General features: G+C 63.0%; 73 protein-coding genes, 1 other RNA gene and 2 pseudogenes (2 of these 76 running past the window's edge). 17 read left to right on the plus strand and 59 right to left on the minus strand.

Annotation, left to right across the window (positions count from 1 at the left end):
- The 10 genes from argH to FYJ43_RS04185 all read left to right on the plus strand — a co-directional run.
- On the plus strand, window positions 1-1,030 hold the 3' portion of the coding sequence (gene argH, locus FYJ43_RS04140; RefSeq protein WP_326833335.1) for an argininosuccinate lyase. 431 nt of this gene lie to the left of the window's left edge; 1,030 of the gene's 1,461 nt are visible here — the last part of the coding sequence; the start codon falls outside the window, past its left edge; its stop codon occupies window positions 1,028-1,030.
- Window positions 1,027-1,548 (plus strand): DUF1707 SHOCT-like domain-containing protein, encoded by a 522-nt coding sequence (locus FYJ43_RS04145; protein WP_154562362.1) that lies wholly within the window; start codon window positions 1,027-1,029, stop codon window positions 1,546-1,548. Before argH ends, FYJ43_RS04145 begins: the two co-directional genes overlap by 4 nt.
- Window positions 1,549-1,646: 98 nt before the next feature.
- The gene (locus FYJ43_RS04150; protein ID WP_154562364.1) at window positions 1,647-2,279 is read left to right on the plus strand and encodes a DUF1707 SHOCT-like domain-containing protein; all 633 of its coding nucleotides are present in this window, start codon (window positions 1,647-1,649) and stop codon (window positions 2,277-2,279) included.
- 28 nt (window positions 2,280-2,307) lie between these two features.
- Window positions 2,308-2,678: a transfer-messenger RNA gene (gene ssrA, locus FYJ43_RS04155) on the plus strand.
- A gap of 160 nt (window positions 2,679-2,838) precedes the next feature.
- A complete protein-coding gene (locus tag FYJ43_RS04160; protein ID WP_195839898.1) occupies window positions 2,839-4,014 on the plus strand; it encodes a tyrosine-type recombinase/integrase in 1,176 nt (391 codons plus the stop codon).
- 121 nt (window positions 4,015-4,135) lie between these two features.
- A complete protein-coding gene (locus tag FYJ43_RS04165; protein WP_154562368.1) occupies window positions 4,136-4,570 on the plus strand; it encodes a hypothetical protein in 435 nt (144 codons plus the stop codon).
- Between the two features lie 86 nt (window positions 4,571-4,656).
- The gene (locus FYJ43_RS04170) at window positions 4,657-5,025 is read left to right on the plus strand and encodes a hypothetical protein (RefSeq protein WP_154562370.1); all 369 of its coding nucleotides are present in this window, start codon (window positions 4,657-4,659) and stop codon (window positions 5,023-5,025) included.
- Window positions 5,026-5,033: 8 nt separating this feature from the next.
- Entirely contained in the window at window positions 5,034-5,870 is an 837-nt protein-coding gene (locus tag FYJ43_RS04175) for a hypothetical protein (RefSeq protein ID WP_154562372.1), read from the plus strand.
- Between the two features lie 93 nt (window positions 5,871-5,963).
- Entirely contained in the window at window positions 5,964-6,452 is a 489-nt protein-coding gene (locus FYJ43_RS04180; protein WP_154562374.1) for a hypothetical protein, read from the plus strand.
- Window positions 6,449-6,841, plus strand: a complete 393-nt coding sequence (locus FYJ43_RS04185; RefSeq protein ID WP_154562376.1) for a helix-turn-helix domain-containing protein — start codon at window positions 6,449-6,451, stop codon at window positions 6,839-6,841. The genes FYJ43_RS04180 and FYJ43_RS04185 overlap by 4 nt, the downstream gene beginning before the upstream one ends.
- Window positions 6,842-6,905: 64 nt before the next feature.
- On the opposite strand, the gene FYJ43_RS04190 is transcribed toward FYJ43_RS04185, so the two are convergent.
- From FYJ43_RS04190 to FYJ43_RS04415, 46 genes and pseudogenes are all read right to left on the minus strand, one after another.
- On the minus strand, window positions 6,906-7,394 hold the full coding sequence (locus FYJ43_RS04190; RefSeq protein WP_154562378.1) for a hypothetical protein: 489 nt from the start codon (window positions 7,392-7,394) through the stop codon (window positions 6,906-6,908).
- 15 nt (window positions 7,395-7,409) lie between these two features.
- On the minus strand, window positions 7,410-8,516 hold the full coding sequence (locus FYJ43_RS04195) for a hypothetical protein (protein ID WP_154562380.1): 1,107 nt from the start codon (window positions 8,514-8,516) through the stop codon (window positions 7,410-7,412).
- A 2-nt stretch (window positions 8,517-8,518) separates the two neighbouring features.
- Complete coding sequence (locus tag FYJ43_RS04200; RefSeq protein WP_326833336.1) at window positions 8,519-8,911, minus strand: holin; 393 nt, start codon at window positions 8,909-8,911, stop codon at window positions 8,519-8,521.
- A 2-nt stretch (window positions 8,912-8,913) separates the two neighbouring features.
- Window positions 8,914-9,762, minus strand: a pseudogene (locus FYJ43_RS04205) (N-acetylmuramoyl-L-alanine amidase); the annotation flags it as partial.
- The gene (locus FYJ43_RS04210) at window positions 9,763-10,545 is read right to left on the minus strand and encodes a collagen-like domain-containing protein (protein ID WP_154562384.1); all 783 of its coding nucleotides are present in this window, start codon (window positions 10,543-10,545) and stop codon (window positions 9,763-9,765) included.
- Window positions 10,526-10,783 (minus strand): hypothetical protein, encoded by a 258-nt coding sequence (locus FYJ43_RS04215; RefSeq protein WP_154562386.1) that lies wholly within the window; start codon window positions 10,781-10,783, stop codon window positions 10,526-10,528. The genes FYJ43_RS04210 and FYJ43_RS04215 overlap by 20 nt, the downstream gene beginning before the upstream one ends.
- Before the next feature lie 11 nt (window positions 10,784-10,794).
- A complete protein-coding gene (locus tag FYJ43_RS04220; protein WP_154562388.1) occupies window positions 10,795-11,220 on the minus strand; it encodes a hypothetical protein in 426 nt (141 codons plus the stop codon).
- Window position 11,221: 1 nt separating this feature from the next.
- Window positions 11,222-11,653, minus strand: a complete 432-nt coding sequence (locus FYJ43_RS04225; RefSeq protein ID WP_154562390.1) for an H-type lectin domain-containing protein — start codon at window positions 11,651-11,653, stop codon at window positions 11,222-11,224.
- Window positions 11,653-12,648, minus strand: a complete 996-nt coding sequence (locus FYJ43_RS04230) for a hypothetical protein (RefSeq protein ID WP_154562392.1) — start codon at window positions 12,646-12,648, stop codon at window positions 11,653-11,655. Before FYJ43_RS04230 ends, FYJ43_RS04225 begins: the two co-directional genes overlap by 1 nt.
- Entirely contained in the window at window positions 12,641-13,771 is a 1,131-nt protein-coding gene (locus FYJ43_RS04235; protein WP_154562394.1) for a hypothetical protein, read from the minus strand. Before FYJ43_RS04235 ends, FYJ43_RS04230 begins: the two co-directional genes overlap by 8 nt.
- Window positions 13,771-14,595: a hypothetical protein gene (locus tag FYJ43_RS04240; RefSeq protein WP_154562396.1), complete on the minus strand. Its 825-nt coding sequence runs from the start codon at window positions 14,593-14,595 to the stop codon at window positions 13,771-13,773. The genes FYJ43_RS04235 and FYJ43_RS04240 overlap by 1 nt, the downstream gene beginning before the upstream one ends.
- Window positions 14,592-18,935 carry a phage tail tape measure protein gene (locus tag FYJ43_RS04245; protein WP_154562398.1) on the minus strand — a complete coding sequence of 1,448 codons (4,344 nt, stop codon included), beginning with the start codon at window positions 18,933-18,935 and terminating at the stop codon, window positions 14,592-14,594. The genes FYJ43_RS04240 and FYJ43_RS04245 overlap by 4 nt, the downstream gene beginning before the upstream one ends.
- Complete coding sequence (locus FYJ43_RS04250; RefSeq protein WP_154562400.1) at window positions 18,928-19,311, minus strand: hypothetical protein; 384 nt, start codon at window positions 19,309-19,311, stop codon at window positions 18,928-18,930. The genes FYJ43_RS04245 and FYJ43_RS04250 overlap by 8 nt, the downstream gene beginning before the upstream one ends.
- A gap of 23 nt (window positions 19,312-19,334) precedes the next feature.
- Complete coding sequence (locus FYJ43_RS04255; protein ID WP_154562402.1) at window positions 19,335-19,904, minus strand: hypothetical protein; 570 nt, start codon at window positions 19,902-19,904, stop codon at window positions 19,335-19,337.
- A gap of 96 nt (window positions 19,905-20,000) precedes the next feature.
- Complete coding sequence (locus FYJ43_RS04260) at window positions 20,001-20,507, minus strand: phage tail tube protein (protein ID WP_154562404.1); 507 nt, start codon at window positions 20,505-20,507, stop codon at window positions 20,001-20,003.
- Between the two features lie 2 nt (window positions 20,508-20,509).
- Entirely contained in the window at window positions 20,510-20,698 is a 189-nt protein-coding gene (locus FYJ43_RS04265; RefSeq protein WP_154562406.1) for a hypothetical protein, read from the minus strand.
- Complete coding sequence (locus tag FYJ43_RS04270) at window positions 20,695-21,066, minus strand: hypothetical protein (RefSeq protein ID WP_154562408.1); 372 nt, start codon at window positions 21,064-21,066, stop codon at window positions 20,695-20,697. Before FYJ43_RS04270 ends, FYJ43_RS04265 begins: the two co-directional genes overlap by 4 nt.
- Window positions 21,059-21,418 carry an HK97-gp10 family putative phage morphogenesis protein gene (locus tag FYJ43_RS12010; RefSeq protein ID WP_195839899.1) on the minus strand — a complete coding sequence of 120 codons (360 nt, stop codon included), beginning with the start codon at window positions 21,416-21,418 and terminating at the stop codon, window positions 21,059-21,061. Before FYJ43_RS12010 ends, FYJ43_RS04270 begins: the two co-directional genes overlap by 8 nt.
- Entirely contained in the window at window positions 21,388-21,798 is a 411-nt protein-coding gene (locus FYJ43_RS12015; protein ID WP_195839900.1) for a DUF6093 family protein, read from the minus strand. The genes FYJ43_RS12010 and FYJ43_RS12015 overlap by 31 nt, the downstream gene beginning before the upstream one ends.
- On the minus strand, window positions 21,789-22,199 hold the full coding sequence (locus tag FYJ43_RS04280; protein ID WP_154562412.1) for a hypothetical protein: 411 nt from the start codon (window positions 22,197-22,199) through the stop codon (window positions 21,789-21,791). The genes FYJ43_RS12015 and FYJ43_RS04280 overlap by 10 nt, the downstream gene beginning before the upstream one ends.
- A 99-nt stretch (window positions 22,200-22,298) precedes the next feature.
- Window positions 22,299-23,198 carry a phage major capsid protein gene (locus FYJ43_RS04285; RefSeq protein WP_154562414.1) on the minus strand — a complete coding sequence of 300 codons (900 nt, stop codon included), beginning with the start codon at window positions 23,196-23,198 and terminating at the stop codon, window positions 22,299-22,301.
- Between the two features lie 12 nt (window positions 23,199-23,210).
- Entirely contained in the window at window positions 23,211-23,783 is a 573-nt protein-coding gene (locus tag FYJ43_RS04290) for a hypothetical protein (RefSeq protein ID WP_154562416.1), read from the minus strand.
- 17 nt (window positions 23,784-23,800) lie between these two features.
- Window positions 23,801-24,862 carry a phage minor head protein gene (locus tag FYJ43_RS04295; RefSeq protein ID WP_154562418.1) on the minus strand — a complete coding sequence of 354 codons (1,062 nt, stop codon included), beginning with the start codon at window positions 24,860-24,862 and terminating at the stop codon, window positions 23,801-23,803.
- On the minus strand, window positions 24,852-26,189 hold the full coding sequence (locus FYJ43_RS04300) for a phage portal protein (protein WP_154562420.1): 1,338 nt from the start codon (window positions 26,187-26,189) through the stop codon (window positions 24,852-24,854). The genes FYJ43_RS04295 and FYJ43_RS04300 overlap by 11 nt, the downstream gene beginning before the upstream one ends.
- 13 nt (window positions 26,190-26,202) lie before the next feature.
- Window positions 26,203-27,642 carry a phage terminase large subunit gene (gene terL, locus FYJ43_RS04305; protein WP_154562422.1) on the minus strand — a complete coding sequence of 480 codons (1,440 nt, stop codon included), beginning with the start codon at window positions 27,640-27,642 and terminating at the stop codon, window positions 26,203-26,205.
- A gap of 58 nt (window positions 27,643-27,700) precedes the next feature.
- The gene (locus FYJ43_RS04310; RefSeq protein ID WP_154562424.1) at window positions 27,701-28,480 is read right to left on the minus strand and encodes a hypothetical protein; all 780 of its coding nucleotides are present in this window, start codon (window positions 28,478-28,480) and stop codon (window positions 27,701-27,703) included.
- On the minus strand, window positions 28,477-29,058 hold the full coding sequence (locus FYJ43_RS04315) for an HGGxSTG domain-containing protein (RefSeq protein ID WP_154562426.1): 582 nt from the start codon (window positions 29,056-29,058) through the stop codon (window positions 28,477-28,479). The genes FYJ43_RS04310 and FYJ43_RS04315 overlap by 4 nt, the downstream gene beginning before the upstream one ends.
- 11 nt (window positions 29,059-29,069) lie before the next feature.
- Entirely contained in the window at window positions 29,070-29,495 is a 426-nt protein-coding gene (locus FYJ43_RS04320; protein ID WP_154562428.1) for a hypothetical protein, read from the minus strand.
- Between the two features lie 76 nt (window positions 29,496-29,571).
- Entirely contained in the window at window positions 29,572-30,522 is a 951-nt protein-coding gene (locus tag FYJ43_RS04325) for a hypothetical protein (RefSeq protein WP_154562430.1), read from the minus strand.
- The gene (locus FYJ43_RS04330) at window positions 30,519-31,469 is read right to left on the minus strand and encodes a DNA adenine methylase (RefSeq protein ID WP_154562432.1); all 951 of its coding nucleotides are present in this window, start codon (window positions 31,467-31,469) and stop codon (window positions 30,519-30,521) included. The genes FYJ43_RS04325 and FYJ43_RS04330 overlap by 4 nt, the downstream gene beginning before the upstream one ends.
- Window positions 31,466-32,200: a phosphoadenosine phosphosulfate reductase domain-containing protein gene (locus tag FYJ43_RS04335; RefSeq protein WP_154562434.1), complete on the minus strand. Its 735-nt coding sequence runs from the start codon at window positions 32,198-32,200 to the stop codon at window positions 31,466-31,468. The genes FYJ43_RS04330 and FYJ43_RS04335 overlap by 4 nt, the downstream gene beginning before the upstream one ends.
- Entirely contained in the window at window positions 32,176-32,406 is a 231-nt protein-coding gene (locus tag FYJ43_RS04340) for a hypothetical protein (RefSeq protein ID WP_154562436.1), read from the minus strand. The genes FYJ43_RS04335 and FYJ43_RS04340 overlap by 25 nt, the downstream gene beginning before the upstream one ends.
- On the minus strand, window positions 32,403-32,987 hold the full coding sequence (locus tag FYJ43_RS04345; protein ID WP_154562438.1) for a hypothetical protein: 585 nt from the start codon (window positions 32,985-32,987) through the stop codon (window positions 32,403-32,405). The genes FYJ43_RS04340 and FYJ43_RS04345 overlap by 4 nt, the downstream gene beginning before the upstream one ends.
- Window positions 32,984-33,733, minus strand: a complete 750-nt coding sequence (locus FYJ43_RS04350; RefSeq protein ID WP_154562440.1) for a LemA family protein — start codon at window positions 33,731-33,733, stop codon at window positions 32,984-32,986. The genes FYJ43_RS04345 and FYJ43_RS04350 overlap by 4 nt, the downstream gene beginning before the upstream one ends.
- 141 nt (window positions 33,734-33,874) lie before the next feature.
- Window positions 33,875-34,267: a hypothetical protein gene (locus tag FYJ43_RS04355; RefSeq protein WP_154562442.1), complete on the minus strand. Its 393-nt coding sequence runs from the start codon at window positions 34,265-34,267 to the stop codon at window positions 33,875-33,877.
- A complete protein-coding gene (locus FYJ43_RS04360; protein ID WP_154562444.1) occupies window positions 34,264-34,983 on the minus strand; it encodes a hypothetical protein in 720 nt (239 codons plus the stop codon). The genes FYJ43_RS04355 and FYJ43_RS04360 overlap by 4 nt, the downstream gene beginning before the upstream one ends.
- Window positions 34,976-35,536 (minus strand): type I-E CRISPR-associated protein Cas6/Cse3/CasE, encoded by a 561-nt coding sequence (locus FYJ43_RS04365; RefSeq protein WP_154562446.1) that lies wholly within the window; start codon window positions 35,534-35,536, stop codon window positions 34,976-34,978. Before FYJ43_RS04365 ends, FYJ43_RS04360 begins: the two co-directional genes overlap by 8 nt.
- A complete protein-coding gene (locus tag FYJ43_RS04370) occupies window positions 35,536-35,901 on the minus strand; it encodes a RusA family crossover junction endodeoxyribonuclease (RefSeq protein ID WP_154562448.1) in 366 nt (121 codons plus the stop codon). Before FYJ43_RS04370 ends, FYJ43_RS04365 begins: the two co-directional genes overlap by 1 nt.
- Window positions 35,898-36,281 (minus strand): hypothetical protein, encoded by a 384-nt coding sequence (locus FYJ43_RS04375; protein ID WP_154562450.1) that lies wholly within the window; start codon window positions 36,279-36,281, stop codon window positions 35,898-35,900. Before FYJ43_RS04375 ends, FYJ43_RS04370 begins: the two co-directional genes overlap by 4 nt.
- The gene (locus FYJ43_RS04380) at window positions 36,278-36,505 is read right to left on the minus strand and encodes a hypothetical protein (RefSeq protein WP_154562452.1); all 228 of its coding nucleotides are present in this window, start codon (window positions 36,503-36,505) and stop codon (window positions 36,278-36,280) included. The genes FYJ43_RS04375 and FYJ43_RS04380 overlap by 4 nt, the downstream gene beginning before the upstream one ends.
- Before the next feature lie 8 nt (window positions 36,506-36,513).
- Window positions 36,514-36,978, minus strand: a complete 465-nt coding sequence (gene ssb, locus FYJ43_RS04385; RefSeq protein WP_154562454.1) for a single-stranded DNA-binding protein — start codon at window positions 36,976-36,978, stop codon at window positions 36,514-36,516.
- Between the two features lies 1 nt (window position 36,979).
- A complete protein-coding gene (locus FYJ43_RS04390) occupies window positions 36,980-37,438 on the minus strand; it encodes a hypothetical protein (protein ID WP_154562456.1) in 459 nt (152 codons plus the stop codon).
- Window positions 37,435-38,244 carry a hypothetical protein gene (locus FYJ43_RS04395; RefSeq protein ID WP_154562458.1) on the minus strand — a complete coding sequence of 270 codons (810 nt, stop codon included), beginning with the start codon at window positions 38,242-38,244 and terminating at the stop codon, window positions 37,435-37,437. Before FYJ43_RS04395 ends, FYJ43_RS04390 begins: the two co-directional genes overlap by 4 nt.
- Window positions 38,245-38,255: 11 nt before the next feature.
- Entirely contained in the window at window positions 38,256-39,194 is a 939-nt protein-coding gene (locus FYJ43_RS04400; RefSeq protein WP_195839901.1) for a YqaJ viral recombinase family nuclease, read from the minus strand.
- A 184-nt stretch (window positions 39,195-39,378) separates the two neighbouring features.
- Window positions 39,379-39,993: a pentapeptide repeat-containing protein gene (locus FYJ43_RS04405; RefSeq protein ID WP_195839902.1), complete on the minus strand. Its 615-nt coding sequence runs from the start codon at window positions 39,991-39,993 to the stop codon at window positions 39,379-39,381.
- 308 nt (window positions 39,994-40,301) lie between these two features.
- On the minus strand, window positions 40,302-40,541 hold the full coding sequence (locus FYJ43_RS04415; RefSeq protein WP_195839904.1) for a helix-turn-helix domain-containing protein: 240 nt from the start codon (window positions 40,539-40,541) through the stop codon (window positions 40,302-40,304).
- A gap of 82 nt (window positions 40,542-40,623) precedes the next feature.
- On the opposite strand from FYJ43_RS04415, the gene FYJ43_RS04420 reads away from it, so the two are divergent.
- From FYJ43_RS04420 to FYJ43_RS04430, 3 genes are read left to right on the plus strand one after another with little or no spacing between them, the layout of a single operon-like run.
- A complete protein-coding gene (locus FYJ43_RS04420; RefSeq protein ID WP_195839905.1) occupies window positions 40,624-40,956 on the plus strand; it encodes a helix-turn-helix domain-containing protein in 333 nt (110 codons plus the stop codon).
- A complete protein-coding gene (locus FYJ43_RS04425; RefSeq protein ID WP_154562468.1) occupies window positions 40,943-41,344 on the plus strand; it encodes an ImmA/IrrE family metallo-endopeptidase in 402 nt (133 codons plus the stop codon). The genes FYJ43_RS04420 and FYJ43_RS04425 overlap by 14 nt, the downstream gene beginning before the upstream one ends.
- A gap of 14 nt (window positions 41,345-41,358) precedes the next feature.
- Window positions 41,359-41,769, plus strand: a complete 411-nt coding sequence (locus tag FYJ43_RS04430) for a hypothetical protein (protein WP_154562470.1) — start codon at window positions 41,359-41,361, stop codon at window positions 41,767-41,769.
- Window positions 41,770-42,123: 354 nt separating this feature from the next.
- Here the strand turns inward: FYJ43_RS04430 and FYJ43_RS04435 are convergent, their stop codons facing one another.
- The 4 genes from FYJ43_RS04435 to FYJ43_RS12620 form a co-directional block, all read right to left on the minus strand.
- Window positions 42,124-42,717, minus strand: coding sequence for a hypothetical protein (locus tag FYJ43_RS04435; RefSeq protein WP_154562472.1), 594 nt, complete (start codon window positions 42,715-42,717; stop codon window positions 42,124-42,126).
- A gap of 378 nt (window positions 42,718-43,095) precedes the next feature.
- On the minus strand, window positions 43,096-43,242 hold the full coding sequence (locus FYJ43_RS04440) for a hypothetical protein (protein WP_154562474.1): 147 nt from the start codon (window positions 43,240-43,242) through the stop codon (window positions 43,096-43,098).
- A 29-nt stretch (window positions 43,243-43,271) separates the two neighbouring features.
- Window positions 43,272-44,390, minus strand: a complete 1,119-nt coding sequence (locus FYJ43_RS04445) for a hypothetical protein (protein WP_154562476.1) — start codon at window positions 44,388-44,390, stop codon at window positions 43,272-43,274.
- A 134-nt stretch (window positions 44,391-44,524) separates the two neighbouring features.
- Window positions 44,525-45,373: a major tail protein gene (locus tag FYJ43_RS12620; RefSeq protein ID WP_456064343.1), complete on the minus strand. Its 849-nt coding sequence runs from the start codon at window positions 45,371-45,373 to the stop codon at window positions 44,525-44,527.
- Window positions 45,374-45,412: 39 nt separating this feature from the next.
- Here FYJ43_RS12620 and FYJ43_RS04455 point away from each other — a divergent pair, with 39 nt between their 5' ends.
- Together FYJ43_RS04455 and FYJ43_RS04460 are read left to right on the plus strand one after the other, a co-directional pair.
- A complete protein-coding gene (locus FYJ43_RS04455; RefSeq protein WP_154562478.1) occupies window positions 45,413-45,658 on the plus strand; it encodes a type II toxin-antitoxin system Phd/YefM family antitoxin in 246 nt (81 codons plus the stop codon).
- Window positions 45,655-45,912: a Txe/YoeB family addiction module toxin gene (locus FYJ43_RS04460; protein WP_154562480.1), complete on the plus strand. Its 258-nt coding sequence runs from the start codon at window positions 45,655-45,657 to the stop codon at window positions 45,910-45,912. Before FYJ43_RS04455 ends, FYJ43_RS04460 begins: the two co-directional genes overlap by 4 nt.
- A gap of 27 nt (window positions 45,913-45,939) precedes the next feature.
- On the opposite strand, the gene FYJ43_RS04465 is transcribed toward FYJ43_RS04460, so the two are convergent.
- From FYJ43_RS04465 to FYJ43_RS04495, 8 genes and pseudogenes are all read right to left on the minus strand, one after another.
- Entirely contained in the window at window positions 45,940-46,308 is a 369-nt protein-coding gene (locus FYJ43_RS04465) for a hypothetical protein (RefSeq protein ID WP_154562482.1), read from the minus strand.
- Entirely contained in the window at window positions 46,305-46,721 is a 417-nt protein-coding gene (locus FYJ43_RS04470; protein WP_154562484.1) for an HK97-gp10 family putative phage morphogenesis protein, read from the minus strand. Before FYJ43_RS04470 ends, FYJ43_RS04465 begins: the two co-directional genes overlap by 4 nt.
- Window positions 46,721-47,053 carry a head-tail adaptor protein gene (locus FYJ43_RS04475; protein WP_229771624.1) on the minus strand — a complete coding sequence of 111 codons (333 nt, stop codon included), beginning with the start codon at window positions 47,051-47,053 and terminating at the stop codon, window positions 46,721-46,723. The genes FYJ43_RS04470 and FYJ43_RS04475 overlap by 1 nt, the downstream gene beginning before the upstream one ends.
- Before the next feature lie 14 nt (window positions 47,054-47,067).
- Complete coding sequence (locus tag FYJ43_RS04480) at window positions 47,068-48,195, minus strand: phage major capsid protein (protein WP_154562486.1); 1,128 nt, start codon at window positions 48,193-48,195, stop codon at window positions 47,068-47,070.
- A gap of 48 nt (window positions 48,196-48,243) precedes the next feature.
- On the minus strand, window positions 48,244-48,525 hold the full coding sequence (locus FYJ43_RS04485) for a hypothetical protein (RefSeq protein WP_229771625.1): 282 nt from the start codon (window positions 48,523-48,525) through the stop codon (window positions 48,244-48,246).
- 17 nt (window positions 48,526-48,542) lie between these two features.
- Window positions 48,543-48,794, minus strand: coding sequence for a DUF7768 domain-containing protein (locus tag FYJ43_RS12625; RefSeq protein ID WP_456064344.1), 252 nt, complete (start codon window positions 48,792-48,794; stop codon window positions 48,543-48,545).
- Window positions 48,791-49,063, minus strand: a complete 273-nt coding sequence (locus FYJ43_RS12630; RefSeq protein ID WP_456064345.1) for a DUF7768 domain-containing protein — start codon at window positions 49,061-49,063, stop codon at window positions 48,791-48,793. Before FYJ43_RS12630 ends, FYJ43_RS12625 begins: the two co-directional genes overlap by 4 nt.
- Window positions 49,060-49,814 (minus strand): annotated as a pseudogene (locus FYJ43_RS04495) (phage antirepressor). The gene FYJ43_RS12630 and the pseudogene FYJ43_RS04495 overlap by 4 nt, the downstream one beginning before the upstream one ends.
- Window positions 49,815-50,068: 254 nt before the next feature.
- Between FYJ43_RS04495 and FYJ43_RS04500 the strand changes: the two are divergent.
- Window positions 50,069-50,491 carry an SRPBCC family protein gene (locus FYJ43_RS04500; protein ID WP_154562488.1) on the plus strand — a complete coding sequence of 141 codons (423 nt, stop codon included), beginning with the start codon at window positions 50,069-50,071 and terminating at the stop codon, window positions 50,489-50,491.
- On the plus strand, window positions 50,484-50,966 hold the full coding sequence (locus FYJ43_RS04505; RefSeq protein WP_154562489.1) for a MarR family winged helix-turn-helix transcriptional regulator: 483 nt from the start codon (window positions 50,484-50,486) through the stop codon (window positions 50,964-50,966). The genes FYJ43_RS04500 and FYJ43_RS04505 overlap by 8 nt, the downstream gene beginning before the upstream one ends.
- Window positions 50,967-51,209: 243 nt before the next feature.
- Here the strand turns inward: FYJ43_RS04505 and FYJ43_RS04510 are convergent, their stop codons facing one another.
- Window positions 51,210-51,837, minus strand: the 3' portion of a protein-coding gene (locus FYJ43_RS04510) for a DNA-directed DNA polymerase (protein WP_229771626.1). Its footprint extends 146 nt past the window's final position; 628 of the gene's 774 nt are visible here — the last part of the coding sequence; its start codon lies off the right edge, out of view; the stop codon is at window positions 51,210-51,212.

A 51,837-nucleotide genomic window follows, 5' to 3' on the forward strand; every position in this document is an offset into this window, starting at 1 on the left:
CAGTCTTGCGGGGGAGATTTTAGGGCTTGCCGAGGTGCTAGCCCGACGAGCTGAGGAAGCCGGCGACGCGGTTATTGCCGGTCGCACTCACATGCAACATGCCCAGCCGGTACTACTGGCCCATCATCTGCTGGCTCATGCGTGGCCGTTGGTCCGCGACGTGCAACGGTTCCGTGATCTTGATGCGCGACTCGACAGCTCGCCGTATGGATCCGGGGCGCTAGCCGGATCGTCATTGGGTCTGGACCCAGACGCAGTAGCGCGAGATCTTGGTTTCTCGTCGTCAGTGCCGAACTCTATCGACGGCACCGCAGCTCGAGACGTCGTCGCCGAATTCGCGTTTGTCGCCGCCCAGGTCGGAGTTGATTTGTCGCGGCTTAGCGAGGAGATCATTATTTGGAATACTCGCGAGTTTGGCTACGTTACCCTTGACGATTCGTTCTCGACGGGATCGTCGATCATGCCGCAGAAAAAGAATCCGGATATTGCTGAGCTTGCGCGGGGCAAGGCCGGACGACTTATTGGAGACCTTGCTGGTTTGATGGCGTCGTTGAAAGGTATGCCGCTCGCCTACGCTCGTGATCTTCAAGAAGACAAGGAGCCAGTCTTTGACCAGATTGATCAGCTGCACCTGCTGCTACCGGCTGTCACCGGCATGATAGACACCGCCGTATTCAACACTGAACGGATGGCTGAGATGGCTGGTCAGGGATTCTCGTTGGCCACCGATGTTGCCGAGTGGTTGGTGCGTCAGGGGGTGCCCTTCCGTGTTGCGCACGAGTTATCTGGCGCGTGTGTGCGCGAGGCTGAGTCCCAGGGCAAGGAACTGGCTGATCTGACCGACGAGGAGCTTGCCATGATCGATCCCCGTCTTACTCCGCAGGTGCGCGACGTCATGACGGTAGAGGGATCGGTACGCTCTCGGGTTGGACGCGGCGGGACCGCTCCGGAACGCGTGGCAGAGCAGATCAACGAATTACACATGGTGATTGACGACTTGCGTGGTTTCGAGAACGCTGAAACCCGATGAATACAGTGCCCGACAACTCGTCACTGCGGGTGACAGATGAGCAGCGGAACAGAGTTCTCGACCATATTAACGACGCATATGCTCATGGCGTAATCGACGATATTGAGCGAGAACGTCGCACGGAGACCGCCTTATTAGCACGGACTCGCTCCGAGCTCGACGAGAGCTATCGCAATCTGCCGTCCTTTAAGCCGTCCGTTCCCGAAGGGATCAGAACACCATTACCGGATGTGCCCGAGAAGCGGCCAACGACTGGTGTGGGATGGTGCGGGTTGTCGGCGTTGGTGAGCGGTCCGATTGGACCTGCTATTGGGTTCGCGATGACTTCCAAGGGGTCATGGGCACGCCGTAAGACCACGCGCCAGTTGGTGACTCAGACTGCTTTCTTTGCCGTGCAGATGGGACTGGAGCCAGGCCCGATTGGCTTGCACAATAGCTGGGGCTCCAGTGTTGTGGCGCTGATATGGATGGTGGTCACAATTGTGCAAGCGGTTCGGGGATTCCAAGGACGAGACTGAGACGCTGGTAGCGCGTCTATTGATTGCGCATATGACCACAGTCTCTCTCGAGGCGTGCGGGGTTGGTTCGGCCACCTTGTTTGTTCATGCTGGAGGATATGAGCAGCTGGCAGACGTGGCGAAACGACTGGCGTGTGAGCGACGTCGAACGCGATCGAGCCGTCGCCATTCTGCGCGATGGCTATATTGATGGTCGACTCTCGCCCAATGAGTTTGACAATAGGGTGACTCGCGCTCTGGCTGCGGTGACGCGCGCCGACCTAAGCGCCGCTCTGGCTGGGCTGGTGGTTGCTGGCGGACGGTCTTCCCGTCACGCCACAGGCGAAACATTAGCGGCTGGGCTCATTGGGCTGTCACCGTTCATCCTGGGCCCGCTAGGGCCAATGTTGGGAGTAGCAATATCGCCGCGGGGGTCATGGACGCGCCGCCAGGTGGCTCACCAGGCCAATTTTCAGCTCGTCGCGTTACTCGTGGGCATGGTGGTGCTGGGGATCGCCGCGAAGGCGAACCTTATGATCGTAACGCTCCCACTGATCGGTATGGCCTGGTTCGCTGGCACGATCATGCACGCTGCCAAAGCGTTTGAGGGACATGAATGGACGAACCCGGTTCTTCGGCTGATTCCGTTGAAATTTTTCGATGATGGGAACGTCAACGGTGGGAGTGCTGATGGTGGGAGCTTTAAGGGTGGGAGGCCGCGCCCGCCCGGTTCGGCAAGTCTGGGTCGATGAGGTATTATTGAGTGATACAACTCAACAGGGGGATGACTGGTTTCGACTTGGAATGGTTGTTCCAGGAGAAGCGGGCCGAGGAGCCAGGGTCAACTCGTTAACGATCCTTGGGAACCTATAAGTGCCGAGAACACTCGCACTGACTTCGCTCTCGCTGCCTGATCAGTGATCGAAGGGTCAGCCCGGATGTAGCCTTCCGTCCGGATTCTGGCCTCGTTTAGAAGGCTTGCTGTGCGGCCGTGGTCACGGAGGCTGCACGGGACGTTTCCGTGACTGGGCTTGTCTGCACCATGTCGGTGTGAGTGCAGGAGCCGAGCAACAACGACAGCATCGACTGCGCCCGGAGAATGTCTGGACGGTCTTTCAAGGACGCGGGTTCAATTCCCGCCATCTCCACATATAAAGAATCCCACCCCTAGTCAGGGTGGGATTCTTGCGTCTGGCTAGGGGTTATGGCCACCTCGGCATATGCGCACAGTGTCGCAGAGACGCATACTATGCATCACGCTACAGATGCATGGGGGTTGCGAGGAGATGCATATACATCTATCATGCCGGCATGGCGCGTAGGTCGTGGGGATCAATCAAAGTCCAGCGGTCCGGAATGTTTCAGGCCTCATATAAGGGGCCTGACGGGAAGCGGCACCTGGCCCCGATGACATTCCGCACCAAGGGGCAGGCGGGCCGGTGGCTCGACCGCGAGGCAGGGCTTATCGCCACCGGCGGGTGGTCGCCGCCGGATCAGCGGATGCGTGAGGAGAAGGCCGCCGAGGAGGCCCCCACGGTGGCGGAGGCGTTCGAGGACTGGATGACGGCGCTGAGCGTAGCGGGGCGTCGTGACGGGACCCTGCGTGCATACCGCTCGCGGTTCAGCCTCACGATCCTGCCCGTTCTGGGCGAGAGTCGTGTCCGCGACGTGAGCCGGTCAGACATTCGACGATGGTGGTCCCAGCTGTGTGACGGGACGTGCCCTCCCAATCTTGTGGGGGGTGTTGTGCGCCCGCGCACTAATGGCCAGACGAGAACCGCCTACATTGCTCTGCGATCATTTTGGTCTTGGTGTGTCAGGAACGACTTGTGCGAGGTCTCGCCGGTGGCGATCCCTGAGGCGTCGGTTCATCGCCCCGTGCGTGTCGTAGTGCAGGATCATGTCGCAACGCCAGAGCAGGTGCGCGACCTGGCTGCTGCGATGCCGGACAGCCTCGCGGTGACCGTCTGGCTGGCCGCCTGGTGTCAGCTGCGCCAGGGGGAGGTCCTGGCGCTGAGGCGCGGTGACGTCGACCTAGAGGCTGAGACCATCCATGTTCACGCATCGCTGTTTCGGCCTGTTGGTGGCGGGATTGCTAGCGGCCCCACCAAGAGTGACGCCGGAGACAGGGTCATTTCTGTGCCGCCGAGAGTGATGTCTATCCTGCGGGATCATCTGGAGCGGTTTACAGGGGAGGACGATGATGCTCTCGTGGTGTCAAATCCAGAGGGCGGGTTTGTCCACCCCTCGACATTTGGGCGTATATGGAAGCGAGCCTGGGCTTCGTGCGGCCTGGAGGGGTTGACGTTCCACGACTTGCGCCATACGGGGCTGACGATTTTTGCTCAGCATGGGGCGACAGTGGCAGAGCTCATGCACCGGGGCGGGCACTCTTCGATTGAGGTTGCCTTGCGTTACCAGCATGCGACGGCTGAGCGTGATCGTGCGCTGGCGCGGTTGATGGATGGTTCTGTGGCGTCACCGTGATGTGGTGGCAATGGCACACTGGGAATCGCTCATCTTTTGTGAGCGATTCCCAGTGTGAGGTTGACTCTCCTGTCCCCATAGGGGACTATTGATGGTGTCAGGACGACATGAGGAGGACGACATGACCACCTACCGCAACACCATCACCTACAGCACCTACGGCTACCCCGACATGAGGGAGCTCACCGACGCCGAGCGCTTCGAGGCTGAGACCGACATCTACGGCGCGATCGCTCAGCTCGGCGACCGGGACGACCCGGACGGCATCATCCGCTCCACCGCCATGGCAATCCTCGACGGAGACGCCAGCCTCGACGACATCGCCGCACGGTGGCTGCGCGACGGGGACCCGGACGATGTCCTGCACCGCTGGCACGAGGGTCTCACCGACCTCGACCACGCCATGACCGGAGCCCTCATCGGAGCACAGGCGCGCTGGCCCCTCTCGGACGACGATCTGGAGGACGTATCCGGCATCGGCGAGGCGACCGCCATCCTCCTGTGCTACCGGAGGCCCGGCGGCGAGTCGCTGGCCAGCGGGATCATCAGGGCCTGAGCGCAGACACACAACAGCCGCCCCGGAGTCGCTCTCTGGGGCGGCGCATGAGGACTGACAGCCGCAGCATGAGACAGGAGACAGACATGATGCAGGACTACGAGCTCGACGCATGGCTTGGGTCAGCGCTGGAGGACACTACCGACGAGCAGCGCGAGCAGCTGCACCGCCTCGACGAGGCCATCACAGACATGGGGCTCGACCCCGACGAGGACCCAGATCAGGAGCGATTCACAGGGGGAGCTACGGTCATCCTTGGCGATGACACTCTCGAGCACGCTGTCGACCAGTGGCGCGACGCACGCTTGGCCGCTAGCCACGCCCGCATCGCCATGTCGGGGGCCATCCTTGCAGCCTACATCCGCGACGACGCCACCGAGGCCGAGCTCATGGAGCGCACCGGCCTGTCACGCCGAGTCATCCGCGAGGCACTAGGTAGGAGCGATTCCAGGTGACACGCCAGGTGACGGGCCCCCGCGACCTGCCATGGCTGCGGCACGAGCTGCTGGGGCTCATCGGTCAGAGGGTCGCCCTATATGCGGACGGACCTCGCAGCGCTGACGCGGCCACGATGAGACGGTCCGCCAAGTCCATCGCGGCTGGCAGTCTATGGTGGGTGTCGGCGGACATGACGAGAGTCGCCCTTGACGCCTCCCAGGACATGCCGGCATGGTCCATCGCGGCGGCCATGCCGGACACCTCAGGCCTGCTGTGGTGGGCTGGCAGGCTCCCAGCAGTGCGCTACTGGGACGAGGATGAGCTCGCCATGCACGCCGGCCAGATGACGGCGATTATGTGGTGCCTGCATGATGGCGCGATGAGCATGGTGCCGATTATCAGGCTGGGCGAGGCTGGATGGATCATGCCCACCTCGGCTTCCATTAGCACTGCTGCGACGAGCGAGGATATGCCACGGCTGGGCACGGCTCGCTGGCCGGATGCCGCCGGTGTGCTGTCCCTGCTTGGTGCAACCTGGACGCTCATGGTGGAGCCCCAGGTGGCCGAGCGGCGTCACCGGGATCAGCCGCGCCGGGATGTGGCCCGGGCTGCCAGGGCGCGCGAGTCGACCTCGCCTATCACTATCGTCGACCTGCGCCCAATGCGCACTGTGCCAGAACCGGGCGCGGGTGGCGAGTCGGGGCGGCGCCTGCACGTGCGCCACGTTGTGCGCGGCCACTGGCGTCAGCAGTGGTACCCGTCCTCGGGAGAGCACCGTCCCAGGTGGATTCACTCGTATCTCAAAGGCCCCGATGGGGCTCCGGTCAAGGCGTCGACGCCAGTCATGGTATGGCGGCGCTAGAGACAATGCACCCGCTCTTGACAATGCCATAATTTATGGCATGATAGAGCTATCAAGACGGCACCGGCCGCACCAACGATAGGAGATCGACCCATGACCTACACTCGCGACATTATCCGCAAGACGCACACCGATAACGGCGACGACGAATGGGAAACCCGGACTGTCCCAGTAGCAACATTCACCCAGATCGACAATGCCCTCGCTCGCACCCTCCTCGCGTTCGTTGACAGGCGCAACATCGGAAAAGCTATCACTATTGATGAAACAAACTACGTCCTCGACTACATCTCGCAGTCAACCAACGCGTCGCGACACTCACGCGGCCTCTCCGTTTACTTCACGGTCCGCCGATCAGTCATTCGTATCTCCGATCATTGGTCAGAAAGCCACGGATACCCGGCATCCCGAAAGCTCAATTGCGGGGCCATCGACACTGCATACTGGGTGATCAACAATGATCCAGCCCACGGAACTATCTCAAGCACCTATCACGCGGGAAAACATCCGCACCGGCTTCTAGCGGGCATTTGCGGCAAAACTGTACTCAACACGACCGTCAATCATTGGAGGGCGTCATGAATTCAGCCACCGCGCGGACGATCAGGGAAACGTGCGGTCTAACGTACCGCGATATCGCCGACGCCTTAGACGTGAATATCCGCACTGTGCAGAGATGGGAGGGCGTCGCTTACGGTGCTGACATTCCCGACGATGCCGCAGCCTACTATGTCGGCTGCCTGACCTGGCTCACCAGGACTGTCTCCGACGCGGTTGGGTACGCGCTTGCGATGGCTGACACGTATGGCGAGCCGGAGACCGTCGACCTGTCACGCTACGTCACCCAGGATAGTGCCGAACGCGACGGATTCCCTTACCCGATAGGGCTTCACGCTGCTGCTCAAGGCCACATTCTCGAGCACCTGGCAGAACAGGGCATGACCTGCAATGTGACATACACCCAACCATAGCGGTGATACAGCAAAATATGCCCCCGACCATGATGATCGGGGGCATACGATTTGCGATGAGAGTCTACTTTACTTGCGTCCAGCCTGGCGGATAGATGGCCGGGTCCCACACGTTGCCGTCGACCAGGGATTCCCAAATATGGCCGTCAAATGTGACACGATCGCCCTTATGGTAGGCGTCGGTAGCCCCGGTCGGCTGCCGATACTCTGGCACCGTATCCCCTTGGCGCTCGCGCCAGTTGGCTACACCCGGCTCCCACACGTTCGAGTCGACGGTGGATTCCCACGTTTTTCCGCCGTGGGTGACGAGATCACCCAGCCTGTAGGCGTCGAGGGCCCCGGTCGGCTGGGCCCACTGTGCGTATCCGCCGTCGACTGGCCGACGCTTGGCTGTGATGCCGGTGGCGTCTTGGTAGTGGTCGATAGCGTCGGCGACCTGCTGAGGGATTTCGGCGACGACTCGGCGACGATTCGACTCACTATAGAGCGCGTTGATAGTGTCGTTCAGATCAGCGTCGGAAATGTTTTTCACATCATCGATGAGTGACGTCATTTCGTGTTTTCCCATCTAGAGTGTTGCTGGCCATCTTTCATCAGTAATCCATTCAGCGTGCAATCTGACACCAGATGCGACTGGGCCAGAAAAATTGCTATTAGAAGACGACGCGTTGAAAAACATGTTGCATATATTAATTGACGTGTTTGTGCATAGTTGATTAAATGCGAAACGTACCCTAAACCCTGACGGAAGCGGTTTATCTAGTATGGAGACGCCAGTTTTTGTGTGATCGACAGAGGCATCGAAGCAAACGATGTTTCCGTATCTCCGTATCGTGACGGGAATATTGTTTGTCGGGGTGAGGCTACCGTCTGCCGCTGTAATAAAATTAGTGTACTCTTGTCTCTTTGTGACATCCATGATCCCGGTGTCGCCGTAAACGACAGTCCAGCCGGTGGCGAGTTTCTGCCACAGGAATGTTTTCTGTGGGGCGTCCGTTGGAATCCACAACGCCCCGATCGGGGCACTAGCAGTCCACGTCCTACCCGCCTGATCCAATGTGGCTGGCATGTCGGGGCGTCCCACACCGGTGCCGGTGAGCGTCGACGGCTGACCTGCCGGGCCCGGCGGACCCTGCACTCCGCGAGGCCCCGCAGGACCAGTAAACGCTGACTGTGGGACACCAGACACCTCATTTCCGGCGCGGATGAGCACGTCTCCGTCGTGCACCGTGGCTGGCACGAGCAGGGTCACGGTCGGGGCGGAGGCGTCGGGAGGCTGCCAGCCTGCAGCCGTCCACAGGTCGAGCGGGTGTGCTGTCGTGTGATCTGTGGTGACCGTGATCTGGTATGGCGTCCAGCCCAATGCGGCGGCGAATGATACCTGCCATGTGCCGGTGTACAGCCACAATCCGCGCTGGCCGTTGAGACTTAGGTAGCCGTTGGCGTCGAAATCGGCGACAATATCCTCATGCTGGGCCCTGATGGACGGCTCGGGGGAGGCTCCGGGAATGATCCTCCCAGTCTCAAGCGGCCTGAATGTGACCGCCTTGTCCATGGCGACGGGCGGACCATCAGGGTAGGGGTCGTCGGCGCTCGTAGAGTCGGCGACAGCGCGGATAGCGCGGGCGGTCACAAAGCCGTACGCGTAGGCGGAGGGCAGTACAGGCTCAGCCATGCTCACTCCTCGGCGTGGCGTGCCACGAAAACCGAGCCAGGCTCACCGGCAGTCGCGCTCGGAGTCTCGTCGAGAGGCTCTATCATCCCGGCGTCATCAGCCGACAGTGTCACGGTGTGATCCTCTGGAGGCTCCAGCAGGCCGCCGCCAGCCGACAGCACAGCGTGGGCGTCCGGGGACTGATTTCCGGCCACGAATTCGGGCGAGCCTAGCGACGTGGCCACCGACAGTATCGCAGCTACTAGCGCTGTGAGGAGGGCTGACAGCCACGGCAGTCCCCGGAGACTGTCAGTCGTGTAGGTGACGCCAGCGGAAACGCCGAGAGTGGCGATGAACGTTTGGATAAAAGTTTTCAGGGAGCGCTCGAAGCAGCCGAGCCAAAATTGTTTACCCACAGTCACTTCACTTTCCGTTCCAGATCGCTCAGACGATTCTCGATTTTTTGTAGCCGTGTACGTACCTCAAGTATGTAATACCAGATACTCCACAGGGCATCCTTGGTGCGCCAGAGTTTACCGGTGACCGGGTTTTTCACCCAGGACAGGTTTTCAATCTGCTTTTTGAGCATCCCGTTTTGGTTTTGGACGACACCAACGTCGTGGTGCAGTTGCTGCTGGGCGGAGACAATGCTCGCTTTCAATTCCTTGACATCGGCCATAGTGAGCTCCTCTGGGTGCGTGTTGGTGATGGCGGCCATAAAACGGTCCCAAGGAAAGTAGGGGCCTGGGTCGTCATGGTCGGATTGGTGGAAAGCGTCAGAAACGTTATCGTGCCCGCAAATACCAGACATTCCCGATTTTACTTGGGCGGTGGAAAGCTTGCGGACCGGAATGTGGTGTCGGTGGCAAATGTCGCGGGCAAGAATGGCTGCCCGCTCTACGGCAGGCCACACTTGCGGGGATAGCCACTGCTCACGCGTATAGGAATGCGATGGATTATCGAATGAAGATTTCGACCCGCCGTCGGCGCAAATCTCGATACCGATCGAGTGCGCATTGGGCGGGGCGTGATACCCGATGGTCTCCTCCGACAGGCATTGCACTGTGGCAGTGACGTCGCAAACGTAGTGGGCTGAGGTAGGACGGGATGTCGACTGGAAGTATCGTGCGGTCGAGGCGGCCCTGCCCGCCCGGGATGCCGACGGATACCCAGTATCTGGGCACGTGGCGTGAATGACCAGCCTTGTCACTGGCGTATTCTCATTTCCACCGTGATGCTTGGCCTGAATGAATTGCATGGTGTCCTCTCAGGGGGTGAGCGAGCCAGTCGGGGAAGGTGATGGTTTTTCGGCCGGAGCACATGCGGTTGCCCCGGCGACAGTCGATGTGGTGCCGTCAGTGAACGCGACGACCAGCTCGCCGCTGTCGCAGGTTAGGGAGGCTATGCCGCGCCCGTCTTTGCCTGGCGCGCCGTCTCTACCGTCCTTGCCGTCGGCCCCCGCCGGTCCGGCAGGCCCGGCTTGCCCTGCAGCGCCCGGCTGGCCGTCGACGCCAGGAAGGCCGTCATGGCCAGGATTTCCCTGCGCGCCAGGAGCCCCCGTAGCGTCCTTGCCGGGTGCCCCTGTCGCGTCGCGGCCTGGGGTTCCGGTGGCGTCACGGCCAGGCCGACCGTCGCGGCCCGGAGACCCGGTAGCATCCCTGCCCGGCGCCCCAGGCCTGCCCGCCGGACCCATAGGGCCAGCTGGCCCCGGCGCGCCAGCGGCGGGGGCGGGGGCAGGGGCATCCTTGACACGCGACTCGACGCGGCTCGCCTCGTCGCACAGGCCAGCCTGCCGTAGTGAACGGCCCTCATCTGTTCCGGTGGCACATGCGGCCTTCACCCGCTGAGCTAGTGATTTCGCCTCGGCGGCGTTGGCTGCGGCCTGCGACCCGGCGGCGTCGCGCTCGCCCTGGATGTGTCCGGCCCAGCCGGTCAGGCCAGCAACGGCGGCCACCAGGATTGCGAGCATCAGAGCTTGCCACACATTCAGCCGCTCCGACGATCGGCGTTGTCGGCGTTCTGTTTCGAGCTCATTCGTCGTGTGCGGCATCAATCATCCAATCGGGTAAATCGGGCAAGGAAATTACCGGGACGCTATCGGGGAGAGATAAATTGTGGCGACGTATTTCGGCGCGGGTCGCGTACACCCATTCCTCTAGCTGGTCGATTTGGGCGGCCTGGCGGCGTTGAATTTTGCGGGAGCGGTGCGTCAGGGCCGGTAGCGCGGTGAGTAGGGCTGCCACCACTGTGGCTATACCGGTGACGAGTGTCGAGGCCATCTGGCCCATAGGGCGGCCTCCTAGTCTGTGTCGTGCTCGCTCCACGCGGCGGCAGTCAGCACAGCCAGCGGGGTGCACACGAGCAGGCCGAGCATCGGGGCGACCAGCGATGCGGGTGGTCTGGTGTCCATCGACCACGCCAAATCAAGCGCCGACCACACACCCCAGGCGGCGGTGCTCATGCTCGCTCCGACGATCCCCCACAGGTGCGACGGTCGGATAGCGGCACCGACGAGCACGACCATTGCGGCGCCGTGCACGCCAATCCACCACCAGTCGTCGACGATGGCTACCGGCTGCACCAGCCCGTGCACGGGCAGGATCGCGGGGGTCGTCCGCCCTGCCAAGTGCAGGGCCAGCATGAGCACATGCGTCCAGGCGAGCAGCACTGTGATGCGCACGACCAGGCGGGGGCGGTGCAAAATCCGGTGCAGGTCGGCGAGCATGTCAGCTTCCCATCACCTGCCATGCGGCAGTAATCGGTGCCGACGGTGGCAGCTTTGATCCGTCGACGGTGTATACGACGAGCTGGAAGCCAGTCGTCGTGATTTTTGCTGCCGCGAACGCCCACGCCGCCGAGCCCCCAGGCAGAGGGTCGGCACGAGAAACTATCACACTCGGCGGCGACGAGTAGGTGTGACGGAAGGATATCTGGTACGTATACGCGCTTGATCCACTCGGGGAAATATTCATCGACCCCGACTCGAAGTAGGCAAACCCCAAGGCTCCGGTTGCGGCCTTGGCGGAGTCAGCGGTCTGCTTGATAGAGGCCACATCGGCGTCTATAGCGGTAGCCAGCTTTTTGACATCGCCGGGGATATCAACCGGGTCTCCAGTCATAGGGAACGGGTAGCTGCGACTGGGTGTCGATCCTGCCATTATGATCTCCTTGTCATGGTGATTTGCCCCGATGTCACGTCGGTGCCGACGCCGACGAGGGAGGTGATATCGGCGGCCCCTGTGGCGGTGACTCCGACGCCCTGCGCGGCCCCGCTGAGGAGCTGCTGTGTGATGGCGTCGGGTAGGGTGATAGTGCGCTTTTCGCCTGGCATCCAGGATCCGACATCGACCGGACCGCCGACGGGCGTGGGCGTGTCGGCTCGCGTGGACGCCGTGTGGGCGACGAGGTGTATGGCGGCGGGGGACTCCCCCTCACCGGCGCGAATGATAGTGATCTTGGCGGAGGCGGACCCCCAGCCCGCAACAGCATCAATGTGTGCGCTGTACAGCCAGCACGCTAGTGTCGCCTCCGTGCCGGTCATGGATCCATTGATGAGCGAGTCCGAGGCGGACCATCCGCCATCCCATGTGCCCGACTCGGCGGCCAGAAGCGTGACAGTGGCGGGATCATCTGGCGGGGTCAGCACGTCTGGTAGAGCCGTGATGGCCTGCATGGGATCGCTCGGCGGAGTCTGCCAGGATATGTCGGGCGGAAGTTTTCTAGTCCACCCCCTCGTGCCGTTGGCTACGGCACCGTCGATGGTCCACTCGACAGACACGGCGCTGCCCATCGACAGGTACCCCGATCCTGGCAGGGCGGTGAAAGTGCAGGACCCTAGAGTGGGGTGGTTGGCTGTGACAGTGACATCCTGGATGGTGTTTGCGTCGGCCATGTTGAGGCTCGCGACTGTGCCGAATGTGGGCCGGTAGGCCAGTGACCTGACGACACGGATAGGGCCGACAGGCGACGACTCGACAATGACAACGTCACCGTCTTGGTGCCACCAGCCCACCATTTCGTTGACGGCATCGAGCGTCGACCCGTTGGCGACGACCGACATGATGCCGGGGCCAGCGTGATTTCCTGACACGATGCCGGTGCGCGGCATCTCGTCGGTGCGCACGGCCACAATGTCGGCGAAAATGTCAGCCATGCCACACCTTCTGCCACGGGATTTGCACAGTGAGCTTCATTTGGTCGCTATCCATTTCTGCCTTGGTGATGAGGCCGGACATGGAGTCACCGCCGGGCAGTGTGATTGCCGCCGTGTCGAGAACGTCTACGGCTGGATTGGCTGGTGCTTTGATGGCAATGTTTGCCATCCTGGATCCGCGCAGTGCGTCAAGTTTTTTCACAGCGGCCTGGGTGGCGAATGGGGTGGAGTGCACCATTTTGGAGGTTGAAATGTCTGGGATGCGCCCGAATGGGCCTCCCCACGCCAGCGGCCCGGAGCTGTCGTAGGCGGCCCCCCATATTTCGTACCGGTTTCCGGTATCGGTTTCAGCCTTGACGGCGGCCCCATTGACAAGCCCAGTGCGGGAGGCCTCGGGTGCCCAAGAGACAGCAACATCAGCGCCGACCTGATAGGTCCAGGTGATGCCCGTTCCAGCCGTGGATGAGACGAGCTGGAGAAGCCCGGCACGGTCGCACCAGATCGTGCGACCGTCGATGGCCACCAGCTGCAGGGCGGCATCGAGTTTTGTTGAGCCCCACTCCATATCCGAGGGTACCGGGGCGGTAGCCGACCAGCGGCCCAAGCGGATGTCGACCCCTTTGACGATGCGCGCCCACGCGTCCCGCACGGTCTGGGCGTGAGGTTGAACCCAGTTGGTCCACTTCTCGTCGGCGAGCTGCTGCAGCATGTCGCGGGCTGTAGGCTGGAGTGTTTGCCCGCCGGTCCACCACTGGCCGTTAGATTGCAGGATCATGACTGCCGACTCGTCGGGTCCGGCATCCTCGATACGGAAGATTCCTATAGGGATTATTTGCTGCCATGCGTCGCCGACGGACAGCATCGCCTTGATGATGAGCTGCTGTCCCCACGGTGCTAGCGGGGACAGCGGGTCTGGGCCGAAAAGCGTCGAGTCCGGGTCGGAGACGGTGGCCTTGACTTCGCGAGTGACCTGCTGGCCGTCCCATGACGCCGAGAGCGTCAGCGAGTCGACCTGGATGTGTGAGGCGAGGACGCTGCCGCCGCGCACGGAGGTGGCCAGCCAGATGAGCTGGTGGGGGGATGATAGGGCGTCATTCCATAGTGGTGATACCGGGTATCCCATCAGAAGATCCCCCGCTGCGCATCTAGATAGGTTGTCCACAGTGACGGCAGTCCGTCATATGTGGTGACGGACTGGGCTCTCGCATAGTCGGCGAGGTTTTGGTAGGTCCAGGGTGAGACGATGACCGGAAGCGTGCCCGGGTCAACCTCGTCTCCGGTGATCGTCCATGTCGTCTCCGTGTGGGCAGGATTATCGGCGTAGTCGCGCTCACGGTGCTCGCTCACACTCTGGGCTGTCATGTACAGCAGGCCGGTGCGGTGGCGGATGGCTGGGGCCCGGACGAGAATAGTGATGGATCGGCGCAGCAGGTCTTCGAATTGTTGCGCCGTGTCAAGGCCGGTGAGGCGAATGATAAGGGTGCGCTTCCCGCCAAGCTGGCGAACGCCGACGATCGCCGAGGGAAGGTTGGTGGACCAGCCAGGAGAGGACAGGGTGACAGTTTGATCGTGGCTCGTGTCGTCGTCTGTGCCTGCCATGAGGTCGACGTGAAGGGCCGAGGCGGGGTCGAGAGGATTTGACACCCAGCAGGTGTCGCAGTCGATGGTGCCGGTGTGGAAGGATGCCACCATGTTTTCAAGGTGTCCGCCGTTGGCGTTGAGGGAGAGGACCCGGTAGGTGACGTTGGTGTCAAGGGGGGCGTCCCAGTCGGTCACAAGGCCCTGGTTTCCTGCGATGATGACGTTTTCTGCGCCTCGCACAGGGGCCTCGCTGGAGCCGATAATCCGGCTGACGCGAATGTACGCGGTGCCGGAGGGGAGGTTTTTGGCCGTGATGGCCATATGTGGGGGAGTGTCGCCCCAGACGGCAGTGATGATCGTGCTCATCGGGCACTCCTTGCGAGATTGCGCGCTGTGGAGCGCTGCACAGATATGACTTTGGCTTCGACGGCTGGGCCTAGCCCGGGGACTTCGAGGACGACGCGACCGAGATTAATGTCCGGGGTGCGGGATGCGTGCGGCGAGATAGACCCTCCCGCGTATCCGGCGACGCCGAGGCGACGGCCAGTCTCCCACCAAATGTCCACTGACCGCTCACGCTTCGACGCCGCCAAAGGGATGTAGGCCTCCCCGCCGGTTTCTGGCTCAGCCCACAGTCTCGGCCCGTAGGCGATTTGGGCGGTGTGACCGCCATCGGCGTAGGCCGTGATCGTTGTCAGGCCCAGCTTTTTAGCGATGGCGTCGAGGGCCGCCGAGTTCCGGTTGAGCGCGTTGATAGCGTTACGGCCCCCAGCGAGCACGTTGCGGGCCATCTCGGTTCCGCCAGCCACCCCCATCGCAGTGAGGGTGTCGATGTTTTGCTGAGACAGTCCCATGGAGCGCAGCCGCATAATGTCAGAGCGGAATGCTGACAGTTCCTTGACGCCCTGCCCCATGGAGGCCGACCAGTCCTGCCATGATCCTCCGGCGCGATATGCGGAGGCCATCGATCGTCCCGCGCTGGCAGCGTTCTGGCCTAGGGTTTTTATGACGTCAGAGACGGCCTTGGTGGCGTCGGCCTCCTTCTGTTTCGCGTCGTTAAGACGGTCCCCTAAATCCTTGGTGTTCTTAGCGTGGCGACGCCGCGCCTCCCACCATGCCCGTGAGGCGCGTTGCCGGTCACGGGTGGCTTTGGTGGCGGCCCTCACCGCAGCATTCAATTCTGCGATGTCTCCGGTGGGGGCGTTGAGGGTGAGGTTTACGCTGGCAAGCTGGGCTCCAGTTATTCCACCGTTGGCAAACCACTGCACGGCCCCGCCGAGGCGCTGCACCGCCTGGGCGGCGATGGCGCGGGATCGGCCACGCTTTGACCTAGCGAAAGGAATGTAAGCCTCACCTTCCGTCTCAGGCTCGGCCCAGACACGGTATGTCCCCGCCTTGGCTATTTGGGCATCATGGCGCTCATAGATCCCGCCGTTAGCGTGGGCGAGAAGGCCCGCGACCGCGCCGGAGACGCCACCTACTGCGGCCCGGATCACTACCGAGCGCGTCCTAGTGAGGCGGGAAAGGGCTGATTCAGCAGCGCTTGTGTCGGCGCTAGCAGACACGGTGACATGCTTGCCATTAGTGGCGTCGGCCTGCGATTTCAGTGAGCTGATTTGCCCGGTGGCATTCGTCGCGCCAGGGGCCGACGACGGCACAAAGACCCGTTTGCCGTTGATGTTTTTCCACGCCCCATAAACGCCGTCGATCTGGGCTTTAGCCCCCACCGCTCCAGGAGCCGATGTGGGAACAAAGATTCGTTTCCCGTTGATGTTTTGCCACGCCCCGCGAACACTGGTGATTTGCGACTTCGCCGCTGCCGCACCAGGGGCTGATGTTGCAATCATGATGTGCTTACCGTCGATAGACTTTCGACGATTCTCAATCTGGTTCATTTGCCCCATGACACTGCCAGCATTGAGTAGCGCAATCGGGTGTTTGATGGGCTTCCCGTTGTCTTTCATAGCGGCGGTTTTGAATTTGTTGACCTGGTCTATGGCGGGAAGGAAGCCTTTGGTCTCGGCGATCGTGCGAACCTTGATTTGCTGATCCTTGGGGAGCCCTTTTATTTGCTGGTTGAGCTTGTCGACTTCTTTTTGGCCTCCCCCTTTCACTGTCACGATGATTCCGACTGTCTTGCCGTTGTTGGCTTTCAGGTCGTTGACGTACGTGAGCGCCTCGCTGATCCCCTTCTGCTTAGCGATAGCGAGTATTTGCACCTGCTGCGATCGTGGGAGGGTCGCTATCTTCGATCGTAGCTCGTCTATTTGCTGCGGTGTTGCCCCTTTAATGTTGAAGTCGAGGACAGCGTTTTTGACGTCAGGGATGAGGCCCAGGGAGGCGGCGAGCTGCTGCGCAGCCGGTGCCGACATTCCCATGGATTGGGCGAGCTCGATGAATTTTTGGCTCGCCGCCGCAGTTTTTGCTGCCGCCTGATCTGCTCCCATGCCCTGGTCTTCCAGATTTTTTCGGTAGGCGAGGATGCTTGAGGCGAGATCGTTGAGAGCCTTCTGGTTGTTTCGGCCTTTCTCGGTATTAAGGTCGAGGTTTCGCCCATTCTCTTTCAAGGCTTTGGTGGCGTCTGCCATGCCCTGATACATGCCGATTTGGGATCCGGAGAGTTTCAGCTGGGCGGACGCGTAATCGCTGAGAGACTTGGTAACATTCTCGTACGCTTGGGCGAGCTGCCCGGCAACATCGACTTGGGCTTTCATCGAGTTGGCGGCCTGTTGGCCAGCCTTCCCAGATTTTCCTTGCGCAGCTTCGGCCCTAGTGATGGCTGCAGGAACTTTCCCGCCAACCCAGTCCGCATAGTCTTTCGCGGATAGTGAGGTGACGCCGAGACTGCGGGCCTGCTCTTCGAGCATGGCGTGAAGCCGTGGCATGTGCTCGATCATTTCCGAGGTTCCGGTGCCGTTGCGGCGCAGTTCGGCGTCGAGCTGGTGCCACGCGGCCGCCCGCTGGTCGGGCCTCATTTTCGCCAGCTGCTCATCGAGGGCACCGAAACGCTCATTCAACGTTTCGGCATTGCTCTTAGTGCCCATTATTCCGTTGGATATCTGGTTAAATCCATCGCTGATACGGTGCCAAGTGGAGCCGTCGTTGAGATATTTCAGGCCAGAGGAAAGATCATTGACGCCATCGGCGGACCACTTAAACGAGTGATTAATTTGGTCCATGGACGATGCGACTTTTTGGGCCGACCCAGATGCTAGGCCATTGAGGGCTGCGCTAGCCTGAGACGCCGACAAGGCGAATGAATCAACGATCTGCTGTGCGCCCTGCATTGCCGCACCGAGCGCGACGACGCCGCCCGTGGCCAATGCGGCTGCACCCTTGATGCCGCCCACCTTAGACAGCGCTCTTCCGGTGCGGGTTCCGGACTGCTCGGCTGCGGATGCGAGCGCCGAGAAGCTCTGCGACGCGGTAACGACAGCAGACTTGACTGCCGAGAATGCCGTTTTTGCGGCCCGGATAGCTGAAACAACTTTCGCTATCCCGACGGCTGCCGCCCCTAGCCCGATCAGGGCTGCCGCGACACCGGCGATACCCTGCGCCGCGCCAGCGTTGCGCTGGACGACACCGGCCAGCGCGGCCAGCTTGTCGACGATACTTTTGAGCGGCCCCTGCGAGCTCTCGCCGAGCGTAATGAACGCGTTTGTCCATGATGCCTTCAGCTTGGCGAGGGATCCGGCGAGATTGTCTTGCATAGCGGTGGCGGTTTGCATCGCGGCACCAGACTTGCCGACGTTTTTCGCCCAGTCGGCGGCCGTGTTGGCACCATCCTTGTAGAGGATGGAGGCGGCGCGCACCGCGTCGGAGCCGAAGATCGTCGCCAGTGCGGCGTTGCGCTGGGACTCGGACAGGTGCGACATGGATTGGCGCAGCTGTCCTGCGATGCCGTCGAGGCCCACGAAATGACCCTGCGCGTCGTAGACGTGAATGCCCAGCTGCGACATCACCTGGGAGGCCTGAGTGGACGGGGCCGCAAGCTTTTGCAGCATCGTTTTCAGGGAGGTGCCAGCGTCGGAGCCCATGAGCCCAGCGTTGGCGAACTCGGCCAGCGCGCCCACTGTCTGATCTAGGCTCATTCCCATTTGCGAGGCGACCATGCCGCCCTGCGACAGGGCCATGGCTAAATCCTTGACGTCGCCTTGGGCCATGTTTGCACCGTTGGATAGCACGTCGGCGACGTGGCCCACATCCTTGCCGGATAGCCCGAACTGTGTCATCGCCGACGATGCTGTTTCCGCAGCCTGCCCCACATCCATTTCGCCTGCGGCGGCCAGGGATAGGGCCCCCTGCAGACCTCCTCCGAGAATGTCTGAGGCTGATACGCCAGCCTTGGCGAGCGCCTCGACTGCCCCCATGGCCTGCGTGCCTGACACGCCGAATGTTCCGGCCATGGACATGGCTTGCGTTTTGAGCTGCTCTAGCTGGGCCCCGGTGACAGCGCCGGTCGATTTGACGCGTGAGACCGCCTGATCAAAATCTGCTGCCGCTTTGACGGGTGCAGAGAACGCGGCGGCCAGCCCGACAGCGCCGACCGCCCCCGTCGCCATTTGCCCGACGAGGCCGCTCACATGGGGGGTGGCACCCTGGAGCTTAGCGCCGAAGGCTTCTGTTGCTGTCGCGGCGCGCGTCAGGCCCGTCATGAACCCCTGCACGTCGGCTTTGAGTCTGACGGCTACCGTGCGGTCACCCATGCGTACCTCCTTGTGCGGCGTCGTTGAGCATTTGTGCGAGTTCTGTCATCTCTGATCGTGTGCCGTGAACCCATCGTCTCGACCGTTCCGGGTTGGCGGTGGCGTCACGGTTGCCGTCACGGCGCGCCTGCTCTGCCTGGTCGCGGTCGAGGGCCTCCAGGGACGGGCACGTGATGGCCACGCCTGTGTAGTCGGCTGCCGTTGTCCCCTCATGCTCGGAGAGGGGTCGCCCGCATCCTGGGCAGCACGTGGCCTCGTAGGCGTCGAGGGCGTCGATGATGGCGCGATCCTCGGGGGTCCATCCTGGCGTCTCGCCCCCCCAGTACTGGCTCGGCGTGACCCCCCACTCGCGGGCGTGAGTGATGTCGCGACGCACCTGAGGGTCGGCGACAGCCCTCCTCAGAAAGGGATGTTTTGGCCTGCCGTGCAGGCTTCGATGGCGGCACCGTAGATGGGCGACAGGAGGCCTATGGGTAGCGCTTTGAGGAGGCTCTCGGCGGCGTTCTTGTCGATGTCGGTGGGGTCGCCGTCGACGGTTGTCACCGCTGACAGGCAGCGCAGCGGAAGATTAATGTTTTGCCACTGCTGGCGTTGGTCTTTGGGGCGGGCATCGGATTCTGCGATGATCTTGGAGAATTCGCTGGATGATAGCCCCGACAGCACGAATCGGATGGTTTTGTCTCGGGCCTGGCTGGTGAGCGTGTCGAGACGCTTCTGTGCGGCCTTGAGGTCGCGTCGTGCCGAGGCTAGCGGCGTTGCTTTCCCGATGCGGCCAGAGTCGTTGTCGCCGTCAGTGTTTTCGGCGTCGTCGACGGCTGATTGTGCGAGTGCTACGGCGGTTTGCGCCTCGTCGATGGCTGCCGCGAGTTCGGGGTCTAGACATAGGTCTGCGTGCCTGGTGACGCGGTGCTCTCCGGCCACGTATTCGGCGATTTGGCGGCGCCAGTCGATTTTCTGGGTGTCTGTCACTGCGTGCTCCTCAATGTGTATGCCAGTCCTGCAATGGGTGGGGTGGGCGACGGAGAGGACCGGCACACACGGAGCCGCCGCCCACCGGATCAGGGGTTAGGAGCCCGCTACGACGCCCTTGAGGGTGCGATCTTGGACAGACCATCCGACGTTCATGACGAACAGTTCGCCGTCTGAGGTCGTAATGTCGCCGGGCTCCTTCTTTTTGACCGTCACCTGCCAGGCGTAGTAGCGCTGGCCGGAGGCGATATCGGTGTCAGGGGACAGGTGCGGGAATTCGACAATGTACCCGTGCACGCCAGGCTCTAGACTGTCGATGAAAGCGTCAGGCTTCTGCGGGTCATCAATGATGATGTCAAGATCGTCGATCGCGTATGTGATCGGCCCGGGGCGTTTCTTTGCGTTGCGGGAGCAGATGCGCTTATCCTCTGATTCGGATGCGTCGGATTTGTTTGAGAACTTGGTGAGGGCGCACGTGAACGCTGTTCCCGCGTTGAGTTCAGCCACGGTGGCGGCTTCGATCTTGGCGAGCGAGGGGACCCACACGAATTTCGAGTCCTGAATGGTCTCAATTCCGGCGGGATTATAAACGGTGATGGACATGATTATTTCTCCTCTGTGTTGGCAGGTTTGGCGGGCTGTGTGCCACCGAGCGGCTTCCTCGGCACGGTTGGGAGTGGCCGCCCTTGTCGGTCTACGGCCTCCGCGTCGATGATTTTCGCCCCCTTGGGGATGGTGTCGGCGGGTACGGTGCGCACACAGAGCGGCTCGGATATGCGAACCCAGTCGGTCATGGTGTTCTCCTTGCGGTGAGGGTGAATGTTTGCGTGCAAGACCAGCGGTAGTTGGATGGGTCGTTGCGGTCCTCGAGGACTGGTCCGGTGTCGCGGTGCGTCAGGCGGTATCCGTCGATGCGTAGCCCGTCGAGGATGTCGCGGGCCTTGGTGGCGAGGAGTCTGCACCCGGCTGGATTGTTGTTGACGGTCATGATGCGCACTGGGATGGTGGCGAGTGGGCGGGACCCCAGCGTGGTGGACAGCGTGCCAGGGTCGGCGTCGACGAGCAGCCATGGTTCTTGAGGGGCGTCGGAGACGCGTGAGTCGAGGACGGTTGGGCACACTGTCTCGAGGGCGTCCATGATGGGGGCGGTCGGGTCACTCATCGAGCACACCTGCCGCTATCTGCTCCATGGCGGCGACGAATCCCGGCTCTGCGGCGTCGACTGCCGGTCCCATGAATGGGTGAGCCTCCATGCGTGATGTGCCCCACTCCTGGTAGGGGGCGTAGGCGACGGTGGGGCCGATGACGGCTGACATGCCCCCACCGGTGATTGTTGAGCCGATGCTGGCGCGCAGTGCGCCGGTGTCGACGGGGGCGAACTGCTTAGCCTTGGACTCGATGTCGAAGGCCGTTTTCCTGATGGCCTGCTGGGCTTTGCGGGTGCCTCTGATCCCGGCCTTGCCGAGGTTGGCGGCGAGGCGATTCAGCTGTGAGGTGTCGACGGTGAATGCCATGTGCGTGTCACGTGGGCCCTTCTGGTGATAGCCCAGCCTTGACGTTCCACGTCGCCGACGTACCAGGTGCCCGTGTTGCGCGGGTCGAGGCTGGAGGTGACGGTGACGCGGTCGCCTTCGCGGATGTCGGCGTCGAGGCTGGTCTTGAGGATGTGGTCGACGACGCGGATGGGCTCGTCTGCTGATGCGGTGTCGCGGGCCTGCAGGGTTGATTGCTGTTGTAGCAGGGCGGGGATGGCGGCGGCGACTGTGTCCCATTCTTGGTGCTCGTCGCCAAGGTCGCCTACGGTGACTGGCCCTGGGCGCTCTACGGTGATGGTGTCGGTGAGGGTTTGCGCGTGGAGGGCGCGGGCGGTGTCGATGGCTTGTGTCAGGTCCATGATGCGTCACCCCAGTCGCGGTACAGGTCGGTTGTGGGCCGGTAGGTGCGTGGCTGACCAACCTCGATGAGAGTAAAACCTCCCTGGTGGGTGTCGGCCCAGATGCGGGAGCGTCGACGCCAGGTGTTGGCGGTGGAGGCCCAGTCTTTGGGGGCGATGACCATGGTGGTGCCCTCGGAGGTGACGTGGGTGAGTTGGTCGCCTGCCAGGGACGCCGCCAGCATTGCCGCCTCGGCGGCAGCCCACCACTGGTCGTAGGTGGGCTGCCAGTCGGGGTCGCCGGGCAGGCGTCCGTGATCGTCGGGGATGGCTGACCCGTCGACGCACTCGGAGATCTGGTCTTGGCTAATGGCGTTGCCGAGGAGCCCGGTCACGTGCAGTATTGCGAGGTTTTTGTCCACTGTCGGGCTCCTTTCGCGTCCATCCGAGTTTGGCTGCCAGATCTGGGGGGCAGGTGACCTTCGTTCCGCCTGGCGTTACGAAGGTCACCTTTGCTTCACTCATGCGGCGTTGGTGAGCTTGACGAACTGCTCGGGGTCGGTGATGAGGCAGCCGTATTCGGCTTCGGCGAGGATGCCGACGAGGTTGTTTTGCCACAGGGGGATGATTTCCCCGTTGAGCTTGACGGTGGCCTCGGTTGATACCGAGTAGGTGATTCCGCCGACCTGGCCCCAGACAATCTTGGACCAGTCCCCGCCGTAGCCGACTACGCTCTTACGATCGGAGGTGGCGACACCATCGCCGACGAACGCTGGACGGCCCAGCAGGCGGGCGGAGGCGAGGGCGTTATCGCTGTAGACAGGCTCAGCGAGGAGCGGGCGTCCGGTGGTGTCGTAGGAACCGTTAAGCAGCGGTTCTGCAGTGGAGTCGAATGCCCAACCGGTGAGCTTCTTGCCCTCGGCGACCATGAGCTGAATGGCAGTATTTGCGTCACCGTAGATGCCACCGTGGGCGGCGTCGGCGGTGCCAAGCTCGACGGCCTTCTTGGTCTCGTCGAGGTTGTGGGCGAACGGCGAGCTGGTGCCGTGCAGGACGGCGGCATCGAAGGCTACAGCGAAAGCCTCGGCGATGTCAGTCTTAAACATGTTGACATAGTTGGCAGGGTTGGCGCGCACAACCTCAGCAGAGACGACGGCGATAGCGGCAATCTTCTTGGGCTCCATCTTCAGCAGCCCGACCTCGCCCTTAGTGACGGGTTTCTCGCCCGCCTCGGCGACCCACCCGGCGGTGGGCTTGGAGGTGACAATCGGGACGGTCTCTCCGGAGATACCCAGCGGAACCTTACGGGCGAGCTGCTGGACAACGGAACGCTTGGCGGCCTCGTCGAAGAACGCTTGGGCCATGTGCGGCTGGAGATAGCCGGAAAAATCGGTTGTTTTGGTGGGTGCGGTGACAGTCACGGGGGCTCCTTATTAGGCGTGGCGTCGCCCGACGGCCGCCGTGAGGGCGGCTGCAATCGGGTCGAGGGGGGCTGACGGTGTTGCTGGGGTGTTGAGGTCGCGTACGCCTGCACCTGCTGGCTTCGTCTTGAAGCGGGGGTGGTCTTCGACGAACTGGTTAATGGTGGCGGCGATGTTATCCGGCGTCGCGTCGGAGACGGCCTTACGGAAAGAGGTGGAGTCGAGGAGGGCTTCCCGGTCGACTCCGTCAGGCATGGACTGCCAGACGGCAAGCTGTAGCTGTGCCGCCTTGGTTTCCGCCTGGGCTTGGGCGAGCTGCTCGGTGAGCTGCTCAGGGGTGGGCGTCTCGCCCTGGTCGATTCCGAGGGCGGCGGCGAGGCCGTCGCGCAACTGGAAGAATTGAGCTTCGAGCTCCTGGCGCTTGTCGCGTTCGCGGGCCAGGTCTTCTAGGACTGCTTTCTTGGAGCCACGGCCTTCTGTCTGCGGCGTCTCGCCTGCGTCGACAGTGGTGCCCTGGCTGTCACCAATCTTAGCAGAATCGTTGGCATCCTCGTCGGTGCCGGAGTTTTCGGCGGTGTCATCCATCTCGGATGTCCTTTCTTCTAGTCGTTTTGGATTGGGCCGACATGCCAGGAGTCGCGCCAGTCTTGGCGTAGGCGTCCGTGCTCGTCGCGTGACCAGTGTGTTTTGCGCACCGTCCAGTCCTGGGGCGGGTAGTTGCCCGCCTTCCATGCGGCTAGCCGTTTCGGCCCCATCACGCGCTCTTGCACATCTTCGGGCTGCTTTTTGAGCCATTTGACGCCGTCGCCTGGCCTGATAGCGGTTCCCGGTTCTGGGATGTCGTTGACCCCTAGCTGGGCCCATGGTTTGGTGACCGGGATGCCGGTGCAGCGGCCTTGGTGGTGGTCGAGGGGGCCGGGCTCGTCGAGGGGGTGGATGCTGCCGTGTTGGGCGAGACATGACGGGCAGGTTCGTCCAGTGAGTGTGGCGCACCACATCCAGCCCGAGAGCACGTCACGGTTGGCGGTGTAGGTCTGGTGTGCGGCGGCCCGGTAGGCGTCGAGCTGCTCGGTGCGGGCGATGACGAGAGCGCGGGCGAGTCCCCCCTCGAAGTTGCCTTGAACTGCGCGCACCATATGTGCGGCGACTTGGCGTGGGTTGCGGCCTAGGGTGACGCCGACGGCGATGGCGTGCTTCATAGCGTCGGTGGCGGAGGCGTTGAGGTACCAGTGACGCACAGTGATCTGCTGGAGTGTGCGCCGGATGATTGCGTCGATTTGGCTGGCGTCAACGGAGACGAGGTTGACGGTGTAGCCGGGGGGTAGCTGCGTGGCGATGAGCGCCGTCTGGTCGGATGCGGCCTGCCCTATGAGGCGGCGGGAGATTTCTGCTGCCGTGCGATTTGATTCTGCGAGGCAGTCGGTGAGCCCGTCGGATGCGATGGCGAGGGCGTCTCTGGCCTTGATGCTGCGGATCGCGGCGGTGACTTTCTCGTCGTCGTCGAGTTGGGCCAGAGCGAGGGTGGCGGTCCGCAGCTCGGATTCGATGGCATCCCAAGTGGCAGCCCAGCGGGATGCGAGACGACGGGTTTGCTCATCCTGGATGCGGTCGATCAGGCGACGCTGGCGCAGCAGCTCGGCGAGGGTGCGCTGGTTAGCTGTCATAGCCGATGGCACCGGTCATGAGGGCGCGCCCGGCGGCCTGCGCCGACTGTGCTGCAGTGTCGCTGGCCCGCTGGACGACACCGTCAGGGTCTGGCTCGTCGAGGTCGTGGACAATGTCGACGAGAGCGTATCCGAGCTGCTGCTTAGCCTGGGCGACCTGGAGTTGCTCGATGGGGTCGAGGGGCATGGGTTCGGCCCACTGGATGCCAGGTTCGACGCCGAGGAGCTGCAGGAGCCCGTTCCATACGGGTTCGGCGTCGCGCTGCCAGGCTTTGATGGTTGCGGTTCGCCTGGCGGAGAGGATGCGCAGGGCCTCCCCAGATGGTACGTCGCCGGTGGATTGGGACAGGTAGTGGTAGGGGATGCCGACAACGCGGGCGATTTTCGCGGCGAAGGCGTCTTGCACTTTGAGGAGCGGGGTGAGGTCTGGCGGGTCGAATCGTAGCAGCGGGCCGGGGCCGTTGGTGGCCCAGAACTGCTGCTTGTCTGGGTCAATGCGCCGTTCCTGCTGGGGTTGGGCGGGGGCGTAGGGGTTGCGAATGTCGCTCACATCATGGTTGAGAAGAGCATAGAAGGGGCGTGCGTAGGTTTCGGTGGTGATGATCAGATCGGCCAGAGTTTTGTTGAGAGCATCCTGGAGGGGGATGACGTCAGTGAGGACGGAGTTCCCGTGGCTCATGTGATCGTCTGGGTCGCGTTTCCACCAGCAGACGGGGACGGTGCCAAACTGGTGGGCGATAATGGGTCCGTCGTTGTCGGTGCAGCCGGTCCATGCATCGCCGTTGGCTGGCATTTCTCCGGCGAGACGCTGCTTGGTGATCCAGCGTTCCAGCCGGTCGGGGTAGTACAGGTTGACCCGGCCGTATTCGTTGTCGGCCCAGATGCGGGCCGCCCATGCCAGCTGTGATGTGTCGTCGGGGTCGGGTTGAGCGGCCATGGTGGTTGGGTCGCAGAAAGTTGGTGTGAGCCCGTTGGGGCCGGGCCAGACGATGGCGTAGGCGTCGCCGTAGATAAATCCTGCCCTGTCGATGAATCCTTCGAGGCGGGATAGTCCGTGGGTTTTCGCGGTGCCGTCGTTGTCGTGGCCGTCGCCGGTGGTGGTCCACTGCTGGATGGCGATGCCGTCGGTGAATGCTGTGACGGCGGCGGGGCACAGGTTTTCGCGCAGCGACATGACCGTGTCGGTGAGGAGTTTTTGTGCCTGCTTGTCCTGGAAGTCGCGCGAGGCGAACTGCAGCTGGTGCCTGCCGCGATAGTAGTCGTGGAGGAGGCGGTATGCGTCACGGCTGTCGGCCCATTGGGTGATGGCGTCTGTGAGGATGCTCATGGGCCATGTGCTCCTATCCGATGGCGGTGAGGGTTGTCCCTTGTCGGCGGCGGGTGATGACGGCCCACGTGAGCGCCTGGGTGAGGGCGTCGACCTGGTCGTCGTGGGTGGCGTTAGGGAACGCTGCGAGTTCCTCGATGAGGTCCCAGGTCCACGGTTCGAAGCCCGGCAGGTGGACGTTTCCGGCCTCTACGAGGGGCTGGACTGCGGCGGCGCGGGCTTCTTTGCCGCCCTGTGGCTGGACTGGGACGAGTCCTGGCAGGGTGTGAGAGAGGGCGTCGATGACGGCGGGGCCGTTGGCTTTGTCCTCGACGAGATGGGCGGTGGCCTGGGGCCATCGTGCGGCCATGCGCTGCATGTGCTGGCATGTCTCGGTGAAACTCCAGTGGCCTCGCGCCTGGTCGAGGAGGCGCAGGGTGGCCCCGTCGTGCTGCCATGTTTGGCCGACGGCCCAGTCGGTGTGTTCGCCGCCCTTGAAGGTGAGGTCCCAGGAGGTGAAGACGGCCCCGTTTGGCACCCAGCGTTGTCCGGTGTTGTCTGCCTGCCAGGCTGGGCGGTCGTCGATGACCCAGTGGTCGCGGTTGAAGATTGTGCCGCCGGGCGGTGATGGGTGCCCTTGGTAGAGGGAGGCGAATGTGCGGCTGCCAGCCTGCCTTTTGATGGCTTCCCATTGGGTGTCGGTGCGCCCTCTGGCGGATTGGAGCCACTGGCCTGGCGTGCGCCCTAGCGGGTCGTCGCTACTGTCGGCCTGGGCTGGAATGTTGATGACACTCCATCGGTTGGCGTCGTCGGAGGCTAGGAGTCGTCCGGCGAGGTCGTCTTCGTGCCAGCGGGTGAGGATGAGCACGACGGGCGCTCCGGGGGCGAGTCGGGTTGATGCTACGTCTGTCCACCAGTCCCAGACGCGCTCGCGATATACTTTAGAGTCGGCCTGTTCGCGATCTTTGATGGGGTCGTCGATGATGAGCAGGTCGACGGCGCGTCCGGTGAGGGATCCGCCGACGCCGGTGGCGTAGACGCCGCCGTCATGTCCGGCGAGCTGCCATTCGTGTTGGGCTGACAGGTCGGGGCGGACGGTGAGTCCGAGGCTGGGGTGGGATGCGATGTCGTCGCGTATGATTCTTCCCCATCGTCTGGCTACCGAGTGGGCGTAGGAGGCGATGGCGATGCGGGTGTCTGGGTTGTGGGTGAGCGCCCACAGGGGGAAGCGTCGGCTGCAGCGCTGGGATTTCCCCTCTTGGGGTGGCATGGACACGATGAGGCGTCCGTCTGTGGTGTCTGCGAGCTGGGCTAGTTGGGTGTCGATGAGTCGCAGGGCTGGTGTTTGGATGGTTGTGGGGTCGAGCTCCTGGGCCATGTCTCCGGGTGTGTCCCAGCGGTTGGTGGTGTCGGCGAGTATGGTGCGCATGGCTGCTGCGGTGGCGGGGTTGAGGCGCAGGATTGGCGCTGACATTGCGCCTCCTTGTCTGTTTTGGGCGCACTAGCCCCGCTGACTGTCACCATACCATACTTTACGCGGCTTTGTCTTTGTCTTCGATGGCTGCGGTGATGTCTGGCCAGAGTTGGGCTATGACATCCCATGGGTAGAACCGTGGCGGCGTGGTGTGTGGGGCTGGTTTGATTTTGCCGCGCCGGTGCCATTGGTTGAGGCGTTTGCGTTGGACGGGGAGTTCTGCGGCGAGTTCGGCTGCGGTCATGGGTGGGGCTAGCCGCCATCGTTTTTCGAGGGCGGCGGGGCCGGGGTACTCGTGGCGTTGGCTTTCGGGTTGCCAGCGGGTTGCGGTGCAGGCGAGGACGGGGCCGTCGATTTCGCAGGGTGCCCCGCATGCGGGGCAGGTGATGGCGTTGGGTGGCTTGAGTCCTACGGCGCGGGCTAGGCGGGCATAGGTGACACTAATGGTGTCGTCGACCATGGCCATGTCGGCCTCGTCGAGCCAGGCCCGCGAGTCGGCCCACACGGCTGCTAGCCAGGCGCATTCGGCGGTCCAGGTTAGGCCGCACGGTTGGGGGTGTGTGGCGCGTGTGTCGTCGTCGATGGCCTCCCAGATGACCCTGGATGCCTCCTCTGCGAGGGTGCGTAGCAGGGGTGGCTCCCATCCCGGGGATGGCAGGATGTCGAGGCGTGACAGGTCTAGGGGTGGGCGTGATCCTGGGACGTGGCGGGTGTGTGTGGATTCGCCGTCGGGGTTGCGGGTGGTGCCGAGGTGGTGCAGTTCGGCGACGAGGGCGGGCATGTTTTGGATGCGGCTGAGCGGGTCGGTGGAGGGTAACCATGCGAGGGGTGCGGTCACTGGTCCTCCTGGAGGGCGTCGAGTATGAGTTGGCGTCCGTCGATGGTGTGGTCTGCGCGGGCGCGGTCGATCATGGCGAGTAGGGCTGTGACGTTGGCTGCTGCGGTGAGTTCTTGGGAGTGGGCGATGCGGTCTTGGATTCCGAGTCTGCACATGCGGTCGAGGGCGTTGGTAGTGCGGCCGATGGCGCGCTCGTAGACGGTGACGGTGGCCCGCACTTCGTCTGCCCCGGTGACGGGGTTGGTGTGGGTCCATGTGTCGGTGACTTCGGCGAGTTTGGCGCGGGCAAGGTCGAGGAAGGCTATTTGTTCTCCGACGATGCGGGCGAGTTGTTGGGCTGGGTTGGTGACGGGTTGGATGTTGATGCGGGTGAGTTCCCCGCGGACTTTGGCTTCGAGCACGTTTGCTGCGGCTGTGCGGCGTGCCGCCTTGGAGGCTCCGCCGTGCATGCGGCAGCGTGTCCCGCCCTTGATGGGGTGTTGTTGGCAGGGTTTGCCGGTGCGGGTTTTGGCGCCGCATATGGTGGCATGGGGTTGCCCGTTTGTGTTGTTTCGTGTGGGGTTGTGGTGTTTTGTCATGGCTCCTCCTCTCATGCTTGGGGTGACCGTGCGAGTATTGCGCGTATCTGTGCCCGGTATTTTCGCGATTTCTCTGGTGAAAGTATATCGGTTTTTATGGCTGGCATGGCGTCATTGTTGTCTGGTATTTCGCGGCCTTTGTTGCGTGCCCATGTTAGGTATTTTTTGGGGTCTTGTGGTGGCGGGGTTTGTGGCTGGGTTCTGGCGTAGGTGTCGGCTTTTGTTTTTCTGACCTGGTTGAGGATTTGTCGGGGGTCGACAAAGAGTGGCCCGGTGTCGTGGCTGCGAGCGATGGCGGCCAGGGCGGCTGTGGCGTCGGCGTAGGTGGTGTCGGCGAGGATGGGCTGCCAGGCATCTGGTGTGTATTTGTCGATTTTTTGGGCGGGGCAGATGGCCTGGATGATGCGGACGAGCTGGACGGTCTCGACGTGGTTCATGGCGACCTTTCGTGTCTGTGTGGCGATCTGAGGGCCTAACACTCGCCGGGGGTACAAATACCTAGCCCCCGACCTGTTAGGCGCTCCTAGGCAGCATAGGGAGGCTCTGACGGGCATTGCTGCGGCTTGCGTCGTCTACTGATGCGGCATCCCGGGCGGCAGCGCGGCTGTAGGCGTCCTGCCATTCGTCGTCGGTGAGGCCGGTGGCAGGTCTCCCCTGAGGGCGCGATGGCGTCTCAGCGGAGCGCCGGAGCCAGTTACGCCAGGTGGCGTCCCAGTCGCGCTTGCGTCCGCGCTGACCAGCAACGCCAGCCCAGTAGTCGCGGAAGCGGTCGAGCTGGCCGGTCAGCCATTCGGGGGAGTGCCCGTCCTCGACGGCGAGGTTCGCCGGGGTGCGCGATGGGCCCCAGCCGTCGGGCAGCCGGGTGCCCTTGGCTGCGGTGTTCGCCGCGACCGTCTCGGGGGCGGTCGGCGCGTCAGCGACGACATCGGGCAGGTGGGGTTCGTCGGAGTCGTCACCCCCCTGTACCCCCGAACGTAGTGAGGGGGTTATATATAGGTCGGGACGGGACGGGGCTTCGTTTTGCTTCGACGTTTGCTTCGCGTTTGCTTGAAGCAAAATCGAAGCATTTGCTTCACCGTTTGCTTCGCGTTTGCTTCGTGCTTCGCTTGCCTTATTTCTCCTAGTCACACCGGATTTCATGCCACCTTTACGCCCCGCCTCGGACCGCTTGGCGCTCGTTTGCTTCCGCCTCTCACGGACTGCTGACGAGGAGGGTTGATACTCGTTCCAATCATGGAATTGGTACCCCCCTTCGACGCGTTCCCACAGACCTGCTTGAAGCAAAATCGAAGCATTTGCTTCGTTGCTTCGCAGCATGGGGAGCACTGCCTTTGGAACGTATCCGTCGGTGAGCTGCTGGGCGCACCATGCGCCTGCCGTGACCCACAAGCCGAGCGCTTCGAGAGGGCAGGCCAGCACCTTCGGATTGAGCGGGAAAGTATCGTCAACTTTGAACCAGCTCATGCCGCCTCATCTCCGAACAATGAATCCTGGGTTGCTGGTTTGAGGCACGCCGGGGAAAACCAGATGCGCTCGCGGTCGCTCGCTCTGCCAGCCCCGTAGCCAGAACTGCCAGCCTTTCCGAAGACCTTCGTCCACCCGTGGGCAAGCAGCTCGTCGTGCTCGCTGTCATAGCCGCACAGGGCGATCCTCATGTCTGCTGGTGCTCGCAGACACCAGTCGCGGGCTGCCGCCGACAGGCCGACACCGTCGCTGCCGTAGATGTCGTAGCCGACCTCGTACGGTGGGTCCAGTAGGACGGCGATAGACCCGTCTCCGCCGTTTCTGGCGCACAGCGCGGCCGGTGTCACCACCATGTTCCAGCCGCCGCAGGTGATGCGAACGTGCGACAGCCTGTCGGCGAGGGCCGCCATGCCGGCGGCAACGTCGCGCCCGTTGGCGTACACGCCTCTATCGCTGCCGAGCGCTGGGAAACACCTTTTGACTCCGCTGCTGGCAGGGACTGACACCAATGATCCGCCGCGTGTGATCCACGGCCCCGGTTCGCTTGGGTGGCCGATCGACCCGGAGGCTACTGTCAGCCACCACGCGGCAGCCTTGGCGTCGTAGTGCTCCGGGTCGCCTTCCAGCCACGCAACGAACCCGTCGCGGCGCTCGTTCAGCCACGCCATGCGGGCGTGAATGTCCACCTCAGACAGTGGCCCGGCGCACTCGGCGGCGACACCAGCAGGGTCAGCCTTGATGGCCCGCCACACATTCGCGACCCAGCCGTCGCGGTCGTTGATGGTCTCCACGCGCCTTCCCTTGAAGGCTGGGCGGTTTAGCAGGACCGCAGCCGACCCGCAGAAGGGCTCAACATAGCCGCCAGGATCGCCGAAGCGCTCCCAGATGATCTGGGCGGCGAGACGCTTGCCGCCGAAGTACGGGAACGGCGCTCTCAGCGCGCTCATGGCTCCTCCACAATGTCGGGGTAGTAGGTGCGCTCCCAATCGGCGCGGCCTCGGTGGGCTTGGGTGATGCCACCGATAGGGGAGACGCGCAGCCAGCGGCGGTCGTAGTGGCCGCCGCAGCTCATGGCGTAGGCGGGATGCACTGGCAGATCATGGCGGCACAGATACGCGAACACGTCGACCGCTGTCCATCGCCCGATGGGACGACAGGCACCCGGGCCAGCCTCACCCCACCTGGCTATCACCATGTCGCGCATACGTGATTCCTCAGCACGTACACCGGTGATATGTCGCGAGCCGAATTCTTTTTCCGGTCCTGTGAATTGCCCGCGAGTGTGCTGGCCTTTACGGTCGCTGAATTCAATATTGTCCCACCAGCGGGGCCCGCCATCTACCCAGTATTCGTGGTAGTCGACGCGGTCGCCGTACTCGCCAAGAAAAGCGTCCCGCACGGTGAGGCAGTCGGGATTTTCCCACCGTCTCATACGCACATACACCAGGGGAAGCCTGACGCCGCTGGTGGCGACGAGATGGGCGACAACAGTGGAGTCTTTACCCCATGACGTCGACGCGTAGCATTGCCCCGCCTCGGCGAATTCCCGGATGGTTTTGTGGGCACGGTCCTCACGGGACGTCCACCTGGGGTCGGCTGCCAGGGCGCGATCGTAGCGCTCCAGGCGGGTCCACGCCTTCCTGTCGGCGTCGGTTAGTCGCGGTGAGTCGATGAGCATTCCGCATCTCCTATCGATTTGTAGGGTTGTCCGCGCCGGGAGTATGCGATGCGGCCTTGGCGTCTGAGAGTGGCGAGTGCTGCCGTCACCTGTGCGGGGGTGAGCCCCAGCTGCGCTGCCGCGATGGAGGGGGTGACGGTGCGCCGCCGGTCGGGGCGCGGCGGAAGCCACGCCCACACGGCATCAATAATCTGAGGGTCGATCACTGGAGACTCCGGCGCGAGGGGTGCCAGTAGGGTGCCCGGCAGGCCGCTTGGGGCGGCCACTCCCGGTCGGTCCAGTCGCCGTCGACGTCGTCTAGTGCCCAGTGGGTGACGTGGCCTGCCCCGGCGTTGTGGCGCGCCCCGAGGTGGGTGACGTGTCTCAGCAGGTCCGCCAGGTCGTCGACGTCGGTGGGCTCGACATCCCACCAGACGGTGGAGGTGACGATGGCGGCCCGGATGACGTTGCGGGCCTTCGTCGGGCCGAGCCCGTTGTGATGCTTCGCGTCCGATGTCCACACAGACATGGGGCCAGTGGCGGGCTTGCGGCGTATCTCCATGGCGGTGTGCACCGGACCATCGATGTGGGCCCTCGAGGTGCGCCAGCCCCACCACCCCTCCCTCTGCCAGCGGGCGAGAGGGAGGGGGAAGTCCGCCGCCGGTGTTGACGGTGTTGGGGCGGGGGGAATTGTTTCTCCGCGTGCTCGGGCGCGCACCGCCCAGGCCCACGACAGGGGCCCATCGAGGGGTGTCTGCCATGTGTCGGCGCCGACAATCGGAGAGTCAAGGTGTGCTGTGACTCTCACTGTGTCACCTCAATGATGAGGTCGCGGATGGCTTCCGCATTGTGGCGCAGGCTGAAGTCGAGCCACGCGACGGACTCGTCGATGACAGACTGGGCGATGCTGTCGCGCCAGTCGAGGGTGGCGGCACCGTAGCCGGTGTTTGTCGAGGCACCCAGGTGGGCGACGCCTTCGGGGGCCCATAGCCCGATGCCCGCCTGTAGGGCCACCTGCTGCTCGTCGGTGGCGGCTGGGGTGAGCCCGATGGTTCCCCACAGCTGGGATCCTGGCAGGAGCACTTGGGTGTCGAAGATCATTTGCGTCGACTCGGTCGTGCCGCCGTCGAGGGTGTCTGGGGGCGCGATCATGCGGGACGCCTGGGTGGAGGCCGTGTCGTGGCGGGTGCCGAACTCTTCGCCCCGGTAGGCTCCTGCGCGGCGGGGGCGCTGCCCGGCTACCTGCTCGGGGAGGCGGAATGCGTTCTCGGCGCACACGAGGATGGCGTCGGAGACGCGCGCCGTCCCCTCGTAGATGTCGGAGTGGGCCGCGTAGCCGAGCACGGATAGGGCCGGGAGAAGGTCGCGGACGCGTCGCTGTAGGTCGAGGTCGACCTGTGCCCCGGTGGATGAGATGGCCCCTCCAGACCACAGCAGGTCGACCTGGGTTTTCGTCATAGTGCCCGGCTCGAAGCATGTTGACGCGATCCGCCACGCCAGGGCGGAGCGGATGCCGTGGCGGATGGATGCCCCGGACAGGAAGGGCACCTGCACGGTTGTGTCGCCGTCGGAGATGACCTCGTGGGTGCGCAGGAGGCGCGTGTTCCCCGGAGGATCCTGCGCCGTGGGCGAAGGGTGAGGTGAGAGTGGCGACGTACTGATATTGGGGGTGCATGGTGGCGATTGTGGTAGTCATCAGAAGGGGATCTCCTCGGTCGTAGCAGTGGTTTTCTCAGTGCTTTTCTTTATGATTTTGTGCTTGTCGCGCTCCGTCATGGCGAGGGCGACGATGTAGACGATGTGACGGCTCACGTGGGAGGCCCACGCCTGATAGTCGACGTCGATGGCTCGGCCGATGCGCTTAAGGCCGTCGGCACAATAAATTGACGGTGACTCGATTTGGAGCTTGCGGAATGCGGTCGTGATAGCCTGCCCGGCGTCCTCTGATCCTGCTGCGGCAGTGGTGATGGCCGTGGTGACACGGCCCGCCCAGAAGTCGAGCAGGCTCACGTCTGTGAGACTGGATCGCAGGGCGAAAATGAGATCGACGGTGACAGCGTCGAGCTCCTCGGGGGTTGGTGTGGTCATTGCATGGTTCCTTTCGTGACGGTCCACAGGGCCAGGTCGAGTAGTGGTGAGCGGTGCCATCCGGACAGCTGCCGGTCGAGGCCGCGCCATGCGGCTAGCTGCTCGGATGTCTTGATGAATGCTGGCCTGCCCTCTCGCACAGCTTCGGCGGGCACCCCCATGCGGCGTAGCCCCATGGCCGCGTCGCGCACTGTCGCCCACTCGTCCGAGGTTGCGGAGACCTGGGTGTCTTCGACGCGCACCACCCATGTGCGCCCGTGGTTGACGCGGGCGTATGGCAGGACGTGTTTCTGGCCCGAGAGGGCCACCGATGCCACCCAAGGACCCTCAGGCGGGTCGGACAGAATGTCGACGAGGGGTTGAGGGTTGGCGCGGTTGATAAGCGACAGCCCGGGGGTGTCTTGGAGGAATGCTTTCTCGTGGGTTTGGCACGCCGTTCCCGGCGCGGCGACGATCGTCCACATGCGCAGTGTTGCCGGTGGTTTTCCGGAACAGCACCACAGGCATGCCGGGCATACCCTCGATGTGCCGCCTTCGAGCAGTGACCGGTCGGAGAAGTTCTTCCCCAAGGCCTTGTCGAAGTCTGCGGTAATGGGCTCATCGTGGCCGCAGATGGCGCACACTCCGGGGTGATCCTGCAGGTGCTTGGCTGTGGATGCGGCGGTGATGGGCGGGCATCCCGCTAGATCGTAGACGAGCCTAGTGGCCTCACTCATGGGTGACCATCACCATTCCGCAGCCGTAGGCTTTCCCTGGCCCGACGCCGGAGGCGACCATGCGCTCCAGCGCTGCCGCGTCGATGACGCGCCCGGAGACGGTGTAGTCGACGCGCCTAATCGTGACAAGGCCGCTGGACTTGTGCCCGAACACGGGCCGCAGTGGTGTTGCGTCCACAGCGGCGCAGTCGATTATGTCGCGGAAGCGCTGACGCGCCCACGTGATCTGCCCGTCATGATCCGTGATGGGTGTGCGCACTCCGCGAGACCGTCCGGGCGTGCGCACGCTCGCACATGGGCAGGCGACAAGATGTAGCTGAATCGTGTCGCCGTCACTGGGGTGCCCCTCTGCGATGACGCCAGCCGATGCGATCCATGACATGTCGGCGTTAGGGCGGTAGGCGTCGTGCCTGACCAGGATGTGCATTGGCGTGCGTTGAGCCCACAGGATGCGTCCGCCTGAGAACGTGCCGTCGATGCGATGATGCAGCCAGCGCACATTCCTCAACGCCGCAGCGGCGGCGGGGCGAGTAAGGTCAATTGATGTGAGCATCACTGCCCCTCTACTCTGATAGTGACGGTGTGGAAGCCCTTCGGGGAGGGATCGGTAGCCCGGCGCATGTCTGGGCCGATGACATGCTGTGAGTCGTCATCGGGCCACACTCCGGCGTCGGTCATGCCATCGATTAGGGCCTTGACGGTCGGATAAGCATTGGCGGGGTCGGCCCTCCCAGAGCGGTAGGAAATCTCTGCGACAACGCGAACTGGCCCGTCGGCGTGAATGTGGTGGCGGCGACACTGCGCGGCCGCCATGGCCCGCAAGACTCGCGTCCTGCGGGCACGGTCAGCCCAGTGATAGCGCCCGTTGGCGCTCATCCACACGGCAGCGGGCACCAGCACAGTGAACTGCTGGCTCATCGGGCCTGCTCCTCGTGTCTGTCCATGGCGGAGGCGTACTCGTCGAGGAGCGCCCGTGCGTAGCGCAGGAGCGCAGGAATAGCTGACGCTATCTTGTGACGTTCCTGCGCCTTTGAGGTTGCGTCGTCTGGGCCGTTGTCGAGGATTTCCTGCAGGGTCAAGGCCGCTTCGACGGCATAGACGACCGTGCTCTCGAGGTCGTCCGTTCTGGGGTCGACGACTTCACGGGCCGTGGCGTGGGAGCAATCGAAGGCGTACTCGATCGGGAATGCGGCTTCTCCTCTGGCCGAGGATTGATCGATATCGTCGAGGGCGTGATCGATAGCGTCGCAGAGATTGCTGACCCAGTCGCGCCAGTCAAGATGATAGGTAGCTCTCATGCCACTCTCCTCGCCCTAGAGAACGCTGTGACGATGTGACTGCGACGGAGCGGCCTGTCTGGGGAATCATCTGGTGTGTCGGTGGCGATCTGGTCTGGGTTGATGAGCATGCCGATCAGGTCGGAGGCTTCGTGGTCGTGCAGGAGCTGCTCGCATGCCTCAGCCTGGTCGGCGGTGATAGTGGTTGGGCTGTACTCGAAGAGTGGCACTTTGTCTTTCAGCATGTCGCTCCTCAGAATGGTGCTTCATCGGACTGCTGCTGGCCCCACGGGTCAACCGCCCGCTGAGGCTGCTTGGGCCGCCCAGAGTCCTGAGGCTTTGTGCCGCTGGGTGCGTTGAGCTGCGGTTGGCTCACCCTAGCGAACCTCAGTGATGGGCCAATCTCGTTGACGTCGATCTCGTAGGAGGTGCGGCGGTTGCCGCCGCGGTCCTGCCATGTGCGGGCCTTGAGATTTCCCTGCACCATGACGCGTGTCCCTTTGTAGAGGGATTCGGCCACGTTTTCGGCGGCCTGACCCCACACGGAGCAGCCCAGGAACATGGTCTCGCCGTTCACCCATTCGCCACGCTGCTTATCGTATTGGCTTGGCGTGCTAGCCACGGTGAAATTAGCCACCGGTGTGCCGTTGCTAGTGAACCTCATATCCGGGTCAGACGTGAGGTTTCCAACAATTGTTATTTGTGTATTATTCGCCATATCATTGAATCCTTTCAATATATTCAGCGGCGTCTTTTTTAAGGGGCTCGTGGATGCGCCGCACATGGGGTATGGCCGCGACATCGGCGGCGCTCCACCCGGTGTCCTTGCTGATGCGTCGCCAGCCCCAGCCGCGACGGCGCAGGTAGGCGATGCGGTCGAGGTCTGCTGGGGGCCGATCCGCAGCCTTGGGGGCGATGATCTCCAGATGGCTGGGGGCCACACACTGCGGCCTGCCGCAGGTGCGCGTCAGCTTGCCCGGGGCTGAAGTCCAGTCGTGGGCTGCGGCGTAGGCCACCCGGGGAACGTGAATGTACATGGCGTCACCGTCTATGGTGTGGACCCAGATTTGACGCCGTGTAGTGGTCGCGCACCCGCCGCGCTCCCACTCGATGGACTCTTCGAGGGCGCGGCTCGCCTGGGCTGGGTCGAGGCGGACCGCCTTTCTGGCACCCGTCATTGCTGCACCTCGCCGGTGGCCTCGTCGACAACCTCGGCGTCGACGAGAGGCTCGTCATTGGCGTCCTCGATGTGGTCCGCGAGGAGGGCTGAGGCGGTGGCGTCGAGCTCGGCTTGGGTGAGGCCACCCAGGGTGGCCACCTGGCGTCCGAGGATGCGCGAGGCTACGTCGAGGACCTGCTGCTGGGTGGCCCCGGTGGCCTTCATGGCATTGAGAATGACTCCCCAGTCGGGCCGATCGTCGCGGTGCTCGGAGACGGTGACATTGGCTGGGCGCACCGGCTCGGCGAAGTCGGCCACCTCGTCTGGGGTGTACCCGACGCCTCCCATGACCTCGTAGCATGCCTCGCGCACACACTCGGAGAGGGCGCGATTGGAGAGCATCAATTGCGGATTTTTGACCCAATGCCCTTTCCCCCACAGCCCATGCTTTTCCGCCTTCGCACGATCCCATTCGGCGACATGCTCAAACTCTGGGTCGTCGGCTCGGATAATGACGCAGCGGGCGACGCCATCCTCGAATGATTCACGCAATAGGTGCCCTGCTTTTCTGACTCTGGTACGCATAAACTTTGCGCTAAAAGAGGGCTTCCCAGAAATGACCGCCATTTCCTGCATAATCGTCCACGGAGACTCGTCCAGTGTGCGAGCCTCCTCCATGGCAATGAGGACGTTGGCGGGCTGGCGCTGGAATGCGGGCGGAAGAATAGTAGAGGCCGCCAAGGCTCTGGCATACTCCATTTGCTCGCCCAGTGAGGCCACCTGCGGTTGTGCGGCGTGCTCGACATGCTCAATATCTGTGCTCATGATTATTCCTGTCAGGTGAGGGTGATGTAGGGGGTTCCTGGCTTGCCGTCGCGGCCCTTGCGGGCTCGGCGGGTGGCCAGCGTGGTGCCGTCCGGGGCTACTGCGGTGCGGTTCTCTCCCATGGCGCGGGCGAGGATCGCCTTAGCGGAGTCCTCGTAGGCTTTGGCTTCGTCGCTGGCATCCTTGGCGGAGGCATGCAGCTGTGCCGCCTGGCCGATAGTGCGCAGCGCGTCAGGATCGGTGATCGTGACCTGCTCGTCAATGATTTCTGGATGGCGTAGGCGCTCGACCGCATATAGCTTCGCCGGTAGCTCGTCGTCGTCTGGCGGCTCGATGCCCAGCTCGAGCATGTCGACAAAGATCTCGGCCTCGGCGCGGGCATAGGCCAGCCATTCGTCATCCCGCTGGACATGGAAGCGCCGGAATCCCCAGGTAGAGAGCACGGCGAAATCGGCCCAGTCGACGCCGAAAACATCCATATACCACTGAACCTGTGCCCAATAGTGTGCGGGCGGGAGATCGGTGCCATCGCGGCCCCACTGGCCAGGGGTATTCGGTGTGTATTTGATTTCGAGTATCCCGACCGGGTTCTTGAGCGAGTGCGGATTGTCGACGATGATCCGGTCGGGATTGGCCAGCTGCCAATCCCGTTCCTGGTGCACCCACGTGCCGGTGTTTCGCAGATACAGGCCGTCAGGTAGATGATTGTCGGCATACCAGTGGGCGGCCGCCAGCTCGACATAGTGGCCTGCCTCCATGAGGGCACTGGAGGGGGTGTCGTCGATGGTGCCGCGCTTGCGGTGCCACAATTCCCAGCGTGAGCACCATGGCGATAGGCCCACGATCGCGGCGATATCGGAGCCGCCGATGCGGCTTCGGCGAGCCTTCAGCCATTCGGGCGACCCGTCCGGCCATGAGCCGAGAGCTACTGCCTGTCCTGCGCGCCTCATGATCTGCCCCCGTGGGGGTCCGTGCCGTCCCCGCCGCAGGTGTGGCACCAGCCGCCCCATTTGCCCTCGCCAGAGCCGTTACACTCAGGGCAAGGCTCATCCGAGCCGCCTGGTCGCCTATTCCATTCGTGCCGGGCGAGCCATTCACGCTCGGCACGGGCCACACTCCACCGGTCGACGGTGCTCATGACGCCCACCTGTCGGATAGCGCGTCGATCACGCCCGGATGTGCGGCGATATGGGCGTCACACATGTCACAGAATGAGGACAGTAGCGGGCGGAGGCGGGTGATCTCGTCGCCGGTAGATTCGGGCCAATCATCGCCAGCGATCAGCTCGCGCAGATCCCCGACAGTCCCCGACCAGCATCCGATAGTGATGAGCCACCATTCCGGTGTCGGGACGAGGAGGCATCGGTAGCGGTGTAGCCCGTCGATGGCTAGGCCACACCAGCTGGCCCAGTACAGGTCAGCATCGCGCAGGTTGGCCCCGTATAGGTCAGCCCCGCGCAGGTTGGCATCGCGCAGGTTGGCACTGCGCAGGTTGGCGCTGTACAGGTCAGCCCCGTACAGGTCAGCCCCGTACAGGTTGGCCCCGTACAGGTCAGCATCGCGCAGGTTGGCCCCGTATAGGTCAGCCCCGCGCAGGTTGGCATCGCGCAGGTTGGCGCTGCGCAGGTCAGCCCCGCGCAGGTCAGCCCCGTACAGGTTGGCCCCGTACAGGTCAGCATCGCGAAGGTCGACTAGGGCATAATCCTTACGCGCCCTGGCAATAACGTCCAATACTTCTTCGCGGTTCATTTCCCCTCCAGTAATGCGGTAATGACGATGACGGCGGCAATAGCGATGGCGAGGACGAGTCCGCGTCCATCAAAAGCGGAAATAGATGTCACGGGAGTCTCCTCACTTTCGGGGGCTACGTGTCTTGGGTTTGCCGGTTTCTCCTGATATCCATCGGTCGACGTCGCTGACGCGTAGCCGGACAATGGCCGCACCGGCTGGGCGGCATGCCGGAAGGTCGCCCCGATCGATAGCTGACCGGATGGTTCGCTGTGCCACGGCGCAGCGCGCGGCCGCGCTGGCAACGGACTCATATACAGTCTCGGTTTTCATGCCGCCGCCGCGATGGTCGCCGCATGGATGAGGTCGGACGGCCTGATATCGAGGACTCGGGCGATGGAGATGAGCTCTTCGACGCCGAGCGGAGATGAGCCGTTGAGCTTCCGAGCGAGCACTGTCGGGCTGATTCCGACCCATTGAGCGAGGTCCTGGTAGCTGACCCCGGCTTTGGCGACTGCGGCCCGGACCTCTGCTGCCGCTGCGCCCCGGGGGTTATGTGTATCGGTCATGCCACCGATCATAGTCGTAATTACGACTATGTCAATGACTCAGCCCCTTGCGCTTCACAGTCATATATGCGACCCTATGGATATGGGACGGCAGAAGCTCACCGGGCCAGTGACGCGCTACGTCGCGTCAGCGCTAGCAGCGGAGCGCTCCCGGCGAGGCGTGACATATGACTCGCTCGTGGAGTCGTCAGGGCTATCCAAGGGGGCTGTCGTGGGAGCTCTCACTGGCACGCGTTCGATTGCCATAGAGGCATTCGTCGCCATCTGTGAGGCGCTCGACGTCGACTCCGGTGAGCTTCTCGACGCCGCTGCCGAAGTAGCTCGACCTCCCGAGGTTGACCTGGCTGCCGACAATCCCGGCACCCCGACAGACCGGGAGCGCATGGAAGCTGAGTGGGGCGATGACCCCGCCTAACCCGTGGGCGTGGCTGCGCTCACACCCCGACATTGACCTCGTGTGGGGCGGACTGCCCACCGGGTGGCGTGGAGCCACCGACGGTCGCACTATCTGGCTGGCCGAGGGTCTCACTCAGCGGGAGCGTCGCTGCACCCTAGCGCACGAGCTGACACATATACGGCTCGGGCTTCTCGGAGTCCAGTCGGCGTCAGGCGAGGAGCGAGTGAGGCTGGCCACGGCGAGGTGGCTACTGCCCGACCTCGAGGCAGTCGCCGACGCCCTTGCTGATTCCACAACACAGGATGCCGCCCTCGACCTGTGGGTCACCGATGACATTCTGCACACACGACTTGCTCACCTGACCGACAGTGAGCGTAACCTCATGAGCCGCGACACGGCGGCGTAGGGAAGGGAATACCAATGCCCGACGAGAACTTCGATCCCGCTGCTAGCGGGAAAGATCGGAAGGGGCCAGGCTGCCTAGCGGCCGTTTCGCTCATCGTCATAATCATTGTCGTTTTCGCTTCATGTGGTGGTGGCGATAAGCATCGCGGCTATGAGCTGAGCGACTTTAATGTCGAGCTCGACTCGAAATCGGTGTGCGAGGATGCGGTGAGGAATCAGCTTAATGCGCCGTCCACGGCGAAGTTTTCCCACGAGAAGGTGTCCATTAATGCTGAGTCGAAGTCAACTGACGTATGGAAGGCGAACGTGACCGGTGTTGTTGAGGCCGAGAACCAGCTTGGTGGCCGCGTGAGTCGGGCGTGGGCGTGTAGCGCCACAGTTGATTCTCATGGGCAGGCCAAGGGTGACGCGACATTAGTCGAGTGATCTGTGACTGTCATGGATTTGTGGATTAATCGTCGGTGCGGGCGGTGGCGTGCCGTCATGTCAGGCTGGCCGACTTCGTGTCGGTGATGCGGTGATGGCTAGGTACATGTCTTGACTGAGCTGCGCTGGGGATGCAATCCATAGCCTGACCGATATACCGCCTAGTAGATGGCATTATGCAGGCGATTCCCGCCATCTCCACTAAGTGCCTGCTGGCGTTGATACACTCACGCGCCAGCAGGCATTTTGTCATGTGCTTGTGCCATTTTGGGCCCCGCGCGTGAGAGTTGCCCTGGTTAGGGCGGCATCGCGTGCTTAGGTGCACATCACGCTGTTGGGGGCGGGTGTTTGTGATCAAAGATCGCTGGCGTCAGTGGCCTCGACGGCGACGACCTCGGTCTCGTCAAGCTGCGGCCATGTGGCTGGTGCGGGGCCGAGGATTTTCTCGCCAGCTTTGATGACGAACGATCCGAACAACAGGTTGCCTCCGCCGCGGATGGCTGCGCCGATCATGAGGGGGACTTGTTTGCCGAGGACAAGCACTCCTGTCTTGGTGCCCCACTTGGTGACGAACCGTGGGCGGAGGATCTTGTTTGCTTGGCGGACTGCCTCCATTGGGATCGCATCGACCAGTTTCTTGCCCCAGTATGGGGCGGTGCGACCGATGACCTTGTCCAAGACCTTGGAAGAGGCTGAGCTACCCAGGAGGACGGAAGTGACAAGCAGCCGACGCCGCTCTAAGTCTTCGAGATCGAGGTCGTGGATCTCGGCGAGGCGCAGGATGTAGTAGACCGAAGCCTCCAAATACGTGATGAGATCAGCGACTGTAACCGAGGCTTGGGCAACGCCGTTGGGTACCACGGCGGCTGCGCCAGCTCCTGTGCCAGAGGCAGTGACGGTGCCGAGGTACCACGTGTTGATGTACGCAACGAGCTCAGCAGGCGTCATATCGGGGTGCACCCGACGAAGACGGGCTACATTCGCCTGGGCCTTTGGCTGCTACGCTGCGAGTGCCTTGTCGAACCCTGCAGCGATCAACGCCTTCGGGTCTAACTTCGTCAGACTCTGCATGATCAAGATTCTCGCGCGCGGGTCTGACAATTCTCAGAGCCACCTGCGAGTACAGGGTCGGGTTCTTTGAATTAGCGACGGCCTACTTCCCAGGAGCCCTGCCGTCAGCCTTGGTCCGCGATCCGTGTCCCGTCTCTGAACACGACGGTCGTCTGTCGTTCGGGGGCGATCTCGATGTGTTGGCAGAGGATGTGGTAGGTGGCGGGGTCAACTCGCCAGCCGACTCCATCTTCGTGAGGGCGCTGCGGTAAGTGGTCAGGTCGGCGTGGAGTCGTTGGCGGCGAGCTTGTCCGCGGTGATCGTCCCGGCAGTGATCCGTGCAGCCGACAGGTAGTCGGTGGTGATCTTGCCCGCATCCAAGGCAGTGATCTTGGCGTTGGTGATGGCGGCGTCGGTGGTCACTGCGGTGGAGATGTAGCCGTTGGCGATGGTCAGCTTTCGGAGGTGATCGACCCAGCCATGATGTTGACCGCGGTGATCGTGTTGGCTACCAGCCTATCGCCGGTCAGTGACCCGGTCTTGATTTGGGCGGCGGTCAGTGTGCCTGCAGCGATCTGCAGGGCCGTGATGGTGCCGGTTTTGATCCTGATCGCATCGACTGCTTCGGCAGTGAGTTTCGCGGTGGTGATGGCCCCGGCGATGATCTTGGTGGTCTTGATAGTGCCGTCGATGATCAACCAATCCCCGGCAGCCTCCACGACTGTGGGCTCACACAGATCAATGTCTACGCCGGTGGGAACCGTGACGCCGGTGATCGTCAACCATGTCAAACCTTGCTGGGGCTGGGTGTCGCATGTGGTGGACACGGCCTCCCACAGCGTCCACGTGTTGGCAGGAATCTGCGCGGAGGCGGCTGGGCTGTCGCCGAACATTGACATGGTCAACGCCCCAGCGGGCAAAGGTTGTGCGCAACGGATCCGCACCGAGAGCCTGTAGCTGCGGCCGCTGGCGGTGGAGATCACCTTTGACGGGTCATTGTCACCGTTGGTGATGGTGTCGCGACCGGTGCCGGTGATCGTGGCCCACCGGTAGGTGATGTAGGCGTCGCGGTATCCGCCACTGGTGTGGACGGTGCGCGTGCCCTCTGATGGGGTACCCCACCCGTCGGCGTTGTGGGCGAAGCGGAGATTCCACACGAGGTTTCCGGGCTCGAGCATCCCCGCACGCAGCGCGGCCGCGACGGCAGCGGACTTGGCGTCAGCAGCGGTGCGGGTTGCCGAATCAAGAATGGTGCGGGTCTGGTCGAGCTCGGTGTCTAGCGCTGTCAGGTCGGTACGCAGCCCGGTGATGGCGGTGGTGGCGGCCGCGACCTGGTTGGCGGTGCGGGTGAGTTCAGTGTGGGCCTCGGTGAGGGCGGCGGCTGCCTGGTCGGCTGCGGCCTGACCCAGCTTCAGACTGATGTAGGAGCCGGTGAGCGGGTCGAAGGTGTAACCCATCACCCGGGCGGTGACAGCGGTGGTGTGGTGGCGCACGATGACGGTGTCACCCGAGGTGACGGTTTCCAACCAGGCAAGGTCGGCGTATTCGCGATTGGAGGATAGGTCGACCATGTTGATCCGGTAGGTGGCTGTGGGCCGGGTCGGTGATGGCCGGGTCGAGGACCGCCAGCCCGCTGGTGGTGAAGTCAGTGGTGGTGCGGTCGTGAACGCTCAACATGGCGGGGTGTCCTTGCGGGTTGAGGCGGTTAGGGATTGCGCCAGCCGGGCGTGATGACCAGTTGGCCTATCCCGGAGCCGGGGATGATCCGGTTCGCTCTGGGCACCAGGGTCGGGAAGTCGCTGATCAGTGCGCCGGTTTGGGCTTTGCCTGCGACGTGGCACAGCATGCGGGCCGCGTCGACGGTGAGGGTTCCGGCGGGGGAGTTCACCGTGAATGGGACAATGCCGACGGGCCCGGTGCCGCCCTCGGTGACGTCGGCCTTCCACGGGTGCTTGCCTGCCGTGTCGGTCTTGTTGCGGCGCAAGATCGTGCCCTCGATCTCAGGAGTGGCGAACTTGATCCTGTCGGCCTTGGTTGACAGAGACGTCTTGGGGACAGCGACCTTGACCCGATACAGCCAGAAGTACTGGTACTTCCCGCTCGAGCGGGCGGCACGGAACCCGATCGCGACCGGGGCACCGCCATCCGCAGAGGCGGACACCAGCACCCCGTTGCTGTCGACCCGGGCACCGACCAGTGCTGCAGCAGCCGTCGGCCCCAGATCATCGATTCCCAGGGTGAGGGTGCCGGAGGCAAACTCCTTGACCACCTCCGATGCGCCGTCATCGGCATACAAGGTGGCTTCGGCAACCTCTACCTCGAGCTCGGCAGAGATCGCCTTGGCCCAGCTGCACCGGCTTGCCGTAGGTTTCGGCCCCAGTGGCGGGGTCCTCAGTGACCGTGGCGTAGTAGAGCTTGTCCAAACCAATCGTGGCCATAGGTGGTGTCCTTTCAGGGCACGAGGGATAGCGGGTGCGGCCCCACCACGGGGGATGGGACGCGACAAGGGGGAGAGGTGTTCGACGGGTTGGCAGCGAGTGTCACCGCGAGGCATACTGGTACAAGATTCGGTACCATATGGAGGAGGTTGGTCATGGCTGTCACTGCCACGGAGGCACGAAAGAACCTGTTCCCGTTGATTCAGCAGGTCAACGAGGATCGCGCGCCAGTCGAGATCACCTCGCGCAATGGTGACGCGGTGCTGCTTTCCCGGGCGGACTATGACGCGCTGGCTGAGACGGCGCATCTGCTGCGGGTTCCAGCCAATGCTAAGCATCTGCTGGAGAGCTTGGAGCAGGCCCGTGCGGGCAAGCGCGATGAGCACGATCTAGTGCGATGAGACTGGTTTTTACGCCTAACGGCTGGCGCGACTACACCTACTGGCTTGGCGCTGACCGGCAGACCCTCAAGCGCATCAACCGGTTGATCGACGACGCCCTGCGTGATCCAACCGCAGGCATCGGCAAGCCCGAACCCTTGCGACACATGCTGTCGGGGACATGGTCGCGTCGCATCAGCGAGGAACACCGGTTGGTGTACCTCGTCGATGGTGACGACCTTGTGGTCTTGCAAGCTCGTTTCCACTACGAGTAGGCAACGGCAGACCCCGGATAAGCCCGGTCAGCGTGCAGGCCACGGCGACACCGAACTGGGCTGAGCTGCCCGTCCGGCGACATCGATGGCGTAGTGGTGGAATCTGGTGTCGGCCTCGTAGCCGACGTACTGTCGGCCGGTGATAGTCAGCCCGGCCTTTAGCAGGGCGGTGGTGATCCGGTCGCGTAGGGGTAGGTAGTTGCCGCGGGTGAATAGGGGGATGCGGGCTTGTTCGGTCTGCACGCCGGGGGTGTTGTCTGCGAAGACCTCGAGTGTGTCGACCAGTGGTGTGATCACCAGGTAGGTGTCTGGGGCTGGTGTCTTTGTGTACAGGGCGACGGCCGAGGGTAGCCCAAGTTGTTGGGTGAGCTGGTTGAGGGTTTCGAGCACGATCATGGCTGTACTTGACTGATTCGCGCGGCGAGTGCTTGCTTCGTGGCGGGGGCTCGGGTCTGGGATCGGGTGGGTGCCAGGAAGGGGTGGGCTGGCTGATTGGAGCGGCCGTGTTCGAGGACGTTGGCGATGTGCGCGTTGCTGCGTCCGTCGGTGCGGTTTTCGGCGAACCCGACCTTGATGTTGTGGTCTCCGCCGGAGTTGACCTTGACCGACGTGATGCCGAGCGTGGACAGCAGTTGTCCGGTGGGTCGCGACGGGTGCTGTCCTTGTCCGATGGCCTGTTGGAGGTTGGAGCGCATCCGGGCTTCGACGATCCTGGCCCCGGCGTGCAAGACCTCGTCTGCGCACGCCTCAATCGCAGTGCTGACGGTCTGGAGGCTGTCGAGGAACCGGTTGATCTGCATGCGTGCCATCACGTGGTTCCTTCCGGCTCGGTGTGGTGGGCGAGGATCTCTATGTAGCGTCCGCCGATGTTCTCGACGGTGTCGATGATGAAGCGGCCGCGGTCGCAGGAAAGTTCCATGGAGGCGTCGACGATAAGTCCGGGGATTGCTCGGATACGGAAGCTGTCGGTGGCTTGGGTGTAGGCGGCCCGGTTGACCCAGACGGCGGTGGCGTGGCGGGTTTCGATGTCGGCACGGCAGGTGGCGATGATCTCGTCACGGGTGGCTTCGAATCCGGCCGCATCGGTGGTGGTGATGGGTGCGATAAGGCCGACGAGGGTACGCATTTGGCCTAGTATCATGGGCGGGTGTCTGTCTAGATCTTCCAGTCGCGGTCGAACCGCAGCAGGGTGTTGACAGCGTTCCAGACGGCGTCTGTGGTGCCGGATTTGTCGACCCAGTATCCGGCGGTGGCGCCGTCGCGGGATTCGTAGAAGTGGGTGGCGAGCATGATGACGGCTTGCTTGGTGGTGGCGAACAGCTCGTTGAGGCGCTTAAACGAACGCCCCTGCCGGTCAGTGATCCAGTAGTAGCCCAGGTCGCCGAAGGCGACGCTGCGGGCTCCGGCCTTGACTTCGGGCACGAACGCCGACGAATGCACCGGCTTACCGAAGATCAGGTCTGGGGATCCGGCGGTGATGTCGGTGGCCTTGGCGGCGGTGACGCCGTCCTGGGCTCCGGCGGTGGCGTCGAAGATGCCGGTGGGCTTGCCCTTGCCGTCTTCGGCGATGAAGGCTTCCTCTTCGGCGGTGCCGATGCGGCGGGCGAATTCGGCGGTCAGGTAGGCCTCGATGTCGAAGGCGGCATCGTTGAGAAGTTTCTCGCTGATCTTGAGGAAGGTGCCGAGTTTGTGGGCCGACAGGGACAGCTGGGTGAACTTTTCGTCGGACTCGGTGTAGGCGCTGCCTTCGTCGAGCCAGCTCGCGGTGCCGGGGGTGGCGACGACGGGGATCTTGCGGTCCCCGGAGGTGGTCTGGATGACCCGTGCCAGTGGGCGGACGATGTTCTGGTCGGCCAGGGACTGCACGAGGGTGTGTTCGAACTCGTCCGGCACGAGGTACCCGCCTTCCGTGTCGACGCCCTCGGACAGGGCGTTGCGGACCTCGAGCGGGGAGGCGTTGAGGCGCACCGCGTTCCAGAACGCCTGCTTGTAAGTGTTGGTGGCGCGACGGCTCGACGGTGCAGTCTCGGGATCGATGTTAGATCCTTCGGGCATGGACACGAGTGGGGCGGCGGTGGCGCGGGCCATGTCGGCGTCGCGGCGCTGGGCTCGCTCGGAGTGGGGGATCTCGTTGGCGAGGGCGTCGATGTCGGCTTCCATGTGGGCGTAGGTGGCGTCGTCTTCGGCCGACAAGATGCCGTCGGTGTTGCGGTGGTCGTCGAGGAAGGCCTTGGCCTTCTCCCAGGTCTCAGCGCGCTTGGTGCGCAGGTCAGAAATCGTCATCGTGGACGTGAAAATGCCCTCCCTCAAAGGGTTAGTAGGCTTGATTGGTCAGGGCGGCATACAGGTCAACGACCCACCGACCCATAGGAGCAGTCGCGGTTTGCCGTCGCGCTGCTTAGCAGGCAGATAGTCATCTGGCTCTGGCATCGGCTCACCGGGCAGCACCGCGCCATCACCGAAATCGGTGCCATCCAACTCAAACACATCAAACTCGTGCGGGGTGGTGAGTCGGGTTGCGGGGCGGCCGGTGGCGAATTTCTCATTCAGCGGGTCGAATTTCGCACCTGCACGGACGCGCCGTCCGCCCCGGTTCGTGCCATCTTTTGTCATGAAATCTCGCCTCTGCATCAGCCACAGTGGTGACCTCGTGCCGGTTCGGGTAGTGGGCGTTGTTCTGCTGGCCTGTGACGGTGGCGGTACGCATGGTCATCGGTGCCATAGGCCTCCTCAAAACCGGCAGTGAAATAGCGGATAGGTAGCTCGAGGTGGTGTACCCATTCGATCTCGGCGCGCATCCCTGCCGAGACGCGACCGGTGTAGACCCAGATCGCCTCGCACTTGGAGAGCAGGACGCGGTTGAAAGCATCGCCAACTCTCACGGTTCGGGATCCTGGTCGTTCATGAATTGGGGGTAGTACACGTGCGGAGCCAACGGAATCTTCTGCCGCTGCACGGCGTGGGCGCAGAACGCACTCGCCACCTCCACATCGCCGGAATACGGTGAGCAGATGTAGGCCAAGGGCCGGTAGCCGTACTCGGCCCGCTGCACGAGCTTGAGCGCTTTGAATGCTGTGGGGTCTGGGTAGCCCTCGATGTTGTGGGGCGAAAACCCCACGTCCAGGCTTGTCAGAATCGCAGTGATGGTCATGCGGCGTCACCGCCGTTCTGCTCAATCACGGACAGCAAGCCGAGCTGGTTTTTCAGCAGATCGTAGGTGAACAAGCGACCCTTCTGCGTCCAGTACATGTGCGTTTTGATTTTGCCCTCGTTGTACTCGTGAGATTTCGACTGCGTGTAGCCCTGTGGGCGTAGAGGAACCAGTGGCCAGGCTGCCTGAACTGGACTCCGGCGTCGTGCAGCAGCAAGTTCAGCTTCTTCTCTAACAGCCCATAGTCCTTCGCGATCTCGGTCGTCGTCAACGGCGAGTCTGACTGCAACACGATGTCGTAGAAGGAGACCTTCGGGGCGGCCTCAAGCAGGGCTTGCTCGGCTGCCAGCCGCTTGGCCCGCTCGGAGCGAAACTGGATGATGGCGCGCTCAAGGAACTCGTCATCGTCCAAGAGCTCATCGATAGCGTAGACGCCATGGCGGCGGATGGTGGGTAGGACCTCGTCGACAACCCAGGCTTCGAAATCCTGGGCTGCGGGGAGCTTGAAGGAGGAGATGAGCCGGTACAGGTCACCCTCGCTAATGAAGCTGACGTGCTGGACGCCGCCAGACGTTTCAAGGGGTAACGAAACGGAACCCCCCTTGCAGTGATCCTGGAGTGCCTTGTTCGGGTTGGTGTAGCCGAGGGTGGTAGCCACATCCTTGCCGCAGAACAGGATCTGCCCGCCCGAGGTGATGGTTCGGATCGTGCCGAACTTGCGGTTAGTGAACGCTTGTCGCGGGGTAGCCATGACCGGCTCCTTTTCCGGGAGCCGGGGTAGACAATCGCGGGCGTGGGATGCGCCAGGCTCTCACCTGTCAGGCATGGCAGGCGCCGAAACCGGACACGGCGTGAGGAAGGCTCTCACCCATACGCCCCCGAGCACCGACAAATCCGGACGGGTCACTAGGAGAATCGCCGCAGCGGCCCCGACACAATCCGTGCCACTGGAGTCGAGGACGGTGAAGGCGGTTTGTGGGGCACCCGCATGATAGCATTCATGACATGTCATTGGTTTCTGATTATTCTGCAACGATCACCGTCGCCGCTTCCCGCGCCGCCATCCTCAACGTGCTCCTCGACGCCACTCATCTGCCTGACTGGAACCCGGCCTTCACCTCGGTGACACCGGCAAATGATGGCGCCTGGCATGTCCGAGCGTTAGGCATCTTGTCTGGCACGCTCACTTACAGCACGAGCAGTGACGCCGATCTGGTAATGAGCATTGTGATCCCAGGGTTGTCCGAGCGTTCCACCTGGACGATCACGAAGCTCTCCGGCGGGGCTACGGTGACGCATCGGGTTGTTCAGGAAGGTGTTTTGACGCGGGTAATCGGCAGCTCCGAAGCATCGCTCGTGCCTGGCAAGCGACTGTCCCGACTTGCGGACTATCTGGCACACAAGCCGACGGTTGGCCACCATGCATGACACATCACTGGAAGAAGTGGCGAAGCGGCTGCGCTACCTGATCCTGGCCTTGCAGCGGCAGGGCAACCGTGAGCTTGCGGAGCTGCTGGCCCCGCTGGGGTTGACGACTTCGCAGGCGGAGGCGTTGGAGGTGATTGGCGATTACGGGCCCTTGACCACCGTGCAGGTTGGAAGTCTGCTGGTGTGCGAGTCCGGGAGTCCTTCGCGTCTGCTGAAAACCCTGGCCGACAAGGGGCTCACGATTCGTTCCACCCCGGTCGATAACCGGCGAGCCACGCTCCACGCGCTGACCCCGGCAGGTAAGGACACCTTGCAGAAGGTGCGGGAAGTGACCGGCAAGTTTCATGCGCTGATCGCTTCACGCCAGCATGCCGAGCTGTCTGCTGACGACATGCACCAAATAACCGCAGTACTCGCACAGTTCCTCACCGACGAACAATTACGCGGAGCACTCGACCAACGGTTCCCACACTGACCCACCCGGTCAGTCCTTGCGGTAGCAGTCACACTCGTAACCGTCGGCATCCAGAGGCAGGCCGTCCGCCCAATCAGGCGCAGTGGGCATCAGCTCACACCCCTCGCCGACAGAAAGCACCGATGCTTTCACGAGCTCACCGCGCAGCTGGAGGACTTCGCGCACCTCACAGTTAGCCGACTCCAGAGCGGCGGCGACTTCGTCTTTCGTCGGTGATTGCAGTGGCGTGTTATGAGAGGCGAGTCAGTCCTTGAGCTGGATCGGCGAGTTCGGATTCTCCAGTCCGGTGAATTCTTGAGCCCGGGCCAGCGTGGTGGCGCGGTGCTGCCGGTCGCACTGAGCCGCGTGGTCCACGAGCACCCGGTCGAGTCGGATGCCGGTGTCGTTGATGCGGTGGTCAAGGACGTAGGTGTCCCATTCGGAGTCTGGGAGCGGGAAGTCGGCCAGCCGGTCATGGATGGCGAGTTCAACCTCGACGTCGCGCCGGTTGTCGGAGATGAACTGCTCCCACCCGTCCGGGTCAGACGCAGGCGGGTTTCGCATCCCGCCCTGGTTGAAGACGCTGGGTTTGGTCGGGGTGCAAAAACGGGTGATCAGTTTCTTACCCGCACTGTCTTTCCGCACCGGCAGGTCAAGGACGGTGGCGACCTGCTCCAGGCTCATCGGCAGGCCGAGGTAGGCAGACCACACCATGGTGCAGCGCCACTGAGCAGGATCCACAAACCTGCGGCCCGTCATGAACTCTGGATGCTGTCTGGCCAGCCAGGTTGAGAGGCAGATGCGCTCGAACGCGGCATTGAACGCCCGCTTCACTACACGCGGGTCGACCAGCGCGACCAGCACCGTATCGGGGAACTGCTCGCCGTCCGCG

It is taken from the genome of Cutibacterium porci (genome assembly GCF_009696315.1).
GTDB lineage: Bacteria > Actinomycetota > Actinomycetes > Propionibacteriales > Propionibacteriaceae > Cutibacterium > Cutibacterium porci.

Coding starts and splice junctions, on each gene's coding strand:
- FYJ43_RS04435 (WP_154562472.1), bottom strand. CDS start 42,717: ATGACGCCTGCTGAGCTCGTTGCGTACATCAACACGTGGTACCTCGGC.
- FYJ43_RS04465 (WP_154562482.1), bottom strand. CDS start 46,308: ATGATCGTGCTCGAAACCCTCAACCAGCTCACCCAACAACTTGGGCTA.
- FYJ43_RS04190 (WP_154562378.1), bottom strand. CDS start 7,394: ATGACGTCACTCATCGATGATGTGAAAAACATTTCCGACGCTGATCTG.
- FYJ43_RS04185 (WP_154562376.1), top strand. CDS start 6,449: ATGAATTCAGCCACCGCGCGGACGATCAGGGAAACGTGCGGTCTAACG.
- FYJ43_RS04220 (WP_154562388.1), bottom strand. CDS start 11,220: ATGCTCGCCGACCTGCACCGGATTTTGCACCGCCCCCGCCTGGTCGTG.
- FYJ43_RS04375 (WP_154562450.1), bottom strand. CDS start 36,281: ATGAGAGCTACCTATCATCTTGACTGGCGCGACTGGGTCAGCAATCTC.
- FYJ43_RS04335 (WP_154562434.1), bottom strand. CDS start 32,200: ATGCTCATCGACTCACCGCGACTAACCGACGCCGACAGGAAGGCGTGG.
- FYJ43_RS04290 (WP_154562416.1), bottom strand. CDS start 23,783: ATGGATGACACCGCCGAAAACTCCGGCACCGACGAGGATGCCAACGAT.
- FYJ43_RS04505 (WP_154562489.1), top strand. CDS start 50,484: ATGCATGACACATCACTGGAAGAAGTGGCGAAGCGGCTGCGCTACCTG.
- FYJ43_RS04460 (WP_154562480.1), top strand. CDS start 45,655: ATGAGACTGGTTTTTACGCCTAACGGCTGGCGCGACTACACCTACTGG.
- FYJ43_RS04260 (WP_154562404.1), bottom strand. CDS start 20,507: ATGTCCATCACCGTTTATAATCCCGCCGGAATTGAGACCATTCAGGAC.
- ssb (WP_154562454.1), bottom strand. CDS start 36,978: ATGGCGAATAATACACAAATAACAATTGTTGGAAACCTCACGTCTGAC.
- FYJ43_RS04240 (WP_154562396.1), bottom strand. CDS start 14,595: ATGAGCACGATCATCACTGCCGTCTGGGGCGACACTCCCCCACATATG.
- FYJ43_RS04485 (WP_229771625.1), bottom strand. CDS start 48,525: ATGACAAAAGATGGCACGAACCGGGGCGGACGGCGCGTCCGTGCAGGT.
- FYJ43_RS04390 (WP_154562456.1), bottom strand. CDS start 37,438: ATGACGGGTGCCAGAAAGGCGGTCCGCCTCGACCCAGCCCAGGCGAGC.
- FYJ43_RS04215 (WP_154562386.1), bottom strand. CDS start 10,783: ATGGGCCAGATGGCCTCGACACTCGTCACCGGTATAGCCACAGTGGTG.
- FYJ43_RS04500 (WP_154562488.1), top strand. CDS start 50,069: ATGTCATTGGTTTCTGATTATTCTGCAACGATCACCGTCGCCGCTTCC.
- FYJ43_RS04270 (WP_154562408.1), bottom strand. CDS start 21,066: ATGAGTGACCCGACCGCCCCCATCATGGACGCCCTCGAGACAGTGTGC.
- FYJ43_RS04230 (WP_154562392.1), bottom strand. CDS start 12,648: ATGGCTGACATTTTCGCCGACATTGTGGCCGTGCGCACCGACGAGATG.
- FYJ43_RS04265 (WP_154562406.1), bottom strand. CDS start 20,698: ATGACCGACTGGGTTCGCATATCCGAGCCGCTCTGTGTGCGCACCGTA.
- FYJ43_RS04370 (WP_154562448.1), bottom strand. CDS start 35,901: ATGAGCCAGCAGTTCACTGTGCTGGTGCCCGCTGCCGTGTGGATGAGC.
- FYJ43_RS04320 (WP_154562428.1), bottom strand. CDS start 29,495: ATGAACCACGTCGAGACCGTCCAGCTCGTCCGCATCATCCAGGCCATC.
- FYJ43_RS04430 (WP_154562470.1), top strand. CDS start 41,359: ATGCCCGACGAGAACTTCGATCCCGCTGCTAGCGGGAAAGATCGGAAG.
- FYJ43_RS04225 (WP_154562390.1), bottom strand. CDS start 11,653: ATGGCAGGATCGACACCCAGTCGCAGCTACCCGTTCCCTATGACTGGA.
- FYJ43_RS04420 (WP_195839905.1), top strand. CDS start 40,624: ATGGGACGGCAGAAGCTCACCGGGCCAGTGACGCGCTACGTCGCGTCA.
- FYJ43_RS04445 (WP_154562476.1), bottom strand. CDS start 44,390: ATGGTCGACCTATCCTCCAATCGCGAATACGCCGACCTTGCCTGGTTG.
- FYJ43_RS04400 (WP_195839901.1), bottom strand. CDS start 39,194: ATGAGGCGCGCAGGACAGGCAGTAGCTCTCGGCTCATGGCCGGACGGG.
- FYJ43_RS12010 (WP_195839899.1), bottom strand. CDS start 21,418: ATGGCATTCACCGTCGACACCTCACAGCTGAATCGCCTCGCCGCCAAC.
- FYJ43_RS04380 (WP_154562452.1), bottom strand. CDS start 36,505: ATGCTGAAAGACAAAGTGCCACTCTTCGAGTACAGCCCAACCACTATC.
- FYJ43_RS04295 (WP_154562418.1), bottom strand. CDS start 24,862: ATGACAGCTAACCAGCGCACCCTCGCCGAGCTGCTGCGCCAGCGTCGC.
- FYJ43_RS04415 (WP_195839904.1), bottom strand. CDS start 40,541: ATGACCGATACACATAACCCCCGGGGCGCAGCGGCAGCAGAGGTCCGG.
- FYJ43_RS04355 (WP_154562442.1), bottom strand. CDS start 34,267: ATGACCACACCAACCCCCGAGGAGCTCGACGCTGTCACCGTCGATCTC.
- FYJ43_RS04170 (WP_154562370.1), top strand. CDS start 4,657: ATGATGCAGGACTACGAGCTCGACGCATGGCTTGGGTCAGCGCTGGAG.
- FYJ43_RS12015 (WP_195839900.1), bottom strand. CDS start 21,798: ATGGACCTGACACAAGCCATCGACACCGCCCGCGCCCTCCACGCGCAA.
- FYJ43_RS04480 (WP_154562486.1), bottom strand. CDS start 48,195: ATGACGATTTCTGACCTGCGCACCAAGCGCGCTGAGACCTGGGAGAAG.
- FYJ43_RS04395 (WP_154562458.1), bottom strand. CDS start 38,244: ATGAGCACAGATATTGAGCATGTCGAGCACGCCGCACAACCGCAGGTG.
- FYJ43_RS04325 (WP_154562430.1), bottom strand. CDS start 30,522: ATGAGCTGGTTCAAAGTTGACGATACTTTCCCGCTCAATCCGAAGGTG.
- FYJ43_RS04235 (WP_154562394.1), bottom strand. CDS start 13,771: ATGGGATACCCGGTATCACCACTATGGAATGACGCCCTATCATCCCCC.
- FYJ43_RS12630 (WP_456064345.1), bottom strand. CDS start 49,063: ATGACCATCACTGCGATTCTGACAAGCCTGGACGTGGGGTTTTCGCCC.
- FYJ43_RS04330 (WP_154562432.1), bottom strand. CDS start 31,469: ATGAGCGCGCTGAGAGCGCCGTTCCCGTACTTCGGCGGCAAGCGTCTC.
- FYJ43_RS04315 (WP_154562426.1), bottom strand. CDS start 29,058: ATGACAAAACACCACAACCCCACACGAAACAACACAAACGGGCAACCC.
- FYJ43_RS04300 (WP_154562420.1), bottom strand. CDS start 26,189: ATGAGCATCCTCACAGACGCCATCACCCAATGGGCCGACAGCCGTGAC.
- FYJ43_RS04150 (WP_154562364.1), top strand. CDS start 1,647: ATGAGCAGCTGGCAGACGTGGCGAAACGACTGGCGTGTGAGCGACGTC.
- terL (WP_154562422.1), bottom strand. CDS start 27,642: ATGTCAGCGCCAATCCTGCGCCTCAACCCCGCCACCGCAGCAGCCATG.
- FYJ43_RS04160 (WP_195839898.1), top strand. CDS start 2,839: ATGGCGCGTAGGTCGTGGGGATCAATCAAAGTCCAGCGGTCCGGAATG.
- FYJ43_RS04455 (WP_154562478.1), top strand. CDS start 45,413: ATGGCTGTCACTGCCACGGAGGCACGAAAGAACCTGTTCCCGTTGATT.
- FYJ43_RS04245 (WP_154562398.1), bottom strand. CDS start 18,935: ATGGGTGACCGCACGGTAGCCGTCAGACTCAAAGCCGACGTGCAGGGG.
- FYJ43_RS04145 (WP_154562362.1), top strand. CDS start 1,027: ATGAATACAGTGCCCGACAACTCGTCACTGCGGGTGACAGATGAGCAG.
- FYJ43_RS04475 (WP_229771624.1), bottom strand. CDS start 47,053: ATGATACTAGGCCAAATGCGTACCCTCGTCGGCCTTATCGCACCCATC.
- FYJ43_RS04470 (WP_154562484.1), bottom strand. CDS start 46,721: ATGGCACGCATGCAGATCAACCGGTTCCTCGACAGCCTCCAGACCGTC.
- FYJ43_RS04365 (WP_154562446.1), bottom strand. CDS start 35,536: ATGCTCACATCAATTGACCTTACTCGCCCCGCCGCCGCTGCGGCGTTG.
- FYJ43_RS04210 (WP_154562384.1), bottom strand. CDS start 10,545: ATGCCGCACACGACGAATGAGCTCGAAACAGAACGCCGACAACGCCGA.
- FYJ43_RS04180 (WP_154562374.1), top strand. CDS start 5,964: ATGACCTACACTCGCGACATTATCCGCAAGACGCACACCGATAACGGC.
- FYJ43_RS12620 (WP_456064343.1), bottom strand. CDS start 45,373: ATGCCTCGCGGTGACACTCGCTGCCAACCCGTCGAACACCTCTCCCCC.
- FYJ43_RS04425 (WP_154562468.1), top strand. CDS start 40,943: ATGACCCCGCCTAACCCGTGGGCGTGGCTGCGCTCACACCCCGACATT.
- FYJ43_RS04195 (WP_154562380.1), bottom strand. CDS start 8,516: ATGGCTGAGCCTGTACTGCCCTCCGCCTACGCGTACGGCTTTGTGACC.
- FYJ43_RS04165 (WP_154562368.1), top strand. CDS start 4,136: ATGACCACCTACCGCAACACCATCACCTACAGCACCTACGGCTACCCC.
- FYJ43_RS04360 (WP_154562444.1), bottom strand. CDS start 34,983: ATGAGTGAGGCCACTAGGCTCGTCTACGATCTAGCGGGATGCCCGCCC.
- FYJ43_RS04405 (WP_195839902.1), bottom strand. CDS start 39,993: ATGAACCGCGAAGAAGTATTGGACGTTATTGCCAGGGCGCGTAAGGAT.